The 57,671-nt window shown below is 43.6% G+C and carries 40 protein-coding genes and 1 tRNA gene (2 of these 41 cut by a window edge); 14 read left to right on the top strand and 27 right to left on the bottom strand.

The annotated features are described in order from the left end of the window. From HOP08_13960 to rpoN, 3 genes are all read right to left on the bottom strand, one after another. Positions 1 to 507: the 5' end (the start) of a PAS domain-containing protein gene (locus HOP08_13960; GenBank protein ID NOT76026.1), read on the bottom strand. Its footprint begins 1,476 nt before the window's first position; only the first 507 of its 1,983 coding nucleotides appear in the window; its start codon is at positions 505 to 507; its stop codon lies beyond the left edge, outside the window. Positions 508 to 515: 8 nt separating this feature from the next. Further along, positions 516 to 1,991, bottom strand: a complete 1,476-nt coding sequence (locus HOP08_13955) for a sigma-54-dependent Fis family transcriptional regulator (GenBank protein NOT76025.1) — start codon at positions 1,989 to 1,991, stop codon at positions 516 to 518. 64 nt (positions 1,992 to 2,055) lie between these two features. After that, positions 2,056 to 3,462 carry an RNA polymerase factor sigma-54 gene (gene rpoN / locus HOP08_13950; GenBank protein ID NOT76024.1) on the bottom strand — a complete coding sequence of 469 codons (1,407 nt, stop codon included), beginning with the start codon at positions 3,460 to 3,462 and terminating at the stop codon, positions 2,056 to 2,058. Positions 3,463 to 3,663: 201 nt separating this feature from the next. Between rpoN and HOP08_13945 the strand changes: the two genes are divergently transcribed. Beyond that, positions 3,664 to 5,043: a hypothetical protein gene (locus HOP08_13945; GenBank protein NOT76023.1), complete on the top strand. Its 1,380-nt coding sequence runs from the start codon at positions 3,664 to 3,666 to the stop codon at positions 5,041 to 5,043. Positions 5,044 to 5,096: 53 nt separating this feature from the next. Continuing rightward, positions 5,097 to 5,516 carry a response regulator gene (locus tag HOP08_13940; protein ID NOT76022.1) on the top strand — a complete coding sequence of 140 codons (420 nt, stop codon included), beginning with the start codon at positions 5,097 to 5,099 and terminating at the stop codon, positions 5,514 to 5,516. Here the strand turns inward: HOP08_13940 and HOP08_13935 are convergent, their stop codons facing one another. The 3 genes from HOP08_13935 to HOP08_13925 all read right to left on the bottom strand — a co-directional run bounded on the left by HOP08_13935 (position 5,517) and on the right by HOP08_13925 (position 6,573). Then, a complete protein-coding gene (locus tag HOP08_13935; protein NOT76021.1) occupies positions 5,517 to 5,885 on the bottom strand; it encodes a hypothetical protein in 369 nt (122 codons plus the stop codon). Further along, positions 5,878 to 6,219 carry a phage holin family protein gene (locus HOP08_13930; GenBank protein NOT76020.1) on the bottom strand — a complete coding sequence of 114 codons (342 nt, stop codon included), beginning with the start codon at positions 6,217 to 6,219 and terminating at the stop codon, positions 5,878 to 5,880. The genes HOP08_13935 and HOP08_13930 overlap by 8 nt, the downstream gene beginning before the upstream one ends. A gap of 75 nt (positions 6,220 to 6,294) precedes the next feature. Further along, positions 6,295 to 6,573, bottom strand: coding sequence for a YtxH domain-containing protein (locus HOP08_13925; GenBank protein ID NOT76019.1), 279 nt, complete (start codon positions 6,571 to 6,573; stop codon positions 6,295 to 6,297). Between the two features lie 599 nt (positions 6,574 to 7,172). On the opposite strand from HOP08_13925, the gene HOP08_13920 reads away from it, so the two are divergent. The 4 genes from HOP08_13920 (at position 7,173) to HOP08_13905 (ending at position 10,420) form a co-directional block, all read left to right on the top strand. Continuing rightward, on the top strand, positions 7,173 to 7,604 hold the full coding sequence (locus tag HOP08_13920) for a BON domain-containing protein (protein NOT76018.1): 432 nt from the start codon (positions 7,173 to 7,175) through the stop codon (positions 7,602 to 7,604). Positions 7,605 to 7,666: 62 nt separating this feature from the next. Then, entirely contained in the window at positions 7,667 to 8,890 is a 1,224-nt protein-coding gene (locus HOP08_13915) for a DUF763 domain-containing protein (protein NOT76017.1), read from the top strand. Between the two features lie 47 nt (positions 8,891 to 8,937). Continuing rightward, entirely contained in the window at positions 8,938 to 9,687 is a 750-nt protein-coding gene (locus tag HOP08_13910; GenBank protein NOT76016.1) for a DUF72 domain-containing protein, read from the top strand. Between the two features lies 1 nt (position 9,688). Further along, positions 9,689 to 10,420, top strand: coding sequence for an endonuclease (locus HOP08_13905; protein NOT76015.1), 732 nt, complete (start codon positions 9,689 to 9,691; stop codon positions 10,418 to 10,420). A gap of 55 nt (positions 10,421 to 10,475) precedes the next feature. Here the strand turns inward: HOP08_13905 and HOP08_13900 are convergent, their stop codons facing one another. The 3 genes from HOP08_13900 to HOP08_13890 form a co-directional block, all read right to left on the bottom strand. Next, the gene (locus tag HOP08_13900; protein NOT76014.1) at positions 10,476 to 10,859 is read right to left on the bottom strand and encodes a BON domain-containing protein; all 384 of its coding nucleotides are present in this window, start codon (positions 10,857 to 10,859) and stop codon (positions 10,476 to 10,478) included. A gap of 788 nt (positions 10,860 to 11,647) precedes the next feature. Beyond that, entirely contained in the window at positions 11,648 to 11,884 is a 237-nt protein-coding gene (locus HOP08_13895) for a hypothetical protein (GenBank protein NOT76013.1), read from the bottom strand. Between the two features lie 133 nt (positions 11,885 to 12,017). Continuing rightward, entirely contained in the window at positions 12,018 to 12,278 is a 261-nt protein-coding gene (locus tag HOP08_13890; protein ID NOT76012.1) for a hypothetical protein, read from the bottom strand. 169 nt (positions 12,279 to 12,447) lie between these two features. On the opposite strand from HOP08_13890, the gene HOP08_13885 reads away from it, so the two are divergent. Then, complete coding sequence (locus HOP08_13885; GenBank protein NOT76011.1) at positions 12,448 to 14,775, top strand: penicillin-binding protein; 2,328 nt, start codon at positions 12,448 to 12,450, stop codon at positions 14,773 to 14,775. Between the two features lie 132 nt (positions 14,776 to 14,907). Further along, the gene (locus tag HOP08_13880) at positions 14,908 to 16,578 is read left to right on the top strand and encodes a hypothetical protein (GenBank protein ID NOT76010.1); all 1,671 of its coding nucleotides are present in this window, start codon (positions 14,908 to 14,910) and stop codon (positions 16,576 to 16,578) included. Positions 16,579 to 16,641: 63 nt separating this feature from the next. Here HOP08_13880 and HOP08_13875 read toward each other — a convergent pair whose 3' ends face one another. From HOP08_13875 to HOP08_13845, 7 genes are all read right to left on the bottom strand, one after another. Next, entirely contained in the window at positions 16,642 to 18,981 is a 2,340-nt protein-coding gene (locus HOP08_13875) for a hypothetical protein (protein NOT76009.1), read from the bottom strand. Further along, the gene (locus HOP08_13870; protein NOT76008.1) at positions 18,981 to 20,093 is read right to left on the bottom strand and encodes a DUF4249 domain-containing protein; all 1,113 of its coding nucleotides are present in this window, start codon (positions 20,091 to 20,093) and stop codon (positions 18,981 to 18,983) included. The genes HOP08_13875 and HOP08_13870 overlap by 1 nt, the downstream gene beginning before the upstream one ends. 46 nt (positions 20,094 to 20,139) lie before the next feature. After that, complete coding sequence (locus HOP08_13865) at positions 20,140 to 21,273, bottom strand: DUF4249 domain-containing protein (protein NOT76007.1); 1,134 nt, start codon at positions 21,271 to 21,273, stop codon at positions 20,140 to 20,142. Beyond that, positions 21,270 to 22,430, bottom strand: a complete 1,161-nt coding sequence (locus tag HOP08_13860; protein NOT76006.1) for a DUF4249 family protein — start codon at positions 22,428 to 22,430, stop codon at positions 21,270 to 21,272. The genes HOP08_13865 and HOP08_13860 overlap by 4 nt, the downstream gene beginning before the upstream one ends. Next, positions 22,430 to 25,129 carry a TonB-dependent receptor gene (locus HOP08_13855; GenBank protein ID NOT76005.1) on the bottom strand — a complete coding sequence of 900 codons (2,700 nt, stop codon included), beginning with the start codon at positions 25,127 to 25,129 and terminating at the stop codon, positions 22,430 to 22,432. The genes HOP08_13860 and HOP08_13855 overlap by 1 nt, the downstream gene beginning before the upstream one ends. Before the next feature lie 181 nt (positions 25,130 to 25,310). Further along, entirely contained in the window at positions 25,311 to 27,917 is a 2,607-nt protein-coding gene (locus HOP08_13850; GenBank protein ID NOT76004.1) for an FtsX-like permease family protein, read from the bottom strand. Positions 27,918 to 27,919: 2 nt separating this feature from the next. Further along, a complete protein-coding gene (locus HOP08_13845) occupies positions 27,920 to 28,249 on the bottom strand; it encodes a PadR family transcriptional regulator (protein NOT76003.1) in 330 nt (109 codons plus the stop codon). A gap of 117 nt (positions 28,250 to 28,366) precedes the next feature. On the opposite strand from HOP08_13845, the gene HOP08_13840 reads away from it, so the two are divergent. Together HOP08_13840 and HOP08_13835 are read left to right on the top strand one after the other, a co-directional pair. After that, positions 28,367 to 28,438, top strand: a tRNA-Arg gene (locus HOP08_13840). 434 nt (positions 28,439 to 28,872) lie between these two features. Further along, complete coding sequence (locus HOP08_13835) at positions 28,873 to 29,115, top strand: GIY-YIG nuclease family protein (GenBank protein NOT76002.1); 243 nt, start codon at positions 28,873 to 28,875, stop codon at positions 29,113 to 29,115. Between the two features lie 87 nt (positions 29,116 to 29,202). Here HOP08_13835 and HOP08_13830 read toward each other — a convergent pair whose 3' ends face one another. Both HOP08_13830 and HOP08_13825 read right to left on the bottom strand, forming a co-directional pair. Then, positions 29,203 to 31,212 (bottom strand): PQQ-binding-like beta-propeller repeat protein, encoded by a 2,010-nt coding sequence (locus HOP08_13830; protein NOT76001.1) that lies wholly within the window; start codon positions 31,210 to 31,212, stop codon positions 29,203 to 29,205. Between the two features lie 188 nt (positions 31,213 to 31,400). After that, positions 31,401 to 34,391, bottom strand: coding sequence for a tetratricopeptide repeat protein (locus HOP08_13825; GenBank protein NOT76000.1), 2,991 nt, complete (start codon positions 34,389 to 34,391; stop codon positions 31,401 to 31,403). A gap of 119 nt (positions 34,392 to 34,510) precedes the next feature. Here HOP08_13825 and HOP08_13820 point away from each other — a divergent pair, with 119 nt between their 5' ends. Both HOP08_13820 and HOP08_13815 read left to right on the top strand, forming a co-directional pair. Further along, positions 34,511 to 34,666, top strand: a complete 156-nt coding sequence (locus HOP08_13820; GenBank protein NOT75999.1) for a hypothetical protein — start codon at positions 34,511 to 34,513, stop codon at positions 34,664 to 34,666. A gap of 154 nt (positions 34,667 to 34,820) precedes the next feature. Further along, a complete protein-coding gene (locus HOP08_13815) occupies positions 34,821 to 35,279 on the top strand; it encodes a DUF1569 domain-containing protein (protein NOT75998.1) in 459 nt (152 codons plus the stop codon). Between the two features lie 7 nt (positions 35,280 to 35,286). Here HOP08_13815 and HOP08_13810 read toward each other — a convergent pair whose 3' ends face one another. The 4 genes from HOP08_13810 to HOP08_13795 form a co-directional block, all read right to left on the bottom strand. Next, positions 35,287 to 36,213, bottom strand: a complete 927-nt coding sequence (locus HOP08_13810; GenBank protein ID NOT75997.1) for a type IX secretion system membrane protein PorP/SprF — start codon at positions 36,211 to 36,213, stop codon at positions 35,287 to 35,289. A gap of 19 nt (positions 36,214 to 36,232) precedes the next feature. Further along, on the bottom strand, positions 36,233 to 45,883 hold the full coding sequence (locus HOP08_13805; protein NOT75996.1) for a BspA family leucine-rich repeat surface protein: 9,651 nt from the start codon (positions 45,881 to 45,883) through the stop codon (positions 36,233 to 36,235). Positions 45,884 to 46,879: 996 nt separating this feature from the next. Further along, a complete protein-coding gene (locus tag HOP08_13800) occupies positions 46,880 to 48,796 on the bottom strand; it encodes a hypothetical protein (protein ID NOT75995.1) in 1,917 nt (638 codons plus the stop codon). Positions 48,797 to 48,840: 44 nt separating this feature from the next. After that, positions 48,841 to 49,563, bottom strand: a complete 723-nt coding sequence (locus tag HOP08_13795; GenBank protein ID NOT75994.1) for a hypothetical protein — start codon at positions 49,561 to 49,563, stop codon at positions 48,841 to 48,843. A gap of 226 nt (positions 49,564 to 49,789) precedes the next feature. On the opposite strand from HOP08_13795, the gene HOP08_13790 reads away from it, so the two are divergent. After that, positions 49,790 to 50,542 (top strand): hypothetical protein, encoded by a 753-nt coding sequence (locus tag HOP08_13790; protein ID NOT75993.1) that lies wholly within the window; start codon positions 49,790 to 49,792, stop codon positions 50,540 to 50,542. 234 nt (positions 50,543 to 50,776) lie between these two features. On the opposite strand, the gene HOP08_13785 is transcribed toward HOP08_13790, so the two are convergent. Together HOP08_13785 and HOP08_13780 are read right to left on the bottom strand one after the other, a co-directional pair. After that, positions 50,777 to 51,406 carry a response regulator transcription factor gene (locus tag HOP08_13785; protein ID NOT75992.1) on the bottom strand — a complete coding sequence of 210 codons (630 nt, stop codon included), beginning with the start codon at positions 51,404 to 51,406 and terminating at the stop codon, positions 50,777 to 50,779. Then, on the bottom strand, positions 51,406 to 54,462 hold the full coding sequence (locus tag HOP08_13780; GenBank protein NOT75991.1) for a hypothetical protein: 3,057 nt from the start codon (positions 54,460 to 54,462) through the stop codon (positions 51,406 to 51,408). Before HOP08_13780 ends, HOP08_13785 begins: the two co-directional genes overlap by 1 nt. Positions 54,463 to 54,784: 322 nt before the next feature. Between HOP08_13780 and HOP08_13775 the strand changes: the two genes are divergently transcribed. Then, positions 54,785 to 55,528, top strand: coding sequence for a hypothetical protein (locus tag HOP08_13775; GenBank protein ID NOT75990.1), 744 nt, complete (start codon positions 54,785 to 54,787; stop codon positions 55,526 to 55,528). Positions 55,529 to 55,536: 8 nt separating this feature from the next. Here HOP08_13775 and HOP08_13770 read toward each other — a convergent pair whose 3' ends face one another. From HOP08_13770 to hflX, 3 genes are all read right to left on the bottom strand, one after another. Next, positions 55,537 to 56,151: a DUF1080 domain-containing protein gene (locus tag HOP08_13770; protein ID NOT75989.1), complete on the bottom strand. Its 615-nt coding sequence runs from the start codon at positions 56,149 to 56,151 to the stop codon at positions 55,537 to 55,539. Between the two features lie 33 nt (positions 56,152 to 56,184). Further along, a complete protein-coding gene (locus HOP08_13765) occupies positions 56,185 to 56,697 on the bottom strand; it encodes a hypothetical protein (GenBank protein ID NOT75988.1) in 513 nt (170 codons plus the stop codon). Between the two features lie 122 nt (positions 56,698 to 56,819). Beyond that, positions 56,820 to 57,671: the 3' portion of a GTPase HflX gene (gene hflX, locus HOP08_13760; protein ID NOT75987.1), read on the bottom strand. Its footprint extends 339 nt past the window's final position; 852 of the gene's 1,191 nt are visible here — the last part of the coding sequence; its start codon lies off the right edge, out of view — the gene reads right to left on this strand; it ends in the stop codon at positions 56,820 to 56,822.

Genomic DNA, 57,671 nt, shown 5'->3' with positions numbered 1-57,671 from the left:
CCAGGTTGAGAACTGAAGCAACGTCTCTGTATCGTCCATCAGCTCACGGAAAGCTCTTGCTTCATCCGCAACCTTTATCTGCTCACTGATATCCTGAGCAATGAATAGAACGGATTCAGGCTTACCCTTGTCATTACGACGAATGACCTTACCCGTTACCTGAAAGTGAATGTAGTCACCTTCCTTGCGATTGAGACGGCATTGATATCCATGCGAGTCGTGTTCCTTGAGCTCGTAATACTTTTCAAGCTCCTTTTGAACCAGCTCAAGATCATCTTTAAATACAAGGCGACCAAAATCCTGTTTCCATTCTTTCAGATCATCATAAGAATAACCAAGGGAGTCTGTGAGCTTTTTATTTATATAGCGCAGCTGCTTCTGATCCAGGTCGTAGACATAGACCAGGCCGGGAAAAAAATCGTAGATGCCCATTTGCAAAGCATCGTCCGCCATATTAATAACTCCTCGCGGATTATTAATATCCTGTGAATCACCGGCTAAAGACATTTACTTATTTATTTACCACTCAAAACCTTGTATTCATCAAGCTTATTATAGAGTGTCTTTCTATCAATGTTCAGTATTTTGGCCGCTTTTGTCTTATTGAATTTTACCTCTTTTAAAACCTTAAGGATCAACTCATATTCAGCGTCAAGGCTGGCACCTTTAATCGTTTCGGTTACGCTGGTGGGCAAACCTGTAGACGATGTAAGACCATGGCCATGAGAAACTGCAACGGGGTGCTCCGTCAATCTATCCGGCAAAGCAGTCGGCTCACTTTGGAATAATAGTTTAGAGAAATTGGAAATTTCAAATGGAAGGGATCTTGCCTCAATGAATTCTGTATCCGTCAGCAACACGACCCGCTTAATTACATTCTTTAACTCACGAAGATTTCCGTACCAGATATAATTTTTAAATATCTCATCGACCTCCGGAGTAAAACCCTTGACATTCTTACTCAGCTCATTATTAGTAAGGGTAAGGAAATGCTGTGCAAATATTTTAATATCATCCTTCCTCTCACGCAACGGTGGAACTGTAATGGTAAACTCATTAAAGCGGTGATATAGATCTTCGCGGAAACGCATTTTGTTCTGACGGGTATTATCCCATAGCAATTCATTGCTGGCAACAATTATTCGCACATCAAGATCAATGTCTTTCGTTCCGCCTACCCGGCGCATCTTTCTTTCCTGAACAACACGCAAGAGGGAAACCTGAACATCATAGGGAAGATTGGCAATCTCATCCAGGAAAATTGTACCGCCGTTGGCAATCTCAAAATTCCCGATCTTCTGACCCATCGCACCGGTGAAGGCGCCTTTCTCATGACCGAACAACTCACTTCCTGCCAGTTCTTTTGAGAGCGCTCCGCAGTCGATCGCCACAAAGGGCTTTGACTTACGCGCACTGCGTTTATGGATCTCCTGAGCTATTGCTTCTTTTCCGCTACCTGTTTCACCATAAATGATGACGCTGTAGTTAGTAGGGGCAACACGATTGATCTGCTCCAGCAGATTTTTAAACACCGGGCTATCTCCAAAAATATATTGACCTGAAATTGTAGTGCCTGATTTCTCTTTTACAGGAGCAGGTGCAGCAGTCTCAGGAATCGGGTCATCTTTCGCAACACCTGCCAGGGCTTTGCGTATTGTTAATAATATCTCATCCGGGATCAATGGCTTAATGACATAATCATACGCCCCCAGCTTCATTACTTCAACGGCAATCTTTATATCGGCATAGCCCGTAATAATAATTACAGGAATATCATGGTAATGGTCCTTGATCTCTTTCAACAAAGCATTACCATTTGTATCCCCCAATTTAAAATCGCAAAGGATCAGGTCAGGCTTTGTTTTGGATAACAGACTTAAGGCGGCTTTCCCGCTGTCTGCTTCAAAAACCTCAAAATCATTCTTTTTTAAATAGCGTAACAACAAGAACCGCATGTCACGGTCGTCATCAATCACCAAAATCTTTTGCATGCTTTGTTATTGAGTTAATCGAAAGGTCTAATTTAAAACTCCTTCCTTGAAATTACTACCTATTTTAACGCCACGCAGCTCTACGTTGCGCAATCGGAATTTGAAGATGCTCACGATACTTAGAGACCGTCCTGCGAGCAATGTCAAAACCTTTTCCTGAGAGAATTGACACCAACTGCTGGTCAGTATAAGGCGCGTGCTTGTCCTCTGTTTTCACAACTTCCTCGATGGCAGTTTGAATAACGCGGTTACTGATCATTTCACCCTGTTCATTCTCAACACCTTCTGAGAATAAGCTCTTCAGTAAAATTGTGCCAAAGGGTGTGTCTGCGTATTTATTGCAGGTGATGCGGGACACCGTGGAGATGTCCATTCCGATCTTCTCAGCAATATTCTTCAGGATCATCGGTTTCAGAAAACGGATATCACCTTCTCTGAAATAGTCTGCCTGGAATTTCAGGATCTCGGTCATGATCTTCATCATAGTTGTTTCGCGCTGCTTGATAGCATCCACAAACCACTGTGCTGAATTTAATTTTCCTTTAAGATATGTTACGGTTGCCTTGTCGGCCTTCTTTTCTTTCTCAAGCATCTTCGTCAACGACTGATTAATGAATAAAGTCGATGAACGCTGACGATATAATGATACTTCCAGCTTATCATCATTTTCTGTAATGATAAAATCAGGGATCACGTGTGGAGCCGCAACAGAAGATTGTAGTTCTGTAAAGGGTTTTCTCTTCAATGTTGCGATCAGGCGGATAACATCACGAAGTTCGTCTTCAGAAATCTGAATCTTGTTGGCGATCTTTTCCATGTTCCTGTTTGAAAGATCCTGGAAGTGATCACTAAGCAAGCTGATACCATACTTCACAGTATCTTCCTGTTCCATTGCCTGCAATTGGAAAATAAGAAACTCCTTGATAGTTCTGCAGCCAATACCACAAGGGTCGATTTGTTGCAGTAAAAGGCGCATTCTTTCAACTTCTTCAGCTTCCACTACAATATGATTCTGGAAAGAAATGTCATCTGCAAGGGAGGAGGCATCTGCATCAAGAAATCCCTGTTCATCCAATGAATCAATCAGAAATTCTGCAATGATGGTTTCCTTTTCATTGGATAAATGAACAGACATCTGTTCTTTCAATGCCTTTCTGAAATCATGTAATTCTGCAAATGGTCTTTGCGCAGTATCTTCCGCGAGATAATTGTTATGCTCTAATTTATAATCAGGAATATCATCATAAGCATATTCCTCTTCATCCTGATACTCCTGTATTTCGTCCTTAGAAGATTCGGCAGAAAGCTTATCTTCATCGTTAACCTCCTCTTCCAACAAAGGATTATCATTCAACTCTTCCTGAATACGTTGCTGTAATTCAAGAGTAGTGAGGTGAAATAATTTTAATAATTGTATTTGCTGTGGTAAGACATTGAAATGCTGCTTTTGTGTTCCAATTTGCTTTAGCATAACACTGAGGTTTATAGGTTTCTTTGACGTGGAATAGGCAATGCAGAAGCCAGAAAAATTTGGGCAACAACGATATTGATACTTTAAAAATTAAGTGCTTGATAATCAAACAAAAACAAAACAATCAGTGCTCCTGGTCTATTTCTCAGGGCAAAAATTAACTTTGAAGTGTAGAAAAAATTCCACAATTAAGGGTTCTAAATGAGAAAAAGTCAGCTTTATTCCATTGCTTTTGGGTTTTCGCTACTGGTGCTGCTATTCTTTTCTATGCTCCTTTATAATAGCCTCACCTCCTACTCAGAATACTCTTCCCTGGTCGAGCATACCCAGGTAGTTATGAATAATGTGCAAAAGATGCATTCCCAGGTGATCGACGCAGAGACCGGACAACGCGGATTTTTACTTACTAAAGATTCCATTTTTCTGGAACCCCTGCTAGAGGCGCGGTCACAGGTTCCAAAAACCATAGACAGCCTTAGGGGGCTGGCATTTGAAAACACGTTGGAAAGTAAAATGATTGACACGTTGCGCAAGGTGTCATGGGAGAAACTTCAGATCATGGAGGAAACTCTGAATATCAGTCCATTCATCTCTCCCGACGCATTGACCTTAAGATTAAAAGCTGGCAAGGTTAAAATGGACAAGTTCAGAAGTATTGTAAATACCATCCTGGCTGAAGAGCAGCTGCTGCTTGTTCAGCGGGCGAAAAAGAAACTGGAATTTGAAAGAATAACACCTTCTTATTTCAAGGCAATCATTTCCATCACGGCTGTGGTTTCTCTGATCTCATTTGTACTTCTGATGCAGGAATTAAAACATCGTACGGCTGCACAAAATCTATTGGAGAGTAAGTTTCATTCATTGAATCGTTCCAATGCCGAGCTTCAGCAAATTGCCTATGTTACTTCTCACGATCTTCAGGAACCTTTGCGGAAGATGAGGATCTTCAGCGATGCATTGATCATAAAATTTGAAAAAGAGATTCCGGAAGAAGCTTTAGCAATCCTGAAACGAGTTGATGCAAATGCCGCGAGAGTCAGAGAACTGGTGGCCGATCTTTCTTCATTTACAAGTCTGGCCACTCCTGATGGAAAAATAACAGACGTGAATCTCTCATTAGCAATATCCAAAGCACAGGCAGCACTTTCAGAAAAAATGAACGAGAAGAAGGGAAGCCTTACCATCCAGACTTCCTTACCGATCATTAAAGGGTACAAGCAACAACTTGAAATGCTCTTTGAGGAATTGATTAACAATTCAATAAAATTCTCGAAACCCGAAGAACCTTTAAACATTACTATCTATTCAGAAATAGTATCAAATAATGGCAATGAACTACTTACTCCAGACCGCCAGTACCTGATGATCAATTTTTCTGATAATGGAATTGGGTTTGAATCTGAATATGCCAATAAGATCTTTATCCTCTTTCAGAAACTTCATGGCCAATCTGACCGGTACGAGGGGAAAGGGCTGGGACTTTCCCTTTGTCAGAGAATTATGGCAAATCATGACGGTTTTATTACCGCTGCAGGTGGAATTAACGAAGGGGCAACATTTACTTTGTACTTTCCGCTTTAAGGTCAAAATCGAGTAAACAGTGGTATCTTGGGTGCCATAGTGTATATATAACCATGCAGGACAACAGAAGCATAGTAATAGCGGAGGACGACAGTGACGATAGATTATTGCTGGAAACTGCTTTTAAGGAAACCGGATTACAACTGGATGTTGTATTTGCTCACAATGGCGTTGATCTTTTGAAGATCCTGACTGACGAAAATAATGTCTATCCAAGGGTAATTCTCCTGGATCTCAATATGCCCAAAAAAGACGGTAGAGAGTCGCTCAAAGAGATTAAGCAACACCCTCACCTGAAAAAGATTCCTGTGGTGATTTTTACTACTACTAAAAATGAGTCAGAGATTGCCCGATGCTATGAGTTGGGCGCTAATACCTACGTGGTTAAGCCAGATAGTTATTCAGATCTTCTGAAGGTTGTAAGTAGGTTGAAAGCGTATTGGTTTGAAACTGCCTCTGTAGCTCTTCGATAATTAAGCTACCCGACGTAGCTTGTCAGAAATCTTCTGTAAAAAATTTCCACCCGCTCCTTTAGTAAGGAAGTTCGTTCCGTAGTTTTTCATTAAAAAAGGAACAATAAGGCGTGTTATCCAACCAGCCTTTGCCAGGACGAGATTTTTAATCAAAACATCTCCTACAAGATCAACTCCCAGAGAGACAAGGGAATTGCTTTTGTCTTTGGTTGTGATCTTTGCTAAAAAGGTCAAAAGATCTTTCGCAGGACGCAGTTCTTTTTTCAATTCAACAACGTCGGCTCTGATGATCTCCTTCTGAATCGCCAATGTCTTCTCAAGGGATTCACGTTCCGCTACGAGGTCTTCATATGTCTGGATCTTACTCATAAACCTTTCTGATTATCTGATTTCTGACATATGGGAAAATGATCTTCTTTCTGAAGAGGATAATGATAATAGCACAGAGCAGATAAAATCCACCCACGATAAAGAATCCCGCTTTCGGATCGTCAAGTGTTTCACCAAGCCACATACTTACTCCCAATCCTCCAAACATGAGAACGAACATCAGAAAAAAGGTGATGAGAATCGCCATCAGACTGACGGAAGCAACACCGGTAGCTTTCTGAGTAGCATTTAATACAGTGAGCTTGAAATATGTCTCTACGTAATCCGAGACATGGTCTGTTAATGATTCAGCTTTGGTTTTTAATTCGTCCATGGGGGTTTCGCCGGTTAAGAAATTAGCAAGGCAGGAAAATTCCCACCTTGCTGTAATCTTATTGTTCAAGAAATCTTAGATAGAAGCTTTTGCTTTCTTATAAGCGTTGTTTGCTTCTGCTCTTAGTTCGTTCTTAAAATCATTTGCTTCATCCATAGCAGTAGATCTTACTTCATCATAATGATCTTTGCCAGAGGCAATCAAATCACCAAGTCTTTTTGCAAGATCTGATGCTGTTCCTTTTAGATTACCACGAAGAGTCTCACCTTTTTCAGGAGCTATTAACATCCCGATGATCACTCCTGCAGTTGCGGCTCCCAGAATGCCCAGGAAAATGTTAGCGGAATTTTTCATATCGATTTTAGTTTTAGTTGTAATTCGATTAATAGTTATCAAAATACTATGCCATGCGGTGGAGTACATTATCATGTCGTCATGCTTATAATCGCAGAGAGAATGAGGAATATTTTACCCAACTCCGATCATTTCTTACGATATGATTCTTTTAAAAAAGTGCATTTAAAGTTCATTTAGGCACAAATTCATTATGGCACTATAATAGAAAGATGTCAAGCAACAACACAAAACCCAACGCTATGAAACCTATCACCAAGTTCACCATCGTATTTATGCTTACCCTCGCATTGTTTGGTACAGCAATCATCAAAATGTCTTCACCACGTTCTGAATCATCTCACGAAGAGGTAACTATCATAAAATAGTATCGTTATGAACGGAAGGGCTTTAACTTTAATGATTGGATTAGGACTAACCCTGATAGTTATAAGTCTGCACATCGTTAGCAGGCTGGAACTGTTCCAATAGGATAAAACATTTTTTAGTTTTCTTTTACGTATATATCATTACCTGTGCCCACAGTTAATGTTTCCTCGACAATTTCAAAACTGGTATAATTTTTTTAAGGTAGTTGGATATATATTATCCTGATACTTATGAAAAATTTATCCACTACAAACCAACACTCAAGGAGTAAGGTCAATAAAGATAATAGCGTCCACTACACATCTTGGGAAGATCATTACCCTACTTATCAAAAAGAGGGTCAACACGAAAGCAAAAGTTCTGGTAAGGAGGCTGCCCAACATTCATGGGGTGAGCACAGCACTGCTCCAAAAACTTCTCATAAAGGAAAAGGACCCAAAGGCTATAAACGCACCGATGCCCGAATAGAAGAAGATATCAACGAAGAACTTACTCAGGACTCGCACATTGACTCATCAGATATTACTGTTAAAGTAGTAAACGGTGAAGTGCTCCTGACAGGAACAGTAATGGATAAAGTCAGTAAAAGAAGGGCAGAAGACCTGGCGGAATCCATAGCCGGAGTTACCAACGTTGAAAACCTCATTCGGTATAAAAAATAACTCTATACATTTAAGCACACCGACAAAGAACTTTTTTATTACCCGTTTTGTAATTTACGGGAATGCCAAAACTATATTTTAACAACAGACGGTACGCGGACTTACCCCTGCACTATGGTAAAGTTCCTCTTTGGCTGGCGAACAGAATGAGTTTGCTGGGGGGAGCAATTATAGAATCAATTGTTCTGGAGTTTGGGAGATCCGCGGTGCTAAGCAGGTTGAGCGATCCATTTTGGTTTCAATCGTTTGGATGTGCTTTGGGAATGGACTGGCATTCATCCGGGATAACCACCTCTGTAATGGGCGCTTTAAAACGTTCCATCAATCCAAAATTCAAAGAGCTAGGAATATTTATAGCCGGTGGCAAGGGAAAACATTCAAAGGAAACTCCTTCAGAGCTTATCGCCCTATCAGAAAAGACAGGACTTAAAGGATTAGATCTGGTGAGTAACAGTAAGCTTACTGCTAAAGTTGACAACACAGCTATTCAGGACGGCTTTCAACTTTACCTGCACAATTTCATTGTTACTAAAGAAGGTGAATGGGCAGTCGTTCAGCAAGGCATGAATGGCCTCAATGGAATGGCCCGAAGATATCATTGGCATTCAGAAAAAGTAGTTTCATTCGTTGAGAATCCTCATACTTTCATATATGGAAAAAATCAGGGAGAAATTCTGAACCTTGTCGATCTTAATGCAAACGCAGCTAAAGCTTCCATGCTGGAGATGACGAAAGAAAATCCAGGACTTATGCTGCCTGAAATTCAAAAAATTGTAATGCCATCTCATCACGATGTCAGAGCAGAAGACGTCAATCTAAAACGATTAGGTGCCGTTCTCGTTCTGGCACATGACAGAGAAATAAAAGATTTTGAGTCATTGTTGCTATTGGAAGGCGTTGGACCAAGAACGATCCAATCGTTGGCTTTGGTCAGTGAAATCATTTACGGAACACCTTCGAGATTCCAGGATCCGGCCCGGTTCTCTTTCGCACATGGAGGGAAAGATGGGCATCCTTTTCCGGTTCCCACCAAAGTGTACGACCAGACGATTGACATCCTCAAAACTTCCATTGAAAAAGCCAGGCTCGGAGACAGTGATAAAAAAGAAGCTATAAAAAATCTCTCCCTGATAACAGGCATAATAGAAGATAGCTTTGACCCAGATCCGAAGTCATTTGATGAATTCTTGCAAAAGGAAAGGGACGATTCACATCTCTATGGAGGACGGACCGTATTTGGTAAAGCGAAACCTCCTAAACCCAACTCTCAATTAGATCTATTCTAGATCAAACACTCAAATAATGCTGGCATATTTTTAGTAGACCAAGCATAATGAGCTATAAAATAGGATGTTCAGGATACTATTATCCTTCCTGGAAAAATAAATTCTATCCAAAAGGAATTCAGCCAAAAGAATGGCTGACATACTATAGTTCGGTTTTTAATACCGTTGAATTAAACGGAGCCTTCTACAAAACACCTTCTCTTGCAAGTTTGAGGAAGTATTCAACTGGCACTCCGGACGATTTTTGCTTTTCTGTTAAAATGAGCAAGAGCATCACTCATTATAGCAAGCTTAAAGAAACAAGGCAACTCATTCTGGATTTTCAGGATTTAATCGAAGAAGGTCTTCAAAAAAAATTAATGCACTTCCTTTTTCAGCTTCCGCCCTCATTTCACTATTCAGAAGAAAATCTCGAAAGAATTATTAATAACATTCCCAATGAACAAAGAAATGTAGTCGAGTTCAGACACCCGTCCTGGTGGAATGAAAAGGTAACGGAGGCATTTGAAAATGCTAACCTGACTTTTTGCAATATTGACTTTCCTGGAATGAAAACTTCATTTGTTCATACATCTCCTTCATTCTACCTCAGACTTCACGGCAATCCCGAACTTTTCAAATCATCTTATAATATCAACGAATTGCAGAAGATATATCGAAGCTTTCCAACTCATTGTAAATCTCATGCAGTTTATTTTAATAATACCTATTATGAAGCAGGTTACACAAATGCCTCACAGTTAATGGAAATCAGCAATTCAAAAAGTACTCAACCCATTATTCAATCAATTCATTGATATGCCCGAAGGCCCTTCCATTCTTATTGCTAAAGAAAAATTATCAGAGTTGAAGGGAAAGAAGATAATTTCGGTCACGGGCGATGCGAAAATTGACATGGTTAGGATCATTGGCAACCGTATCACTGATCTGAAAAGTTGGGGAAAGCACTTCCTGATCTGCTTTCCAAAATTCTTCCTTCGCATTCACTTTATGATGTTTGGAACTTACCGTCTTAACGAAAGAAAAGCAGCACACCCACGACTTCGGCTTGCATATAAAGAAGGTGAGGTAAATTTTTACACCTGTATCATCACTCTTCATGAAGGTTTGCCTGCCGATTTTTATGATTGGGAAAAGGATATTATGTCTCACCAATGGAATTCCCGCAAAGCAAAGAATTCATTGAAAATACTGGATAAGGCAATGGTCTGTGATGTTCTGCTGGATCAAAGTATTTTTTCAGGGGTTGGGAACATTATTAAAAATGAGTCACTCTTCCGCGCCAGAATTCATCCTGAATCAAGAGTTGGCGCTCTACCGCCCGTCAAGGTCACAGCGATGATCAAAGAAGCGCACGATTACAGCTTTGATTTTTATCGCTGGAAAAAAATAAATGAACTCAGTAAGCATTTTCTGGTCTATGAAAAAAGCGATTGTCCCAGATGCAAGATCCCTTTAGTCAAAAAATACATTGGAAAAGGAAAAAGACTAACATGCTTTTGCTCCAATTGTCAGATTCTCTATCGTTAGACAATAAAAAAGGGACCTCTGGAGATCCCTTTTTTGTTCATTTTAGAATTAGCAATTAAGCATGAACTCCGTTTTTGCTTCGTGATTTCTCAGATGTCATTTCTGATTTAGATTCCCTTGAATCAGATAAATCCTTTGAAGAACCTGAAGATCTCTCGCTTGATACACGGATCTTATTCTCAACATTGGTTACTCCTGAAATAGATTCAATGATATCTTCAGCATGACGCTTCTCTTCACGTCTGGAAACAGTACCTTTCAGTGTTACCTCACCTTTCTCAACTGACACTTCAATATTTGACGCATCAATGTGCTGGTCATCTGAAAGTCTGTCGTTCACATCTTCTGTAATACGCTCATCAGAACGTTTATAACCCTTCGGTCCCTTTCCACGATGTGATTGTTCATTTCTATCAGAATCAAAAGAACTGTTTCTCATAGAAGAACCTCTTCCATTTTCATTCCCAAATGACCGGCTGCTAGAATCATCATAGAAGTCTTTGCCGTATGCATAGTCTCCGCGATTGTCATACTCATTAAATGATCCTCGACTTCTTCCTCCGTCATAAGAATCTCCGTACTGCCCGCTTCCGCCACCGAAAGAAGATTGAGAATATCCACTTTGATTACTTAAACCAGAGTTGCGACCCTCCCAGTTTGAATTTCTGGAACTGTTATAATCCTGGCTTCTGTACTCACTATTTTGGTTGCGGCGATTTTGCGAGTACGTATTATCGTGGTCGTCGTTTCTATAATTGCTTCTTTGGTCTCCTTCATTATGATTACCGTAATCTGAATCATTAAAGTGACGCGAATCCGAACGGAAGCCCTGGTTTCCGGAATAATCATCATCCGAAGTGAATCGGCCCCTGTTATCTCTGCTTTCATTCATCCAACTGGCATGATTGGAATTATTGGAGTGATTGGATTGGTTAGAATGGTTATTTCCATTCCTCCTGCTATTATGTTGATTTTTCATATATAGGTTTTTAGTAATTAATTTTTAATATCTGTTGTTGCGCAACAAGAAATAGTGCAAAAAAATTATACCAGAACCAGTTAAATATATCTAAGCAAACGGATGCACTTAAGTCTCTGAATCAGACTTATTTGAGAGATGCAATAAAATTCACATGATGAGAAAAATATATACACACGGATTTGTGTGTAGAAAATTTTGGACTGGTAGAATTTACGTGGAATAAATTCTCTCCGTAATTTCCCTGATTACTTCCGCTCTTTCTTTTCTTTTATATACTTCATCTTAACATAAGACCTGCTCTTAAGCCAGATCAGTCTTTTTCTTTCAAAGTATTCATCAAAAAAAGTAAAGGGCTTAAATGGAAGCTGGAAAGCATCCACCACACTTTCTGCAAAGGAAGGATTTGTGACGCTCCCAATGAAAAGAATGATGATCAGGGAAACATAAAATAATGGTAATGAATCTATCCACTCAATATCCAACTCCAGAATCCAGAGATCTTAAAAGATATGCTATCGGCTTTATTTAAATTCATTGTCATCCAATACACAGGAGTTTCAATTACAAGCTGATTTCTATCAACCTCCATCCGCCTGCTTTCATCCTCAGCCCTTGCTACAAAATCTGGATGATAATATAAAGTGTTAAAAAGAACAGAGCGCTGAGAACCAACGTGGTCTCCCATGAAAAATCAAAACTTACTGCTGATAGATGAAACTCACCCGGCTTATGATCATGAGTTGTTCTTCTTCCTTCAAATCCAGTTAATACGCGCAGCAAAATAAATGCAACGTAAGCGAGAATAGGAATCAGTATTATTTTACTTAGTCTGACGTAAGGCTTGAGAAGTCTATTTGAAAGATCAGGATTGGCCATACATCAACGGGAATTCAATCTACTCATTTTCTAAAAAAATCAACTCGGCCAAGCTCTATCGATGTGGAGATTTTTCTACACCTATACTAAATCGTTTAATTATTGCGTTTTTAAAACGTCTATTCGGTTGGCAGACTATTTAAATAGAGTGGCAGTAAACCAACCCTTCGTGAGCAGACTATCTGACTATTACTTCATTATCATTCAGTTTTTAAAAAGCCCCTGGTCCTGGAAAAAAGGATTCATACTCCTCGGAACAGTCCTTACCGCTATGATTGTCGGTATATTCTTTCTATTTATCCTCATATGGACAGGCGCATTGGGATCATTACCCAATAAGGAAGAACTGTCTTTGCTGGAAAATCCAACCGCTTCAGAAGTCTATAGTGCCGACAGCGTTTTACTTGGACAGTATTTTATACAGGAACGATCAAACATCCGGTATGAAGATCTTTCACCGTCTGCCATCAATGCTCTTCTTGCTACAGAAGATGTCCGCTTTTATGAACACGGGGCAATTGACAAGAGAAGTTTGGGAAGAGTCTTTGTCAAAAGCCTGCTCTTCCAACAGGAATCATCCGGAGGCGGAAGCACACTAACACAACAACTTGCCAAGAATCTTTATCCCAGGAGATCATATTGGGTGGGATCACTGGTCATCAACAAAATCAGGGAAATGATTGTCGCATCAAGACTTGAAAAAGTTTACGATAAAAATGAGATTCTTACACTCTACCTCAATACCATTTCTTTTGGCGAAAATACATATGGTCTGGAGTCTGCATCCAGAAGATTTTTCTCGCGATCAGCAAAAGAATTATCCATAGATCAATCCGCAACACTCATTGGAATGCTGAAGGCCACCAATTATTACAATCCAAGATTATCACCAGAAAGATCACTTCACAGAAGAAACGTCGTACTTGAACAAATGCGTAAGTATGATTTCATCACCCAGGAAGCTCTCGATACACTGATCACACGTCCTATCATACTGGACTATAGAAGTATTAATCACCATACGGGCCTTGCCCCTTACTTCAGAGATTACATACGTGAGGAGCTTGTAACATGGTGTAATGAATACAACAGTACTCATGATAAACCTCTCCAGTTGTACACCAGTGGGTTGAAAATATACACAACCATTGATTCCCGTCTTCAGCAATATGCTGAAGACGCCATGCAAAATCAGATGACTGCTATTCAGAAAAAATTCCAGCAGCAATGGGGAAAATCGGATCCACTGCCGATTGAATCTTCTATTGTGCAGAATGCGCTGAAAAAATCAGCTCATTATCAATCCCTCAAAGCACAGGGACATTCTCATGATGAGATCATCTCCTTGCTGAAAGTTCCAACCAACATGAACATTCTTACCGTCGATGGAGAAAAAGAAATGATGATGAGTCCAATTGATTCAATCCGTCATTATCTGAAATTCCTGAGCGCAGGATTATTGGCTATGGATCCACGCGATGGTTCAGTACGGGTATGGATAGGAGGAACCAATCACGAGTATTTTCAATTCGATCACATTCATGAATCTACCAAAAGACAGGTGGGATCCACATTTAAACCCATCGTTTATGCAGCGGCTCTTGAACAGGGAATGGATCCCTGCGATTACATCTCTGCTGGTAAAACCACTTACACCAACATGGAAGATTGGGCACCGAAAAATTCCGGAGACAACTACGAAAGAAAATACTCCATGGGTGGAGCATTGGCATATTCCGTTAATACTGTTTCCGTCAGAGTGCTTGAAAAGGCAGGCATTGGCAATACCATCAGTCTCGCAAGAAGAATGGGAATCAAAAGCACTTTGCCCGCAGTACCCAGCATTGCTTTGGGTACAGCTGACATTTCAATGATAGAACTGGTGAGCGCCTATACAGGATTTGCCAACCAGGGGAATGTCGTGAAGCCATACTACATTACCAGTATCACCACACATCAGAATGAAGTGCTGGAGTCTTACAAAGCATCACCTTCCACGCGGGCGCTTTCTTCCGAGAATGCTCAACTCATTCTGCACATGCTAAGGAATGCCGTGAATGAAGGAACAAGCTCTTCACTCCGCAGCCAGTTTGGGTTGACGAATGACATTGGAGGTAAAACAGGAACTACTCAATCCAACACGGATGGATGGTTCATGGCGATCACTCCAAAGCTCGTGATTGGATCATGGGTTGGGGCCGACCAACCATTACTCCATTTTAAATCAACCTCGATGGGTCAGGGAGCAAGAACTGCTTTGCCCATCGTTGGAGAATTTTTACAACATGTAAACCGGGATAAAGATCTGTCAAGCATCGCCTATGCGCGTTTTCCTGATCTGTCATCCGACTTACAGAGAAAACTCTCCTGTGAGTCTTTCAAGTCCGATAAGAATATTTTCAACAGGATCTTCGGCACATCCCGCAAGGAGAAGAAAAGAGATTTTGGGAAACCCGCCAAGAAGGGATTCTTTAAAAAACTCTTGGGAAAAAGCTGAAGAATAGAACTTCATTTTAAGTCTTCCCTCCGTACCAGCACTCATATCAAAATACCCACCGCATGGTATTTTCAAAGGTTAGTAAATGATGGACTATTGCATCATTACTTAAGCAACCTAACCTAATTGAATATGAGACTTAGATTACTCTTGATGCTGCTGATGATCGGTCAGCTTAGCTACGGACAAAATATGTTTACGAAAGGGATTGCCAAGCTGGCAAAGAAGATGGGAGGCCTCAGCACAATGTCTACTTCGACATTGGGTGACGTGGTTCCAACTGTAGGCATGGGAAGCAATCTCCATCCTGTCAAGCTTGGAACAATGTCACAGGCCTTTTTCTCAGACTGGAAAACGGGAGGAGATCTGGTGTACGTTATGCTTTCCAAGAAGAACCAACCCGGATTTTATAAAGTAGACGGAACAGTCACTATAGACGGTCAGCCTGTTGAATATCTAACTTCAGGAATGTACGGCATCGTTTCAGATGCAAGTGATGCTCCAAGAAAAGTAGAGATCATAACTTCAGGTGGTGATCGCACAAGCTTTACGCTGGAACCCAGCAAGAAAAGGGTAAAGTTACTATCGATCAATGGTCAGAGTGGCGACAAGATAGCATTGGATCTGACGAAGGACGTAACCCTTGAACTTCAGTATCCGGCTGCCATGGAAAATTCTATGATGAAAGTTACGTTAGCTATTACTCAGCTCAGCATGAAGAGTACGTTCGACGTTTGCTATGCAAAAATAGGATCAAAGGTCGTTATTCCGGCCAGCGCATTCCGCAACATCAACATCAAGCCAGGAGGCACAGCACTGTTCAATTACAAAAACAGTTATTTATCAGTTGGAACTGAAAGCACTGAAAATGCAAAAGATGTATCCGGAAGCTTTTCAGATCTGCAATACACAAGCTCTTATGACGATGGTATGTTTGTGACCGTTACTGGCGAACCAACACTGAACCCAGGCCTAACCGTAAAGGGAACAGATGTAGACATGGACTACAGCTTCTACAAACCGAATGCATTTTTAAGCAGGCCTTTTGAACACGTTAAGAAGATTGGACTTCTTTCTTTTGCTATTCGCGGCACAACGTACCATCAATCCAGCGAAACGGATGTATCAACAAGCTCAAGCACAATGGGCGGAATTAAGACCACCACTACTACCACCAGAACCAAGACCACTACATTGGTTTTCCCACAACAACCTAACGAAGTTTGGGATGCTCTTCTGGAAAGTGTATATGTTGATTTCAAGGCACTCATTGAATCTGAATTAAATGCCACAATTGTTACGCCTGAAAAAATCACTGGAACAGAAGGTTACAAGAGAGTAGAAGCATTTTCCAAAGACGATGCAAATACAAAAGTTGAATTCTCCCGTTCGTTCCGTGATAACAAAATTATCTCAGCGTTTATGCCGCTCACAGAAGGGTATGGTGTGAATGGTGCCAATGAAAGGATCATGAACGAATCAGGCACAGATGCACTTTTGATCATGACAATGGATCTTCAAATTTCTGAAGCCGAAAAAAGCGAACATGTATTGATGATTCCCAAAATGGCTTTTGAAATTGTCGGAAAAACGAATGGCCTGGTTACTAACACCAAGTATCTAACCGGAACGATCCAATCTTCTGCAGGCGTGAGCTTCAAAAAGGATATTACTCCAGCAGAGCTTAACAGCATCATTCGCAAATCGGATATGATGATGGTATTTAAGAAAGCTTTAAGAGAACTTAAGGAGAAAGAGATCGCCAATGGTGATTACACTTCTGTCTGGAATATCAGAAAGTAGAGAGAATATTAGTGGCTTTGATTTGATCCGTTGGCAGAAATGTCAACGGATCTTTTTTTGCAATTAATTCACTCCTATTTCAACATCCTGTTGTGCAGAGAAAGCCTTTACGCCATCGGTAAGTCCATTCACTCTAATCAGCATTTTACCAACATCATCTGTTGAGAAGAATTCAACGATTGCCTTTCCATTAGAATCTGTCTTTACAGAAGGATTCCAGTAAACCGTTGAGCGAAAATCAGGCTTGCGGGCATCATTTGAGATAGAGTAATCGTGTGAAGTAAAATTAATCACCTGATTGCTTCCTTCGATTAGTTTTGATGGATCATCCAACGGCTCTCTTACATTTCCTTTTTTTGTTTGAACCATCACAATTCCATTCTTACCCATCAGCTTAAAGCGTACTAATTTTTTAGGGTCCTTGACAATCTTGATATTGATGACATCAGCAGGATTCAGTGCAAGGAAAAAATCGGTGTTCCTGTTGGCTATTCCATCGATAATGTAAACAGGATCAGCAGAAGATGGTTTCATCGGTTCGATCAGACTGGCACGAATGATACTCTTCCCTCCCCTTTTACGATGGGACAATGATGGAATGATCTCTTTTACCAATTCCTCCATAGTTGAGAAAGTATTGTAATCCTGAATATTAATTGTCACATCAGCACCACCAACTTCCTTTTCAAAATTAGCGCTGTTCATAGCATCATCACCGCCATTGAGTGCCTGGGGAGAAGAATAAAAACCATAGGATCGTCCAATCACACGGCTCTTGCTTACAAAAGCAGCATAGAAATCAGGAGTTGTCGTTTCGCGTGAAGCCGCAGCAGCAGGAAATCTGATTGATTCATTGTCCCACTCAATCCGGATCTTTGGAATGGCATTACCCCTCAATTCACCCATATAAAAGAACTCATCGTTTCCAAAAAGTATTGGAATTGTCAAAGAGAACTTTCCCTTGTCCATTGCAAAAGTCTGGTGACGCAGTTTATCTCTCTGAAGATAAAACATCAGTTGCGTGAGATCCGGCACCGGAATGCTGCCAGTAGTATCTGCATAGTATGCTCTTCCGGTTTTCTCAATCAAATTGGAAAAAGGATAGGAAGGTCTCTTTATTTCTCTTGCTAATATTTCCTTCCATGCAACTTCCTGTGTCACTGTGATAAGATAATTATCAAGGCTCATTAACCAATTTGGATTACTACGATCCACAACATATGTTCCTTTTGCTCCGGCAAGAATGTTCAACTCATCTGTCAGATGATCACGATGCTCCCCGGTGAACAGACTGGCATTCAATACTCCAATTGAGAACTCTCCGGCAACAGGTGACCCGCTTTCATCGGTCAAGGCAATTTCCATTCTTATTTTCCCTCGCGGCTTAAAATCATTTCCGATCAAAGTGATCTTTGCCTGTGCTTCTCCCTTACCAGAACTATAAAAATCGCGGCTTGCCAATAAATTTCCATTGTTGCCGACAAATGAAACATGGGCGACACCTTCCGGCAAATCACTTTGCAGAATCTGTATGGCTGTAACGTCTTTTGTGATTTGAATACTTTCCGCATACCGGACCTTACCACGCGAGGTTACCACAACGGCGATAGGTTCTTTGCGAATTGTGGATGTGGCCGGTGAAGTAACCGCTATCTGAACCGGATTTACTTTGTCACTCATCGTTAGCGCTATTCCCAATCCGTCATCCTCAACCTTCGGGAGAGCAAATCGAGCAGTGTCTCCCACAAAACGCAAAAAATAAGAACCACTTTTTTGAGGAGTAAATGTAATGGAGCTCAGGCCTTTCATATCGGTGACTGCGCTTCCCAACTCCGCTCCTGACTTATCAAACACACTAACAGATGAACTCCCACGATTGCTCCAGATACCAATCCTGTTAGATATGCCGCTTATCAGATGACCGCCTTCCGGAGCACCTTTTATCCAAAGGGCTGAGGATCGTTCAACAGTATTTTTCTTTACCACCACTACCTCTTTCTTGAAAATCAATTCGGTATCGAAATTCTTCATCCAGTCGCTGTAGGCAGTGACCAGATAGATTCCGGCTGAAATATCCTGCGGCACAGCAAACTGATTTTGACCTACTCCATTGTCGGTGTTAAGCAGGAAATGAAGCTTTGAAGCACCTTTCGAATCAACAAGATTGAAGTTTATCAGCTGCATCCCGGGTACATAGCTCATATCTTCCTTAAAGAAATAAGCTTTGAAATAGATGGTATCTCCCGGTGAAAATTTCTCCTGACTGAAGACTAGTTGAATCTTTGTTTTGGGCCAGATCTTCTGATAGGCATCATATCTCTGCGTCAGCACAGGTATATTCGACTGAGCTGACAACTTGAGGAGCAGTCCCAGAAAAGCAATTACAAGGAAATATTTTTTCATTACCAATTGGGGGGTTGTTGTGTTGTTGCATAAGGATACCACTGGCACGGATATCTGATCTGTGCAATCTGAGTAATAGGGTACGGCACACTACTTCTTTGAATGAAGATCGATTTAGTCTTAATGGAAGTCGCCCAGAAAATTCCTACGACAGGCGTTGACGAGTTGGTCGCTTTAATATTTCCTTTGATGATCCCGGATGGCGGCTGAAACAGACTTGAGGATCCTTCCTTTTGAGAACGAATGAGCTTAAAGAACTCAAATGCAGTTTTGGAAAGACTCATTTGCTCCACATCCACAAGGTACTTCTCATAAAATGATGCAGGGGTAATAGCAACTTCACCCACCTTCACATTATTGAATCGGTCACCAGAGATTAATTGACCATCCGACAGCTGTGGCTTATCTTCATAATCATGAGCCCAGCAAATACAGCAAGAACATGGAGCTACCTGCTCTGCATAGGTCCTTCCGATATATGCCCATCCGCTGCATGGGTAGGGATCTGGCAACACATAGCCCAGCGCCCAGATCCAGTGGAGCTCCGGGTATGTGAGTACTTTATATGTTCCGGTAAATCTCCATCGTACGAAATTATCATTCCCAGGTATAGTCTTTGAATCTATGTAAATATTAAAAACATCTTTTGCTATCGTCCCAAAATTCTCCTCCACAGATCTCGATTCATACTCAAAGCGAATATCGTCAATGGCACCTACAGGATTTATGATCTCAGGCTCAGATTCAAATAACTTTCCATCACTCGTCTCTATTGTGATATGGTACGCGTGACCAACTCTTCCCTGAATGACCCCTCCTGTATAATAATCACCCGGCGCATTTTCAGTAAGGTTTTCAATATGACCTTCATCATCATAAAGCTTGACCTTGGCATTCCTGATCGGAACTCTGACCAGGGAATCATCCTCCAGACTTATTCCCTCTGATATCTTCACAATGTAAGGTCCTGGACCGTCAGATATCATTCCCTCAATGGTTGTCTGAAGTTGTGCTGGCGGCACCTTGAACTCAATAGGCTCCACACATGCACCCAGAATGATGAATGTGAAAATCCATTGAGTCTTTAGTCTTTTTAACAAACTACCTTTCATAAAAGATTAAAACTTCAAGTTAATCACTAATAAATAAATTCTTTTCTCACTGCCACAAAGGAGGCTTCGTAGTCGATGAGTTTTTAAAATAAGCAAGACACGATTCAGGAATGAATTTAGGAGGAGGAAGATTATAAGGAATTGCACTCCTTTCAATATATATGGATCTCGTTTTTATAGAAGTTGCCCAGAATATTCCGATATAAGGTATTTGGGAATTGGAAGATGATATATTACCTGCAATATTTCCCATCGGCGCCTGGAAAATATTGGAAGGCTCACTCTTTTGCTTTCGTACCAAAGAAAAAAACTCAAATGCGTTTTTGGAGAGACTCATCTGCTCAGCCTCCACCAGGTATTTCTCAAAAAAAGATTCTGTACTGATCTGCACATCTCCTATCCGTACATTTTTATAGCTGTCCCCACTGATAAACTGTCCATCCGACAGATGGGGTGTAGATTCATACTCTGTGATCCAGCAAGTGCAGCACGTGCACTCATCTACTTTCACAATTTGACTGCTGCCCGGTCGAACGACATAGCCACTGCAGGGTCTTGGATCCGAGATGCGAACCCCCTGAAGATAATAGGTATGAAGTTCTGGTCTTGTTATTACTTTATAAGTTCCCGTGAACTTCCATCGAACATAATTCTTATCGCCAGGTATTGCTTTCGCGTCAACGAAAATTTTAAAAATGTTGGCTGGCTCAACAATGTAGGGGCGCTCAATGGATCTTGCTTCAAATTCATATTTGATTGCTTCAATTTCACCCACCGGCGAGAGAAGATCAGGCTCTGAAATAAAAACTCCGCCGTCCGCCATCTCCACACCAATATGATAGGAATGCCCAATCTGTCCGCGGATAACTCCCGTCGACATATACTCTCCGGGAGTATTCTCCACCATATCCTCAGAATTTCCCAGATCGTCATACAACTTGATCTTCGCCCTCTCAATAGGCACACGAAGAAGCGAGTCATCTTCAAGAGAAACCCCCTTCGAGATCAGTACGGTGTATGGCCCCGGATCATCGGTGATCTTTCCTTCAATGATCATAATCGGCTGTACTTCAGGGAGCGTAATATCCAAATGATCTACACAGGCGCTTAAGAGCACAAACACCAGTAACCACCGGAACTTTATCCTCCAAAACAAGCCAACTTCTTTTTGACTTTTCATTGCCACAGGATCGGTTTAGAAGTGCTTGAATAGTCAAAAAATTTATCACATGGCCGATCAATAAACTTTATTCGCGTGAGTGCATAGGGCACTGCACTTCTTGGGATGTAAATTGATCTGCTCTTAATAGAGGATGCGTAGAAGATCCCAACAATTGGTTGAGTAAATTTGATAGCCCTGATGTTTCCCTTCACCTCACCAGCAGGTGCCTGAAACAAACCAGCAGCTCCCTCTTTCTGTGCTTTAATGATCTTGAAGAAATCGTATGCATTCTTTGAAAGACTCATCTGCTCAATTTCTACCAGATATTTCTCAAAGAATGTTTCAGTGTTGATATTCACCTCAGCAACTTTTACATTCTTATATTCACCCGCCACAAACTGCCCATCGGATATTTGCGGAACAGTTTCAAAATCATTCACATAACAGATACAACATGTACATGGACCCACCTGCGCAAGCTTCCCTTCACCCGGCGGCTGTTCAGGTTCATCATCCATTAGCGGAACAACAATATAACCGCTGCATATAAATGGAGCCTTTAAAGGAAATTCCAGTGCAATGTAATAATAGAGTTCAGGCCGCGTCGATACTTTATATGTCCCCTTAAAGCGCCATCGCGCATAACTTTGTTCAGATTCCGCAACCTCGGCATCAATGCTTATTTTAAATACATCTGCCGGAACGGTTCCATAAGTTTTTTGAATCGATCTGGCTTCATACTCATAGCGAATATCTTTTACTGCGCCTACCGGGAACATTACTTCCAGCTCAGACTCATAAATTCCTCCATCAGGAGTTTCTATACGAATACTGTAGACCCCTCCAACTTTACCCTGAATGACTCCTCCGGTAATATATTCTCCCGGCCTGACTTCCGTTAAAACTTCATTCACTCCTGTCCCTGTCGTGAAATCCCATAACACAACTTTTACATTCGGATAAGGAATCCGATAAGTGGAATCCGCATCCAACGGCAAGCCTCTTGAAATAAAAACTGTGTAAGGTCCAGGCTTGTCTGAGATCATTCCATCTACGATCGTTAACAGTTGTGCCGGAGGAACATCAAAATTAACGGGCTCAACGCACGCGCTTATTAAGACCGATGCTATGAATCCCTGAATGATCTTAGCACCGTATGATCTTCTTGCTTCCATCAGAATTTGAAATTGTAACTGATGGATGGTAATGCAGTACCAATAATAGAAAGCTGATACGGCTGAGGGATTCCATTTCCGGAGCTTTTAAAGAATACCGTGTAGGGATTTCTTCGCCCATAGGCATTGTATAAAGAAAACACCCACGTCCCCTCAAATTTCTTCTTTCTCTTATGGTTTCCTTCTATTACCAATGCAAGATCTAAACGATGATAATCGGGTATGCGGTATTGATTGCGTTCAGAAAAATATGCTACCGTTGTGTTCTCCAGCGGGAAGGCTGAAAGCGGTACCGTCACAGGCCGGCCGGTGTGGTAGGTGAAATTTCCTGTAAAGAATACACGACGTGATAAATTATACTTCCATGAAAGATTGATAATGTGAGGCTGATCAAAATTGGTGGGATACTGTTTTCCGCTATTGATCGTTTCACTGGAGGTGGACCCCGCTATAGTTCTGAACGACCTTGAATAAGTATAATTAATACTATAGGTCAGTCGGCCTGTGCTTTTTGTAAAAGAGGTTTCAACTCCATACGACATTCCTTTGCCCTGAAGCAAATCAGTTTCAAGGTGATTGTTCAAAATCAATTGCGCGCCATCTTTAAAGTCAAGAATGTTATCAATCTCTTTATAGAAACCTTCTACTGAGGCGGTGTACTTCTTTTCCTTAAAGTCCTTGAAGTATCCCAGAGATATCTGATCTGCACGTTGCGGCTTGAAATAATATCCACTCGGCTGCCAGATGTCTACCGGTGTTACCGCAGTTGTGTTCGTTACCAACTGCAGAAACTGATACATGCGATTGTATCCAAGCTTTATAGATGAGGTGGGTGTTGCTGTCCAGCGAAAGGATAATCGTGGCTCCAGACCGAAATATGTTTTAACAGGCTGACCACCGTCATAATGAAGTGTGTCAATGATACTCGACGTTTCTCTTGGCACATCACTCTTGTAAACATTCACAGATGCTGGTCCAAACGAAAGGAAGATCGGAACTCTCAAGCCGGCCTCAATGGATATCCGGTCATTATAGGCCCATTCATCTCCCGCATAAAGTGCATTCTCAATGGAGAACTGCTTATCAAGTGAAAGATCTTTTGCATTGGATACATTGGATGTTGGCTTCAGATTACCCGGCTGGAATCGGTAATAGGAAACATTCAATCCAAAATTGATCTTATGATTATTCTGCTGAAGATTAAATCCCGCTTTGCCAACCCATGTTGTGATCTTGTAGGAAAGTTCTGATGCTGTGAGATAATCCGCATTCTCCACCGTATATCCATACTGACTCACACCAAAAACAAAATCAGATCCAAGCTTTGGCGAAATCTGATGATCCAGTCGCGCGGATAACTGCAGATTATTCCATGAATAGGTAGAGTCACCGGTCAGGCGAAAAGCATCTCTGCTGGAATATCCAGTTACTGCAAGTTTTGTCTGACCGCTGAATAAATGAGTAAGCTTGATCGTTCCATCATAGAAGAACACAGAGCTTTTGCTGAGATCGGCATAATCAGTCTTCACTGAATTTACCAGCCAGTTTGAATACGTTGATCTCATCGATGCCATCATCGATGTTTTTTTCTTTTGCAATGGCCCGTTGATCGTGAAATTACTGGTGATCATTCCGATCCCGCCGCTGCCTCCCCATTTTTCATAGTCACCATCCTTGGAGCGAATGTCAAGAACAGAAGATGCACGACCTCCATACTCCGCAGGAATTCCTCCACGGTAAAAAGAAACATCGCGAACGGCTTCTGCATTGAATGCTGAGAAAAATCCAAAGACGTGAGAACTATTAAATACCGGCATACCGTCATAAAGAATAAGATTCTGATCAACGCTTCCTCCACGAACATTAAATCCTGTTGCCGCCTCTCCTGCTGTCGTAACACCCGGCAGTGCCTGAATCGATTTGATCATATCAGGTTCACCCAGAAATGAAGGCGACCTCTTGATATCCTTAATGCTTAATTGAGTAAGACCGATCTTACTCGTGGTGATCTCACGTGCCGCAAGATCGCGTATTACAATTTCCTCCAGCATCACCGGCATCACTGCCAGTTCAACATCGACAACACCATCAGTGAATGCCGCAAGGTCAATGACCTTCTCTTCATAGTCAACGAAGGTGAAGTTCAATACATGCACTCCAGGAGAAAGTGATAGTGTGTAATTTCCATTTTCATCCGTGGTCGTTCCACCTTGTGTGTCGCTTACCTGGATGTTAGTGCGCGGCATAGGATCTCCTGTCTTTGAATCAATAACCTTACCGGTAATGATCACTTTACCCTTCTTCGACTTTCCTGCTTCACCAAAAATCCTTTGCTCGACTTTCTTCTTCTGCCTGACCGCCGAGTTTATCGCACTCTTCCGAAGCAAGGCCTGGGTTGGATCTTTAACAAGGATCACGGCATGCGGGTACATGCTCACATAGCTAAGATCCGTTCCTAAAAAAAGACTCTCCAGTGCAGCACCTAATGTCTCACCAGCAAAGCTTTCCTGAAACGTGATGGGTTGTATCCATTCCGAAAGGAAATAAAATCTTGCGTTGCTTTTCTTTTCAATTTCTGAAAGGACAGTTGCCAGCGATTTGCCTTGTTCTGTACCATCAAGCTTCAGCTCAAGAATATCCTGTGCCTTGAGTGAAAGAGAACCGCAAATAAGAAGGGATAAAAAAAGTTTTCTAAGCAAAGTATCGGATCGTTTTTCATCACAAGCGAGTATCGTGAGGGGGCGTCACTCTATCGATTGTGTGGTTTAATTCCGCCGAATTTAGAAGATTACGACACATCATTCAACACCTGATGAAAGATATTTGACAGGAGGCGAACGAGTGTTTAGTCGGAAATTATCAGGGCATTAGAAGTTCGTCTCACTCGGTTTTTAATCCTTCTACAGGATTGGATTTGGACACTTTTCCAACCTGAATAGAAACGGTTCCCAGCAACACCATGATAAGCACTACAACAGGAATGGTCACGCCCCAGAAATTCATCGGTATGTGATATGCGTATACCATATCAAAAAAGAAACCAACAAGGTAATAACTGACCGGCCCTCCGATCGCAAAGGCTATCATGAACAGTGGGATGTACTGACGAAGAATATTCAATCCGATATTTTTCTTCTGAGCCCCCAGAACTTTCCGGATGCTGAATTCACGTATCCTTCCGGAAACATTCAGCGACATTAAACCATATAATCCCAACCCCGCGAGCAACACTGAAATAAGAGCGACAGCATTCCAGAATTTTGCATGCCCATCTTTCTCTTCAAAGAAATCACCCCAGACATCTTCCTGATGGCCACCCTGAAAAGGAATCTGAGGATAGAGCTTTGACCATTGCGCCTGCATGGCAGCATACGTTTCCTTTTCACGACCCGCTCTTACCTTCATGGATAAATAACCAAAGTCCTTCTGATCCGCTACCGTAAAAATGGTTGGAAGGATCTTGCTATCGAAGCTGTAGGTGTGAAAATCTTTCACCACACCGATGATCTCATAACGCATACTGTCCATCTCAAAAGTTTGCCCGACAGGTGATGTCAGCATCATCTCTTTAACCAGCTCTTCATTGACAACGACAGAAAGTTTATCGCTGCCCTGATGCTTGTTGAATGCACGTCCTTCCCTGATGCTCAATTGCATCGTCTCAAAGTAATTAGGATCAACGGCAAGCTCATTTACTTCGTACTGGTTGTTAGGAGGAGTGTGAAGCACTTTGGTAGAAACTCTTTTTCCCAGATGGTGACGTGATCCCGCCAGCGACACCACATTCGGGTTTTGAGACATGAAGGCACTCATCTGTTCATAGGCAGCAGCATCCTCCGCTACATCGGCATACAATACTTCACGCGGCTCATATCCCCAGCTCTCGTTGGCGACATAACTTGTATTCTGGGTAAACATCACAGCACACGCAATAAGAATGCACGCCAGTATCTGCTGAAATCCCAAAAACACTTTCGTCAAAGGATTCTTCTTTCCAAACTCAACAGAGCCTTTTAGTATGCCAACTACCTGAAACCTGGAGATATAAAACGCCGGATAGATCCCTGACGCAATTCCGGTGAAGAGCATGACACAAGGAAGGTATATCCACAGATTTCTGTCCCATAGGGTAAAGCCCATGTTGAAGTCATTCTGAATTTCAAAACCAGGAATGAAAAGTGTTACACCCAATATGATCCCAAGGATGAGAGCAAAGAATGTAACGAAGATGTTTTCAGATAAGAACTGGGTGATCACCATTCTCCTGGTGGCACCGATAGATTTTCTTACACCGATCTCTTTCAATCTTTTGGCGGCAGATACAATGGCAATGTTGATATAATTAAAACATGCAAGAGCAAGCATGAACACTCCGATGATAGAGAGGAATACAATAGACTTACTATTGCTCTCATAACTGTTTCTTGAAATATCACTTTTTATATTTCCGCCTCTCTCATACAACGTTGCCAAAGGTTCGAATTGATAAGACGAAGCTTTCCATCCATTACGGGGACCATTCTGCAATGCTTTATATTTTGCCATACCTTGCTCTACATGCGTGAGGTCGGAAGGTTTTTTAACCTGTATAAGCGTTGCATTCAGAAATGCACTCCAGTCACTCTTGTCGTAGACAGGATAGGAAAGAAATACATTTTCAAAATTGATGAGGAAATTGAAGTGAACAGCATGCGCCATCGGAAACTCCGCTGCCACTCCCTTTACAGTAAAGATCTTGCTTCTGTCTTTTCCGAAAATGATTTCGATGTCTTTGCCAACCGGATTCTCTTCTCCAAAATATTTCTCTGACATCTCTTCGCTGAGAATAATTCCATTGCGGTCTTGTAATCCCGCCGGTGATCCCCACTTCAAGGGAAACGTAAACATCTGAAGAAACTCAGGATCCGAAAACCGGATCTTCTCATTGAATACATTGTCATTGAATTTCAACACTGCCGGAGCGTCTTCAATCCTACATACCTTACTGATCTGCGCAAAATCTTCACGAAGCATTTCACCAAGCGGTCGCGGTGTTAATCCGTTTTGCTGCGCAGAGCCTTCACGCTCCTCAAAGAATGTGATGAGGTAGACTTCATTTTTATTTTCGTGAAACTGATCGATACCATTGACCCAGCGTGCATAGGAATACACCAGCACACACATGCCGATGGCAATGGCCAGTCCAAACACATTGATAAAGGAGCTCAGCGGATTCTTCATCAGGCTCCTGATGGAAGTTTTGGAATAGTTTCTGAACATAACAATATGATGATTAGTGAAGGGTCTTGGTTTTTTCCAGGCGTAAGGCTGAAAGCATCGGATGACATCCATCAGGTAAAGGAATTTTGCTTTTGTTAACCCTGACTTCTCTATCCTCTCATAGAAGAGTTCTTCAAGATCACCATGCAGCTCCTCGTACCGTTCGGGCTGGCAATACCACCTGAAGAAAGTATGCGGTAAACGAGGGATGTTGTTCTTCTTGTTCATGCTTACCATTTCAGAGAAAGATCTGTTATCTGTTTTCTCAGACTCATTCTTAGATCCATGGATTCATCCAGGGCTTTCTTGCCGTAGGCGGTGATAATAAATATGCGTTTCCTTTTTCCGCCGCGTTTGGATTCGGGATCACTCAGCATGGACTTGAGCATTCCTTTTTCTTCCAGACGGTATAATGATTTATGAACAGCGCTGACGTTGACAGAACGGTCGGCTTGCTTTGAAATCTCTTTAGAGATGGCCACGGCATAGGCCTCTTTATAGAGAACCCCTACTGTTAATAATATGAGCTCTTCGAATTCGCCCAGGTATATTCTTCCCATGATTAAATTGACATTTGCCTGTAATATACGGGCCGGCCGGGATTAAGTTTACTTTTGCCAATAATATCGGGTGGGTAGGGATAGAATAGAAGTTTTCCATACTTTTGAAGGCATTTTGGTTCCGTAGTTCAACGGATAGAATAGAAGTTTCCTAAACTTTTGATCCCAGTTCGATTCTGGGCGGGACTACGATAGAGTGACAAGCCTGACAAATTCCCTACAATGGTGGAGATTTTTGCCAGGCTTGTCACTTTAATAATAAGGTCCTTTTGCTTTTGTAGTAGTGCGATAGCATGTTGCTAAATTCTAGGTGCGCATAGTGGACACTTTGTCGGCGGTACTTAAAAAAGAAATTGGTTCTGTAGTTCAACGCCCGCCTGGCTGACGCCAGTCGGACAGGCCCGTCCGACTGACGCCAGTCGGGCGGAGATAGAATAGAAGTTTCCTAAACTTTTGATCCCAGTTCCCTGCCCGACTGACATCGTTCAGGCGGGGGATTCTGGGCGTACCCTGAAGTATTCAGTTCAGGATCTTTCGTAATCAATTGCATGTCGTTTAAACTCATCATGTAAACATTGTTTCAGGGATGCTTCGTCGCAAGCCTTGCCCTTTATCTTTAACTAATGTTTTACGCTTACGTTCTTAAAAGTGACAACCATGACTTTTTATACAAAGGTCATTGCGGAGACATTGCCATTAGAATAAAACAACATAATAGTGGAATGACTACTTCTTTGAGACCTTATATTCCAATGCACCTGGTTTACTATGAAGAATTCTCTACGTTGCAAGAAGCCATTGAAAGGGAGAAGTATTTCAAGACTGCTGCTGGAAGGCGGTACTTAAAAAAGAAATTGATTCCGTAATCCACAACAACAAAAAGAGAGAGCCCCTTGCGGCGCTCCCTCAAACCAGTACCAAACATCAATTTGGCTGGTCTCTTTTGATACGGACTAGTACTGATATCCGCCCACGATTCCCTCTGCAGTCTTCTGCATCTGGGCTTTCTCTTTTTTGTTGGCAAACATCCAGTCGGCGTTGGCACTGCTGAATCGCGGTGCATAGAACAGGAAGCCAACTGCATCGTCGATGACAAATTCAGGTTCATCAACATCAGCCGCAAGGGGAATATCAAAGATCACGGTTCCGTCCTCCTTCGAGACATAACTAAGGTAGTTTGCTTTGGCATCCTTGTCTCTCCTCACGAAAAATGATCCCGTATTTGACTGATCCTTTTTCATTTTCCTTAGGCCCAGATAGTATTTAGCAGCGCGCTCATTTTTTGCGAGGTTGTGTGCTGCGAGTTCAGGAGCCATCAACTCATAACTTGTCTGTGCCGCCTCCGCCCGTGTGCCAGTCACTTCGCCGATGCCGAGTGTGGCAGCGCTCAAAGCGAGGCTTGTAACCATGAACGCGGTGTTGGTGACTTTGTCAACAACAGCAAGTGCGTTGTCAAATTTCGCGTTGCCTTTTCCACTGAAGTCGAACGCCTGGTTTTTCACAAGTACACCAGTCGGCGAATACACCTGCATGTGATGCGCAGAAGCAAGGAAGATATTTCCGTTTGCCAGCACATCGTATTTAACAAGTGCCTCACCCGCGTCAAACTTAAAATTCTTTACGATCTCGACAGTGCCGCCCTTGCTCATGTCTGTGACATAAACTTTACGGTTCTTCGCGTCGATGTTGTAAGCCATTGAACCACGGTACACATTGATGATGTCAGCGTCGCTGTCGAACTTCTGCATACCAGGAAGCAGGTCCTTACCAGTGGCAGTCTCAAAAATGTCAACGCCTTTCGATGTTGCAAAAACGATCTTCTGAGATCCGGCGATGAAATCGATCACTCTGCCTTTCAGTTCAATTTCATTAGCATAGCGGAACTTGCCCTGAGCAAGATCAATGATCTGAAAACGGGAATTGGTCTGGTTGAATGTTACAATAGCAAGGGTATGATCATCCAGCATTCTGTACTGATCGATATAGCCCTTCAGCTCGAGCTCGGCCGGCCACACTGCTTTCCCCGTAGTAGCATCCACAAGATTGATCTTCGATTTATTGAACATACCTCCACCCTGTCCTGAAGTTTTCTCGGCATAGCGCATGATCGGCAACAGGCCATTACCGGTATCGATGATCTCGTTGCCCTTAACTTCATAGAAGTCCGACCAGGCAGGTGAGCCATCGCTGATCTTAACAGCCATCATGTTCTTGCTTTTCTGAATGTAGAACACATCACTATTTTCATCCACAAGCATTTCTGTCTGGTTGTCGACGGTTTTGATCATGCCTCCCTTCTTTTTCTTAGGCTGGTCGACTTGCCAGATCACTTTACCCGTACCATCTACATTGGTAAGTTTTCCTGAGCCCGCATAAATAAGTCCGCCTGCTCTGTTGGAGATCGGAGGACATTCCATAGACACCGTGACATCGGCAGTGGGAATTCCCAATCCGAACTTGGAGAGTTTCGCAGCTGCCCCGCCAGTTTTTTCGCTGAAGGTGGCTGGCTGATTGTAACGCACACTGAAGTTGAAGAGGTCAACGACCAAAAATGCATCGGGGCCTTTTGAAAAAAATACCATGTCATACGATTCAGGTATCAGGTACCATGAATCCATCGTGCCTTTGATCTGACTGGAGATATCGATTGTCTTTCCGTCGTTAAGGTTCAGCAACAAAAGGCCCTCACGATTTTTTACAATCGAGAATGGTGTGCCCTGAACGGGAGTCACTTCACTGACGAATCTCATGTCTTTATTCCACAACACGTTGCCGGTGCTGGGATCCAGCGCTGCGACATTGCCAGACCGGAGCTCGATCAGTGGAATGTTGAGCTGCGTCGTACGCACGTTCTTTACGGTTTCGCCAAGCGTGGCGATCCATGTTGCTTCTTTCACATTCTGTGCCTGCAGCACCGTGAAAAGCAACAAGGCGAGAGCTGTCATTATACTTTTCCTTTTCATAAAATTGATGTTTGAGTTTTGTTACTGGTCGTGTTGTTTAACACGGCTCAAAAATCAGTTTCGGACAGGAAACGGATATTAAGACCTGTAACAAAGACATTAAGCCTTGTAACATGAGCCGAATGTTGCTCACCATCAATAAGTTGAAAGAATGAAAAAGCCGTGCGGACGTGCACGTGCTCCGATTATTATGCAGTAGTGGTGAGCAGGTCGCTTGGAGGGAAGCCGTATTGCTCAGAGAAACAAGTCGAAAACCAGGTAGGGGAATTGAAACCCACGCGATAGGCAACCTCTGACACATTATATATGCCTTCTCCCAATAGCCTTTTCGCATGCTCAAGTCTGACGGAACGGATATAAAGGCTTGCGGGAATATTTGTTAGCGCTTTGATTTTGCGGTGGAGCTGCATACGACTCATGGCGAGTTCACGACTCAATTCCTCCACGCCGAATTCCTCTTCGCCAAGATGAAGCTCAACGGTGGCAAGAAGCTTTGCCATAAAGATCTTTTCCTTTGTGGAAACATGCTGATCGGATTCCTCTTTCACAACACCACTTCTGAATTTTTCCTGCAGGCTTTTGCGGATGTTGATCTGGTTGGCAATCCTTGCCAACAGCTCTTTGGTGTGAAAAGGTTTGGCGAGATAATCATCTGCCCCGGACTCCAGCCCTTCGATCTTGCTCTCCATATCTGCCTTTGCCGTAAGCATGATCACAGGAATGTGACTGGTTCGTTCGTCCTTCTTAAGCGTACGGCACACGGTCATACCATCTGTTACCGGCATCATCAGGTCTGTGATAACGAGGTCGGGCACGATTTCAATTGCCTCACGGATTCCATGCTCACCATCATCAGCAGAGATTACATGATAGTCTGGCTGTAGTGAACTTATTATATAGTTTCTGACGTCTGCGTTGTCTTCAATAACAAGAATGGTGTCTTTGCCTTCGGAATAATTTGTGTTCATCGCAAGAACGCCTGGAGTTTGACGTGCTTCGTCCAGAACCATGCGGGTATATTCACCGGAAGTAGGTTTGTTGGATGACACGTCCGCTGCACCAGGTTCCGTTACCGGCAGCGTAAAATAGAATTGCGCTCCTCCTTCTATTGCATTGGAAACACCAACTTCACCGCCGCAGATATTCACCAGCTCCTTTGTCAGCTCCAGACCGATCCCGCTTCCGAGTGTTGTCCTGGACACTGTACCGGATTGATAAAAACGATTGAACACAAACGGCAAGTCCGCCTCGGGCACTCCTGTTCCGGAATCTTTAACTGTCACTCTTAACGAATGCTGACCCGCATCTGCATGAACTAATATGCTCCCACCAGCGTCGGTAAACTTGAACGCATTGGAAAGAAGATTGGAAAATATTTTCTCGAGCTTGTCGCGATCGAATTTCATCTCAAAGATGGCAGTGTTCGAACTGAACTGAAGGTCGATCTTTTTTTGATCCGCCAGCGATTGGAATGACATGGTGTTTGCTCGCAGGAACCCGATAACATCATCCTGAACAAAATCAAGTTCGATGGCGCCGGCTTCGAGTTTACTAAGCTCGAGGAGCTGGTTCACGAGCTTCACCAGTCGTGAGGCACTGCTCTTAATTGTAAGCAGTCGGTTTTTATCAGGACCCTTTGTTTCGCTGAGCATATTTTCTACGGGTCCAAGGATCAGCGTGAGAGGAGTCCGGAATTCATGTGCGACGTTGGCAAAGAATCGCGACTTCAGATGATCCAATTCCTTAAGCCGTTCCGCTTCCTTGTGTTCATTGCTCAACATAACTGACAGCAACTGTCGTTTCACTGCCTGCTTTGCAAGATTGATCCTGAATAAGATGATGCCGACGATGGCCAGTACAAGGAATCCCGCGATGAGTGAATACTGCAGAATAGTTTTACGTTCCAGGTTGAGGCTCTGAAGCTCACGCTCAAAGGTTAGCGCTGCGATTTCCTGTTCTTTGCGTTCAGAATCAAACTTCGCCTGAAGGTCCCGTATCTGACGCACCTTCTCCTGACTGAAAACACTATCGCGGTACATCGAATATTTTTCATAGTAGACCAGCGACTGCTCGAAATTTCCTTGAGCACGATAAATGTCAGAGATAAGCTTTGCCGTCTTTCTCTGACTATCCATCAGACCCAGTTCCATCACAAGCGTCATGGCCTGGTTTGCGTATTCAAGAGCGCGTGGATACTGTTTGATCTTGAGATACGTTTCTGCAAGACCCGTATAGTTGGCCTGGTAGAGACTCTTATAATCCGGATCCGCTATTTTAAAAGCTTGATTATAGTAGGAAATGGCTCCCGGATAGTCTCCCATAGCGTAGGCCAGCGCTCCCAGGTTGTGTAACGCTGACGCTATATTCCGTGGCTCATCTCCTTTTATATAGGTCGCGTATGCTTCATTCATCAGCTTGAGAGATTCATCGTAGTGACCGTGATTCTTCAGAAGGATTGCATAGTTAACTTTTGCAACTGCCTTTCTGGTTTCGTCCTGACCTGCATCAATTGCCTTCTGATAGTACTCGCTGGCTTTTTCAAAGTCTCCCATCTTTCCATGGATGGTTGCAATCACGCTATAGTCACTTACGATACCCTCTTCATATTTTAACTCTTCATCAACCGCCAGGCAGCGTAAATAATATCGCAGTGCCTGTGCATAGTCGCCGAGACGTTCATACGCCAGTCCGATGTTTGTGAGAGCGTCGGCCATCTGCTGTTTCCTTCCAAGTGCAGAGTCGAGCGCTGATGACTTTTTGCTGAATTCAATAGACATTGAAAACTTCTCGTTCGTGTAATATAACGAACCCATTTCCTGGTAAACTTTCGCGAGAGCGAGTTTTCTGTTAAGCGCGAGGTTGATCGCAAGGGCTGAATCGTAATAGCGTTCCGCCATCTTACCATTGCTGCTTCGGTAGTGACGGGCAAGCGTGCGATAGGCGTCGGCAAGTCCCGGTTTGAATTTCAATTCTTTCGCTTGCCATATCAGGCTGTCAACAACGGAGACAGTGCGAGGATCATTTCTGAGCATCATCTTCCAGGCGGTATCCAATCTTGTCTTCACCCACAAGGTGTCTTGCGGAGCGGCACTGCATGGTGTTGCCCACGCACATGCGCACATTAACAGGATGGTGAATACAACTGAAGTTGCCGCGAAATGGGGAGACCGGGCACTCATATTTGTTAAATGATGGTTATCGAAATATAGTAGATATCTGGGTTGTTTGAAATTAGGCGTTCAGGATACTGTTGTTGGGATGCTTGAAATTTATCTAATCCTCAAATCTTGGTCTGGGCATGGATTTCTTAGTGGAAAAATCGAGTAAGCAAAATTATGTTGTAACCATCACAGAAGTATTTGAAAAAACTTCAAAAGGAGTTGTCTTTGGGATGAACTTTAAGCCTGAACCTGATGTGACATTGACGACCCTTGACGACACTCCTGAAATGTAGTAAATAAGTCATTTATTCTTGATGCGTTTGCCACATCAACAAGAATTTTATCCCTCGCATCCTACTATCCTCTATTATCTCCCAAAAAAATTTCCCTCCCCCTGTCCACTATCCTCCCCCAATCGTCTTATCAAATATAAACCAAACAAAACCCATGGACTTCCCAGACATCTTTACTTCCGAAATCGCCAGCAAAATGACCGATCGCATTAACAGGCTAAGCCTCAACACAAAACCTCAATGGGGTAAGATGAACTGCCCACAAATGCTCGCCCATTGTAATGTCGCCTATGAAATGATCTATGACCAAAAGCATAAGAAGCCAAACTTTCTCATGGCACTATTCATCAAAGCTTTCGTGAAAGACATCGTTGTGAGCAATAAACCGTACAAGCACAACTCACCAACCGCCCCAGCGTTCGTAATAAAAGGCGAAAGGGATTTTGATTCAGAAAAGAAAAGACTGGTAGACTATATTGATAAAACAGAAAAGCTGGGCTCATCCAGTTTCGAAAACAAGGAATCTCTCTCTTTCGGAAGATTAAACCTGAACGAATGGAACAATATGCTGTACAAACATCTGGATCATCACTTAACACAATTCGGCGTATAGATGTACTCTAAAAATACCTCCTCAATGCCCTGTGATTCTTCAATATCTCCAGGTCTGCGCTGAGCATCACTTCGTTGGTACCGAACGTTGATCCCAATAGACTGCTGGAAGGAAGCTCATAGTAATATCCGATGCGGAATTTGTTGCTGAGCTCGAGCATGACGTTTGCTCCATACGTGGTGAAGTTACGCGTGCCGATGCCCGCCCAGATTATTTCTGCAAGTAAAATGCTTGCAGAAATATCCACATACGACCGGTCAGAGTCCTGTATCATTGCCAGTACCGTTGACTTTAACTTGATACCTTCAAACTTATCAATCACTACTCCCCCGCTCAGATACAATTGCTTCTTATAAATTTTATTGGTGGTCACGTCATCCTGAATACTCACATCCAGCAATCGTGGTATGGAAATACCGAGGTAATATTTGTCTGCACGATAGAACATTCCCGCACCGATCGTAGGCTTGGAAAAATTCGGACGCTGGCGTTGTGTAAGGACCTGGTCGTCCGTTTCAAGTGTTAGGTTACTATAATCATAACGGTAGTTCACAATCCCCGCCTGCATTCCAAAGGACAGGTGACTATGAAGAAAGGTCAGCTTGTAAGCAAAGTTTGCCTGGATGTCAGAGTTGTTGCTGATACCAATACGATCATTGATCACAATCAACCCTGCTCCCAACTGATCCTTGAAGAATGCGGTGCTCGCGTTGAAGGTGGTGGTCTGAGGCGATCCCTTGATTCCCGCCCATTGTGCACGCGATATCAGTGTTCCGTTGAAAACATTGTAGGTTCCGGTGTAGGCCGGATTGAACATACTCTGATTAAACTGATACTGGTTGAACAGCGGATCCGTTTGTGCGCACAACTGAAGTGAAACACTTCCTGTCAGAAGGAAAAGGAGTAATGTAATTTTCATATTGATATTCTTCATGCGATCGTATTCGTAAAAATTATTTTTGAACGTGGATGAAACCCGTTTGCTTGCCGCTGCCTGCCAGGTCAATCACATAGAAGTATGTTCCGTCTGCCAGGGGCTGACCACTTCCGGTATTCGATTGTCCTTCAAAGCGCTTTGCAGGATCGGTATTATTATAGTTGTCTGTTTTGAAAACTGTCTCTCCCAGACGGTTCATGATCGTGACTGAATTCGACGGGTACAGATCAATGTTCACGATCTTCAGGTAGTCATGAGCTCCGTCACCATTGGGAGTGACAGCATTGTAAACGAGAATAGAAGGATCTTTCACTTCACCCATGACGCTGAAGGCGAAGGATCCCGTTTGATATTGAATCGTTACCCGTCCAACATACGTTCCTGGCTGACTGGATTTTAAGACGATGGTGAGTCGCTCGAAACTGTGAGGCGCAATGACCGTTGGCTCCTGTCCTATTATGAAGTTTGGATCATCAATAGAAACAGAAACAACCATTGCAGCAGCCGTACCGGTATTCTCAATGCTGAAGGTTCTGGCGATTTCCCTTCCGCCAAAGATCTCACCAATGAAGATGGGCGCATTAGGTTGTGATGTTACCGGCGAACCGGAATTATTATCTCCGTCTTTCACAACCACCACCGGCATATTCGGATCAAATGTGAATCCGATCCTGGAGTTTGTTCCTCCCGCTGTTGTTACCGTTACATTTCCTGATGATCCTGTTCCCACTACGGCCGTAATGGTATTCGCATTCACAGAAGAAAATGATGCAGCAGGTGTGCCGCCAAAACTAACCGCCGTCACTCCCGATAAGTTGAAGCCGGTAATGGTTATCGTTTCTCCTGTTCGTGCGGTGGTTGGAGTAAAAGATAATACGTTTGGTGATGGATTAAATGTAAAGCCGGTCCGTGTTGCCGTTCCACCGGGAGTGGTCACCGATATACTGCCGGATGATCCGGTCCCTACAACTGCTGTGATCTGCGTTGACGAAACAAAGTTGAACGAAGCAGCTGGTGTTCCGCCAAAAGAAACAGCAGAGACTCCGGTCAGGTTTGTTCCGTTGATGGTGACAGTCGACCCGCTCACGGCAGTTGCCGGTGTGAATGAAGTGATCGTTGGTGTCGGTATGAAAATAAATCCTGCCAGTGTAGCAGTTCCCCCCACTGTTGTTACCGATACACTGCCCGACGTTCCGTTCGCAACAACTGCTGTAACAGTGGTTGATGACACGGGAGTGAATGCCGATGCAGTCGTTCCACCGAAACTAACATCGCTTGCTCCTGTGAGATTGGTTCCCGTGATGGTAATCGTTGCTCCGTTGGCAGCAGTAGTAGGCGTGAATGAAGTGATGATGGGTCCCGGAATAAATGTAAAGCCAGCAAGCGTTGCGGTACCCGTTGGTGTTGTCACGGAAACACTACCGGAAGAACTTGTCGATGCAACGATGGCAGTAATGGTTGTTGCCGAGAGAAATGTAAACGAACTCGCTGGTGTTCCGCTGAAGCTGACAGCGGTGACACCGGTGAAGTTGGTTCCGGTGATCGTTATGGTTGCTCCGGATACAGCAGTTGTGGGAGCGAATGATGTTATGGTCGGAGAAGCGTTAAATGTGAAGCCGGCAAGAGTTGCTGTTCCACCAGGAGTTGTAAGTGAAACTGAACCTGATGATCCCGCAGCAACCACTGCTGTTACTTGGGTTGCTGACACTGGCGTGAAGGATGTTGCCGGTGTTCCACCAAAACTTACAGCAGTAACGCCGGTCAAAAATGTTCCATTAATAGTTACTGTCGCACCACTTGCTGCGGTTGTCGGAGTAAATGATCCAATCGTTGGTGGATTGATATAAGTAAATCCTGGTGAAGTAATTGTTCCGCCCGGAGTTGTAACGGAAACAAGACCTGATGAACCAGCCGCTACGATTGCTGTTATCTGTGTTGCAGAAACAGGAGTGAATGATGTTGCTGGCGTTCCACCAAATGAAACTGCAGTAACTCCCGTCAGGAATGTTCCGTTAATTGTTACTGTCGCACCGGTCGCCGCTGTGGTTGGAGTGAATGATCCGATGGTTGGTGGATTGATGTAAATAAATCCAGGAGACGTGACTGTTCCACCGGGAGTTGTAACAGAAACTAATCCCGATGAACCAGCTGCTACAATGGCAGTGATCTGTGTTGCAGAAACCGGAGTGAAAGATGTTACTGGTGTTCCGCCAAAGCTGACGGCACCAACACCCGTCAGGAATGTTCCATTAATTGTTACTGTTGCACCGGTTGCTGCGGTGGTCGGAGTAAAACTTCCAATTGTTGGTGGATTGATATGAGTAAAGCCCGGAGATGTTATAGTTCCGCCAGGAGTTGTAACTGATACAAGACCTGATGAACCAGCTGCTACGATTGCTGTTACCTGTGTCGCTGACACTGGCGTGAATGATGTTGCTGGCGTTCCTCCAAAGCTAACCGCAGTAACACCTGTAAGGAATGTTCCATTGATCGTAACCGTCGCACCCGTTGCCGCGGTGGTTGGAGTAAAACTTCCAATCGTTGGTGGATTGATATAAGTAAATCCTGGTGATGTTATGGTTCCGCCCGGTGTCGTAACAGAGACTAATCCAGATGAACCAGCTGCAACAATCGCTGTTATCTGTGTTGCCGATATTGGAGTGAATGACGTTGCTGGCGTTCCACCAAAGCTAACCGCCGTTACTCCTGTTAAGAATGTTCCATTAATAGTAACGGTTGCTCCCGTTGATGCTGTCGTCGGAGTAAATGATCCGATGGTTGGTGGATTGATATAAGTAAATCCTGGTGAAGTAATTGTTCCGCCCGGAGTTGTAACGGAAACAAGACCTGATGAACCAGCTGCTACGATTGCTGTTATCTGCGTTGCAGAAACAGGAGTGAATGATGTCGCCGGTGTTCCACCAAAACTAACCGCCGTTACTCCCGTAAGATTTGTTCCATTGATCGTAACAGTCGCTCCCGTTGCCGCTGTTGTTGGCGTAAAACTTCCAATCGTCGGTCCACCAATAAATACATAACCAGCAAACGTTGCTGTTCCACCCGGTGTCGTTACATCCACACTTCCCGAACCTCCCGCACCTACCACCGCCGTGATCTGTGTCGCCGAAATAAAATTAAATGACGTTGCCGGTACTCCTCCAAAGCTAACAGCAGTAACTCCCGTAAGATTGGTTCCATTGATAGTAATCGTTGCGCCAGTTCCCGATGTCGAAGGCGTGATCGATCCAATGGTCGGTGCCGGAATGAAAACAAATCCCGGTGACGTAACCGTTCCTCCCGTTGCTGTTACCGAAACCAGACCCGAAGTTCCAGTACCCACCACTGCCGTGATCTGTGTCGATGATATAAAATTAAATGAAGTCGCCGGTGTACCACCGAAACTCACTGCACTGAGTCCCGTAAGATTTGTTCCATTGATGGTCACCGTCGTTCCCGCTCCCGCACTGGTTGGCGTGAATGAAGAAATGGTCGGCGCCAGTGGAAGTGTTGCTACTGAAATGGTATTCGATTGCGCACCTTGTCCCGTGACCGAAGCTTTATCAGCACTGACACGATAGTAATGCTGCGTACCCGGTGACAATCCGCTTACTGCTTGTGATGTACCTGCCACAACCAATGAGTTGTAACCCGATACAAAAGATGCAAAAGCTGGATCGATAGAAACATCCAGTAAATAATTAGTAACAATGCCGAGAGACGGCGCAGTCCAGTTGGCCGTAAAACCAGAAGTGGTGATGCCAGTAGCCGCCAGAGCCGTAGGTACCAACAACGCATAACTTTCTACCCAATTGGAAGTGCTTCCCGCAAGGGCAAAGGAGACAAGGGTACCATGATTAACATTAATGGTTTGATCCACCAATATGTTAACTCCTGTGTTGGTGCCGCCCGCTACTCCCTCATCAAAATTATAATACGAAAGAACGTTACCCGGCACTGAAGCTGAAGTGCTAACCATGTCAGATCTTATATTGGTAGCAGTTAACACGCTATTGTAAAACCGCAACTCATCCATCGTACCAATGAACCCTGCCGCACTTGACGCCCCTAATGTTATCGTCGAAGAGGCGTTCAGTGTGTTTGAATTGGCAACTGCAGAATTGTCCGCTACTCCATTAATGAATAACTGAATTAAACCGGTGGATTGATTACGGGTAGCCGCCACATGAACCCATTTTCCGGTAGCGATAAATGCATTCGAAACAAGGTTAACATCCGGATTGCCCACACCAAAAACAATATGCCCGCCCGACATCGTAATTCCAAAGTCATTGGTATCAGACGGTGCATCTCCATAGACAAGTCCTATCGTATAATACCATTGTGAAACAAATGTGCTTCCGGTGGATTGAGTTGTATTGATCCAAAACTCAATGGTAAAATCGTTGCCCACTGTATTCTGTAGCACCACATAATCACTTCCATCAAAATTAAGTGCATTGCCCGGTGGCGTAAGCGGCGCATACGTAAATCCTGCGTAGCTGGCAGTTCCGCTTGGCGTTGTAACGGAAACATTTCCTGAAGTTCCCGCAGCAACAATCGCCGTAATGGTAGTAGCAGAAACAGATGTGAACGATGCAACGGTCGTTCCGCCAAAACTAACCGCCGTTACTCCGCTAAGATTGGTTCCCGTGATCGTTATCACAGATCCTGTTCCTCCACTGCCGGGTGTTATCGAAGAAATTGTCGGAGTAGAACTAAATGTAAAACCACTTTGCGTTGCGCTTCCATTAGGGGTATCTACATCAACGCTTCCGGATGCACCCGCTCCCACAACGGCAGTGATCTGCGTTGCTGAGTTCACAACGAATGATGTTGCCGCCGTTCCGCCAAATCGCACAGATGTTGCATTAAATAAATTAGTCCCCGTAATGACGACGCTTGTGCCGGGTCCTGCGGTTGTCGGAAGGAACGATGCAATAGTAGGTGCACAATAGGTTCCTCCATCATTAATGGTCCAGCTGTGACCAGCGATCAGCGCCGCTCTTGCAGCAGCACCAAAGCAGTATTGATTATCAGGCGCTCCGAGCGTTACCGTATTTTGTAACAATGGCAATGCCGCCCATCCGATGAGCAGGTTATCATAGTTGGTATTTGAAAGGCCTGAGTTTTCAAACATCTGAATCATGTTTGTCACCTTGCCCACATCCCATGAGGCCAGGTTCTGATTGAATGATGTGGCATTGCGAAACATTACCGCCATCCCTGTAACGTTGCTGGTATTCCAGACTGAGATGTTACCGTTAAATGCTGGTGCATTTTGAAACATGCCAGCCATGTCCGTTACGTTTGCTGTATTCCATGAACCGATATTCTGATTGAATACATCGGCACCCTGGAACATGACAGTCATAGCGGTTACGTTTCCAACATTCCAGCCACTGATGTTCTGATTGAAGACAGGAGTGCTGACAAACATTCCCGCCATGTTAGTTACGTTGCTCACATTCCAGGAGGTGATATTGCCGTTGAATATAGTCGCCCCTGCAAACATAGCTGACATGTTGGTTACACTACCAACATTCCACAAGTTGAGATTCTGGTTGAATGAATTAGTACCGCTGAACATACCCTGCATGGTGCTGACAGCACCGACATTCCAGTTACTGATATTTCCATTAAAAGAACGCGCGTTGGAAAAAGTCTGAAACATGGTTGTGACACCGCTTACATTCCATGCGCTCAAGTCCTGGTTAAATGCAATGGCACCTTGAAATGTGTTTTGTAACGCGGCTACGTTTGAAGTATTCCAGTTTCTTATGTCGCCGTTAAAGGCCACAGCATTAGAAAATGTGCTGACCAGTAGCCCAACATTGCTGACATCCCAGGTATTAAGATTTTGATTGAAGACCGATGCCCCGCTGAACATGAATTGCATGTCAATCACATTACTTACGTCCCAGTTATTCAGGGGCTGATTAAATACAAAATTTTCGGAGAAGAGGTGGTCCATCCTTGTGATCGTGCTGACATTCCAGTTGTTAATGTTTCCGTTGAAGGCATGACAATCGGCAAACATGTAGTCCATATCAGCAACGCCCGACAGGTTAGGTATATCGGTCGCGGCATATGTCATATTTATAGCACCGTAAAAAGCCTGCTCCATACTCTGCCATGCAATGTCTCCCCAGCTATCAATGGAAAGAAGCTTGGGCCCTTCGGTTGTGTTGCCACCCATGTTGAAATGCGGGAATTGTCCGGAGATCTCTACACGATAGTGATCATTGTTGCTGAGGCCAGTGATGGTGTAGTTGCCCGTCAGGCCTGAAGCTGATCCGTCACCCACTCCGGTGTTAGTAATATTTGTCCACGTTATACTGTAATTGAAAGAGCCCGTGCCTGTCAGTATGGAGATCTGTGTGTCCGTTGTGCTCCAGGTTGTAACAAATGGCAGCGCCGGGCAGGAAGTTCCTAAATCATTAATGGACCATCCATAGAGTCCTGTTAATATATCATGTGCAGCAGTTCCCGCACAATACTGATTGCTGTTCGCACCTAGTGTGACATTGCTTTGAACAGTCTGTGAAGCCCAGCCGATCAGAATGTTATCGTAGTTGGTGTCAGACAATCCACTGTTATCAAACATGCTCGACATATCCTGTACAACTGTCACATTCCAGCCACCGAGATCCTGATCAAAGGCTGTTGCTCCGGAGAACATTGCCTGCATGGTTTGAACATTGCCTACATCCCAGTTCGAGATCGTTCCATTAAATTGGGCGGCACCGAGAAACATGTTACTCATGTCTGCCACATTGCTGGTAGTCCACAGATTCAGATTCTGATTGAACACCGTAGCACCATTGAACATGTTTGCCATCGTTGTCACACCACCCACAGCCCAGTTATTGATATCCTGGTTGAATAGCTCTGCCTGACTGAACATCAGTGTCGTGCTGGTCACTTCGCTTAAATTCCATGATCCAATCGGCTGATTGAAATTGCGGGCGAGATTAAACATCGCATCCATGTGAACAACGTTTCCCGTTATCCAGTTGTCGAGCGGACTGTTAAAGGTTATGGCAGCATCGAACATATGCTGCATGTCCCTGACGTTGCTTACATTCCACGAATTGATATTCTGATTGAAAGCATAGCAGTTGCTGAACATGGAGTTCATGTTGGTTACACTATCGACAATCCAGTTGCCTATATTCCGGTTAAACACTGCTGCATTTGCAAACATTGACTCCATGGTCGTAACGTTGGCCACATTCCAGTTGGAGATAGACCCATTGAACGAGTCCGCACCGTAGAACATAAAGCTCATGTCGCCGACATTGGCAACAATCCAGTCATCGAGGTACCAGTTGAATGCATTGGCCTCATAAAACATGTAGTGCATATCTGTTACGTTGTCTACACCCCAGCTGTTGATATTCTGATTGAAAACAAAGGCGTTATAAAACAGGTAGGCCATGTTGTTTACGTTGGTGGTATTCCATGCAGTGATATCGCCATTGAACACGTTACAATTTGCAAACGCAAAGGACATATCGGTCACCGCTGACAGGTCCGGAACATCGGTGGCAGTGTAGCCCATATTATAACATCCATGGAATGCCTGCTCCATACTTCCCCAGACGATGTTACCCCATTGATCGATCGACAGTAGCTTTCCTCCCTCCGCACTGTTACCTCCCATGCGGAAATGAGGAAAGTCCCTTTCGATGGTGATCTTATACAGATCATTGTTGGCTAATCCGCTGATGGTGAAAGAAGTCATTGGACCATCGATGACCGTAGTGCTTCCATCACCTATACCTGCATTGGTAAGGTTGGTCCAGATAATATCATAGTTGAATAAGCCATTACCATGCGGAATAGTGATGGTTCCGTCGGTGGTGCTCCATGTTGTAACGAATCCGGTGGTGGATACACACAACTTGCCGCCGTCAAGGAATGTCCAGTTATAATTGGCAATGATCGAGTTGCGTGCGCTTTCACCAAGGCAATATTGTTTTGATGCGGCACCCAGTGTCACATCACCCTGCAGCGATGGCAGTGATGACCAGCCATTGAGAAGATTATCATAGTTATTGTTCGACAGGCCGCTGCCATCAAACATGTTGTTCATGTTTGTGACATTGCGTACATCCCACGGGCCTAAATTCTGATTGAATGCCGTTGCTCCACCGAACATTGCCTGCATGTTGAATACACCACCCACATTCCATATGCTGATATCCTGATTGAAGTTTGATGCATTGAGAAACATCTGATGCATGTCTGACACAAGGGCCACACTCCACAAAGAGATGTCCTGGTTAAATGCCGGTGAGAAGGCGAACATGTTGGACATATCGGCAACGCTGCCGACGTTCCATCCTCCGATATTCTGATTAAATGCCTGGCACCCGCTGAACATTCCGGACATGTCATTAACATTCTGAACGTCCCATGCGGAGAGATTCTGATTGAAGATGGTTGCCCCGCCGAACATCGCAGACATATTCGTGACATTGGTTACAACCCATCCGCCAATGTTCCGGTTGAACGCCTGACAGAGGTTGAACATTGAATTCATGTTTGCAACACTCTGAACATCCCATGCGCTGATATCCTGATTGAACACCGTGCATTGGTTGAACATCGAACTCATATCGGTTACGCTGCTTACATCCCAGGAAGCAACATTGCCATTGAATGCAGCGCATTGGAAGAACATGAAGGACATGCCCTGAACACTGCTGGTGTTCCACAAATTCAGATTCTGGTTAAAAGAACTACAGCCTTCAAACATGGAGGTCATATCCGTCACGAGGCCCGTCTGCCAGCTTCCAAGGTTGCGGTTGAACAAGCCATCGTTAAAGAACATTTGACGCATCGTTGTGACATTGCTGGTGTTCCATCCTGAGATGTTGCCGTTGAATGCCGGACAGTCGAAGAATGTCGCAGTCATGTTGCCAACGTTGCTGACATCCCATGTATTGAGATTCTGATTGAATGATGTCGCTCCGGCGAATGTCCGTATCAGACTTCCAACATTGCTAACGTCCCAGCTGCCGATGTTTTGGTTGAATGAGCTTGCGCCAAAGAACATTTCATCCATGGATGAAAGATTGATGGTAGACCATGAGCTGATGTCGCCATTAAAAGCGGTTGCATCATAGAACATACCATTCATGTTTGTCACATTACTGACATTCCATCCGCCGATGGCTCCGTTGAAGACCGTACAACCGCTGAACATGAAACCCATGTCATTTACATTTGACAGGTCGGGGTTGTCTGTTGCAGTGTAGGTTAAATTTGTACAGCCTTGAAATGACTGATACATGCTTTGCCATGCGATGTTTCCCCAGTTATTGATGGACAATAGCTTTGTGGCTTCGCCCGGATATCCTGCCATGTTGAAATGAGGAAATGCTCCGGTGATCTCGACCTGATACTGATCGCCGTTTGCAAGACCGGTAATGGAATAACTGCCTGTCAGTCCCAGGGTTACTCCGTCACCAACTCCTGCGTTGGTAAGGTTGGTCCATGCTACGTCATAATTAAAAAATCCGGATCCGGTTGGTATGGTGATCTGTCCGTCGTTGGTGGACCAGGTGGTGGTAAACTGCGCAGAGGCATTAAAGGCGAAGGAAGAAAGTGCTATGACAAAACAAATGGCGAAGAGCCACTTGAAACGGGGAATAAGAGCCATTGAGGTAGGGATCGGTAGAGGTTAAAAAAAGCCGCTTACAAGTTAGCGCATGCGCGTTTTCCGGACATCATTACTTGAGAGTATATTAAGTAAATACCCATTTGTGGGTACTCTTTTCTCAGGTCGGTGTTTTTCACTGACCTTAAGATGCTACACTCATCATCGTAGCTGATAAATCCGTGACCATCATTGTTGTCTTCCGATAGATATTGGGATAAACAGATTGATCAGCTACGATGATAGGTAATTCACATTTCAAAGACTTGAAGGGCCGAGATTTAATAGCCCTGGCTGAAGGCCAGGTTTCTGGAGTAAACATGTATTTAAGCCCTGAAGGGGCGAGATTGTTAGCCGCACATGTTATACGAAATCGGAAATGGCGCTTATAATGATGAATTGTTTGATGGCGAATTATCGAACCATAATCTCGCCCCTTCAGGGCTTAAGCTTATCTCCTCATTTCTTATTCGGCACGCTTCGCATGCCGCTAATAAATCTCGGCCCTTCAGGCCTTAAATGTTGCTCACTATCCAAAGTGAACGCTGTGGTTACGCTCGCGGCTTAGGATATCCGTGGCCCTGCAGCACTTCGGCTACAGGGCAGGCCACATAACTATCATGCTATGTGGTTCCAGTAATAACTTGTAGTCTAAAAGGTTGGTGACAACATCACCGTAAGGCAGAGTGAAACAGCCCATGGTTTTAACCGTGGGTTGCAATTTGATGTCAACGCATATAACCATTTCAATGGTTTTTCTCATGCAATTGTCTGCAAACCATTAAAATGGTTGGTGGGAATATCCGATCATCATTCCCACGGTTAAAACCGTGGGCTATGTAAGCTGTACCCATCAGCGTAGCTGATCATCCGTGGCCCTGCAGCACTTCGGCTACAGGGCACACCATATAGCCTAGTGCAATATGGTGGCCATTGTTCCCGTCTAAGTTTTCTTGGTTTATTAGGTTGTTGATAACACCAACCTAAGGCAAATCCTTTCTACAATTTACTCCGAATGTACTTTCTCCATTCGAAGATCAAGCGAAGTGAAACGTAATGAACAGTTTGCATGGAAGGTATTGCCAGATTGGATGGATCAAGGGACTTTACGTTTGAAGGCACATCAAAACCAGTTGAAAGCTGAACAAGAACGCTTGTACTCTGGGTGCGTGTAAAGGTTCGTATTGGACGGTATTCCAATAATGGAAAATCAAATTTGGTGGAGGTATAGCTTACAATATAAACGGAGGTAAAATCTTCCGTTGGTATCAGCAGAGCATCCGGATCAATCCAACCTTGTCCATAAAATGAGATCCCTACTTCTCTTCCTGCTATGAATTGGAATCGACCGACAGGAGTACGTACGCCAAGCTGCCAGGGAATGAGTCCTCCATTTACTGCCGTCACTCCCATCCTTTCCAACGAACGGGGTGAAACAATCAATAATACTGGCGCCGCCAATAACAGATCACCTGGAATTAACCAAAACGGCATTCGCAATCGGATATTTATTGCACCTCGTCCCGGAATTGCAGATGTCAAAGAGCCGGGCGGAATTTTTACATCCAGCGGACTATATAGACTGGTGGAAGAAGCATCCTGACGCATTCCTAATTGAACAAAGAAAAGTCCGTCACCTGCTTCATTCAATACTCCATCTAATCCCAACCCGGCTGTAATGTTAAAATCCAATCCTCCGACAAAGCCTTTGTCATTCTGAATGGCTCCGAAACCACTCGAAATTCTTGAAATGTTGCCAGCAGCAGCAACGCCGATAAATGGTCCTATCTCCGCACGGAACCTTGGAAGTTCTCCGAGTCCCGTCGCCAGTCCGGGAACCGGCGTGGTCCTGAAAATTTCTTCGATAGATCCGAACATCTGTGAAGATGATTTTACCCCATTTTTCACAGGTCGGTGCGATGCCAGTGACGCATTGCAAATGTTGGTAGAATCCGGACCGTTGTTGTGACAAAGAATGTCATTGGAATATTCAACGGTAGCGTTTGATAGAATTACATCGAGAAACTGCTCGAGACTTGACGTCACGGCCCGGGACACTAAAGCAATATCTTCGTCACGCATGTATCCATCACCCATGAATACCTTTCGATGTCCGTCCCATGTCATAGATTCCAATCCATGCTCGCAATAATAATCGTGTGTTCCCTTCCTTATCGCTGTCTCTCCCCAGGTGCCGGCAAAATGACCGGATGAGAAAATATCTTCGAGAAAGTGTATTGCAAACGCTTCGTCGGCGAGTGCCCCAAGGATGAGCTGAGCGTTTTGTTCTTTGCTCAGATGTTCGGAACGATACCGTTGAGCCTTATAAAGTGCACTGGAGTGAAACCACCAATAAATAGAGAGCGCATTTATTTCGGTACTATCACGAAGACTGGCAGCAAGATATTCAGCACTGGTGATCCGTTCATTATAACGTGCTATCAGAAAATGTGCATTGTTGGACCCCGCTCGCGATGCATATTCCCGATCAGCCCGCTGAAGCCGGATATCTGATTTATGTATAATGTTATTGTGATTAGCCGAAGAGCGCGACTGTTTTATATCATCTTCCGTTTCCGCAGCAATCTTTGCTACTGATAATATCCAGTCATTATGAAGCACTGTCGTGAGAAGATCTGCGGGCGAACAGCTATGATCACCGGCAATAGCTGCCCATGATGCATAATCGAGTTTCGTTATTACTGAATTTTGATCTGGCTCTATTACATTTCGGGACAATCGCTCTTTATACAGGTCGGTTGCTTCATGCCAAAGGTTGTCAAGGCCGGCCTTTCGCTGTTCGTTCAATCGCTGAATTGCATGAATAAATGCTCGTCGGTGTTCAGAATAAATCCACCCATGTGCTTCCTGGATGATAAGCGTTAGAAAAAGTGATAAAAAAATTTTCCACCTCATTTTTATTCAGGATACGGAAGGGATATAGATCTTAGGTGCATCCTCTATTTGGGAGCAACGGTTTTATTAACAAGGACGAATTTTATTCCTGTATTTAAATATTCCAGTTTTTGAAAAGAGTCCACCAGACTGGTGGTCGACCCAACAGATGAACTGATCTTTGTTGTTTGTTTCGCAAAAGTATAGTCGGAAAATAAAGTTATCGCGAATTGATTCTTGACAATCTCGAATTTGATCTCAGCTCCTCCATTGTAAGCAAACGCCAGTTTATTATCAAAGTTGATTAGCTGATCGACAATGACGCTGTTATTTTCGTCGTACACTTTCACTGTAAAGGCCTTTGTATTATTGAACATGATTCCGATACCGGCCTTTAATTCAAAAACAATGTTCTTCGAGAGCCGGAAGTCATACGCGGGTCCTACCGTCGTGAGAATAGGTGAAAATTTACTGTCGGAAACTTCTGTTCTGTAGCCAAGCGCCTCGGTAAAAGCTTTTCCCAATGCCTCTGTATCCATGTCATTCCATTGGTACGTTGAATGAAAATAGAAATGCCAGTTGGCAGGAAGAAGTCCGCTGGTATATTTCGAATCAAACACAATTCCTCCACCAGGTTTTGCAAATCCTCCGCTGCTGCGATTCGTGGATTTGAAATCTCCAACGGGTGATGCAAGAAAACCACCAAATGAAGATTCGTCCTGAGCAAATAAATCAGTTACGAATACCAACATCAACAAGGAGATGAAAAGAGCTCTGATTGTTTTCACGTTTTGTGTATTTAATTATTCTATATTATTCAACCCGGCCGAAACGGATGTCCGGAATATCACGATTTCGATGTCACTTAAAACTTGCCATGCTTCAAATATAGTACGCCAGAATATCTTTTTCTTAAATTTGAGATGGAAATAGTGATGAGCCAATCCATACCAATACCAACGATTGAATTTGGATTTGCTTGAATATTCAGGGATTCAATGAATCAATAAATAAATGAACCTTACGTTATTTGCCATATGCTATGTCACGGCTCTGAGTACTGCTGTCTACATTGGCTACAGGATTGCACGAAATAAATATTTCCTTCAAAAAAGAAACTGGAAGGCGAGTGGCGTTGAGACATCCATCATTTCCCTGTTCGGTCTTATACTGTCGTTCACACTGCTGTTGTCTGGTAATGCAAGCAAAGACCGGCTCAACCTGATCCATGAGCACGTCGATGCACTCTCCACTCTCTATCGTGACGCAAGCTTTGTTTCAGTTCCGGTGCGTGATACCGTTCAGTCCTTCGTCCTCCAGATATTAGAAGAGAAAGTCTTTGAAGACAGATCAAATGCTTTTGAAGAAGATACCCTTATAGTATCATCCAACAGGTTGTATAAAAATCTTTGGCTCTCACTATTGTCCATGCATGACAAAGATCCGCAGCTAAAGAGTGATATTAAAGCCATAATGGTCGGCGTTAACAATGCCACTGCATTGCATTACAGGATTGAATACGGGGCCATTGAACGAATGCCGTGGATCTTAATAGCAATGATCACCATCTGCTCATTGCTGGTCGGCGTGCTGGTGGGATTTTCCAATGGATTTAATGAAAACGATCATTACCTGGCACCCATTGTATTCGTCATTATGACCTCTATAATGGTGATGGTTATTCTCGATATCAACAATCCCAAAAAAGGATTTTTCAGACCATCATTGAACAATTATACAAATGCGTATAATGAATTTGTCATGTAGGCATTAAGGATACATGGTTAGGTTCATATTAGATGGTTGGTGATAACATCAACGTAAGGCAGAGTGAGCCTACGATTTTAACCGTGGGTTGCAATTTGATGTCAATGCATATAACCATTTCAATGGTTTTTCTCATGCAATTGTCTGCAAACCATTAAAATGGTTGGTGGGAATATCCGATCATCATTCCCACGGTTAAAACCGTGGGCTATGTAAGCTGTGCACCGCGTAGCCCTAATGCTTCAGGGCCATCGCATACTTCACCAACCCCGCCGTATTATTGATCTTCAACTTCTTCATCAGGTTTTTCCTATGCGTCTTGATCGTATCCACACTCAGAAAAAGTTTTGTCGCAATGGCGGGATTGCTGTCACCGTCAGCAATCAGATCCAGTATTTCCATCTCCCGTTTTGTCAACGGTGAATCGGAGCCATGCACATGTGTCTTTTTGTTCTCCAGCATCGCAAGCGTAACGCTGTCGGAAAAGAATTTCTGTCCCGAAGCAATCTTGCGGATCGCATCCAGGATCTCATCCTTGCCGCTGCTCTTTAAGATATATCCCATCACACCCAGCTGATACATCTTCTCGATATAGACCTTCTCGCTGTGCATGGTCAGGATCAGAATTTTCACATCAGGGAAATCACGACTCAACTCAATGGTTGTTTGAAACCCATCTTTGTTGGGCATCTGTATGTCCATCATGACGATGTCTGCAGGATGTGTTTTTATTTTTGAGAGTACCTCATCGCCGTCATGTGCCAGATCTACGATGTCAATGTCTGAAACATCGCTCAGCATCCGGTGCAATCCTTCCAGCAATACTTTGTGATCGTCAGCAATGAGGAGGCGAATACGTTCCATTATCCTTTCAAAGGTAATTCTATTATCACCGTGGTTCCTCTGCCAGGCATTGAATCAAAAGAAATTTTTCCATCCAGCATCAATACACGCGAGTGGAGGTTTTTCAAACCGTTGCTGCTTTTCTTCGCGAGACCTTCCTCCATCATAAAACCCTTTCCATTGTCCTCCACCACAATCTGCAGCATAGACTCATGCTGCATGAGCTGAACCGACAGTTCCGTGGCACCGGAATGTTTCATGACATTATTAACAACCTCTTGAAAGATCCTGTACAACGCCAGTTCTGTCTCCGCATCAAACCGGGCATCCGATGTATCATTGATAAACTCCACATCGATATTCCTGATGAGCTTGATATTCTTGATCTCTTCTTCAATAGCGCTGACAAGTCCGAACTGCACTAACGATGGCGGGTGCAGGTTATAGGAAATGTTCCTTAACTCCATGGTGATCTCTTGCAGAGAGTTCTTTGAGTTATCAAACAGTAATTTATCCTGACTGGAAATACTTTGTCTTTCACTCAGCGTACCCACGTTGAGCTTGACGTTTGTCAATAGCTGCCCGACACTGTCGTGGAGATCAGCGGCAATACGTTTGCGCTCACGCTCTTCCGTAGCGACGATCGACTTCATCTCCTGCTTTTGCTGTGACTTCAGCTTCTCATTCTCTTTTCTTTTCAAACCTCTGTCAATAAGAAGCACAACAACCGACAGCCCAAAGGCAACGATCAGAACACTGAGGGTCCGGAACCACCACGTCATATAATATGGTGGAACAATTGCTACTGCGATGGATGCCCCGGTATCATTCCAGACACCATCATTGTTACAGGCGATCACACGAAATGTATAATCACCGGGAGATATCTTTGTATAGCTCGTTTTACGTTCTGTGCCCGCATCTTTCCAGCCTTCATCATAACCCTCAAGCTTGTATTTGAATTTGACATCCTTCGGGGATGAGAAACTCAACGCAGTAAAAGTGAACTGTGTTCTGCCTGCACTATAAGGAATGGAGTTGTTTGCCAGTGCCAGATAGGTTGAATCTTCTGTCTGAATCGACTCTATGATGACCGGCGGAGGAAGAAGATTATCCGGAATAGCATTGAAATCTATCCGGACACATCCATCCATGGTTGGAAACAAATAGACGTTATCTCCTATCTCACACTTTGATTGCTGGATCCCTCCGTTGAACTCGGCACTCCGCAAGCCATCTGAGCGGTCAAAGAGTGTCGGTGTTAGGCGGGGTTCTTTCTTTTCGAGAAATGCATTTAAGTTTTGTTTTCTAAGTTTCGTCAAACCGTTATTGCCCGTTAACCAAAGATTGCCATTGCCATCATCTGTAATGTTTGAGATGACGTTTTCCAGCAGGCCGTTGTTCATGGTGAGTTCATAAAAACGTGAACCATCAAACATCAGCAAACCATATCCGTAAGAACCAAAATAGATCCTCCCCTCCTTGTCTTCACAGACTCCCCGTAAGTATTGGGTCTTGAAGTTTTGGGGTGAGCTGAACTTTTTGAACTCTTTTGTTTCCTGGTTGTAGGCAAACAGATTCTTATCGGAGAGCAGCCATAAATTACTTTTTGAGTCTTCAAAGAATGAAGTGATGAGTATTCCATTGGTCAGATCATTCAATGGATGTCTTACAAATTCATTCTCATGAAGGAAGAAGATTCCGGTGCCAGTGCCAAGCAGCAATTCATTGGATCGGGTTTTGTACAACGGCCTTAAACTAATGCTCTTGTAACCCGGGATATCCATGCTCGTTACTTTACCCCGTTTGAATTGAGTGACATTGGTATCGCCATTACACGTCATGTAGAATTCATCTTTATCAAATTCAACAATGGAATACGGATAACTGGAAGACGGAAGCGCATGCTTAATAGGAACATCAACGGACTTACCGTTTTCAATTACAACCATCCCCGTTTGATGTGTTCCGATAATAAATCTTCCCTTGCTGTCCTTCATCACGGGATAAATGTTGTGATTGAGGATCGCAGGATCTGCATCGACATATTTCGGACGGAATCTATTCTCGCGTATCAGTCCGCAGGTTGAGGTAGTGTACCAGATATTCTGTTCCCTGTCTTTGAAGACGTGCTTTATTCTTGTTCCGGGACATTGAAGATCGAGATCAACATTGGCAAATTCTTCTGTAGTCATTTCGAACGTAACAAGACGATCACTGTTGTTGAAGGTAAACAGCAATTGATTGGTCTTAATGCTGAATATTCCCAGAACGTATTTTCCTTTTCTATACTCTTCATCGATCGGGTATTCTTTAACCAGACGATGATCCTGTATTTTATACAATATTGTGGGACTGGCGATCCAAAGCGTGTTGTTGTCGCTTGTGTATGTAGACGTGAACAGAATATCGGGTTCAGGTTTATAACTATTATGAAGCGTTGCATAAAAGTGTTGTGAGAGATCGTCGAGTTTTCCATCTTTCCAGACACGGGTGTTTGGGCCATGTTCCAGGATCATCTCGCCTGAAGGAGTTTCATAGATGTTTTGAGCGATAACCTTTTGTAAAGGTTTATACTCATCAAGCGGGAGCAACGTCTTACCATCCAGCACCACGATGCCGGATTTTTCCGTGAGGACCCAGACTCTGTTTTGGCTGTCCGTTGTGATCAGGTTCACTGTTTGATTGGTGATACCCAATTGATCAGAAATGTTTTTGAACCTGTGATTTTCATAAACAACCAATCCTCCACCAATATTGCCAAGAAGAAGGCGACCATCCTTCGTTTCGCAAAGAACAGAGGTGCGATTGCTCCCTAGTTCGGGTTCACGGTTGACGTCAAAGTTTTCGAATTGGACTCCATCAAACCGGGCTAACCCGCCCTGTGTTGGCAACCAGATGTACCCGTCCCTTGTTTGAATAATTTTCCCTATTGAATTTTGCGGCAATCCTTCGTCAACCGTCCAGCGTTTGAACTCGACCGGACTGTTTTGTGCAAGCGTGGGAGAAATAGCGCAGATAGATATAAGTGCCAGGGACACTGTATAATAGAGTGCAGAGGTAAACTTTGAGGCCAAGGATCAGGTTAAGGCTTCAAGATAATATTAAAGAGCGAAGGGAAAGCATCCGAACATCATCCGGACCGACAAGCATACTACGAGGTCATGACTCCGGGCAGACATGCCGGAACATCCGAGAGACATAAGAGGGAGATAGGGAGGTGATCAGAGGATTATCCGGGAAAAGTCTCGTTAAGGTCTCCATAAGGTCTCGATAAGGTCTCCATAATGTCTCCATAAGGGTAGAGATTTTCGAACGGGAAAGGTGCCGAATACTTGACAGATTCAGGCTTTTCCAGTATTTTGAGATACTTCTTCAATTACGTAAAAAATCTGCGTGATGGCCACAAAAAAGGAAGATAAAATAAAGCACCTCCGCCAACCCGGTGATCCTGTAATTGTAAACAGTAAGGCATACGGCAAGCATGAGCGGGCTCCCCGATTCACCCACACTCCACAAACTACAAGTCCTTTCGCCAGGAAGTTCTCAGTCCTAAATGCGAGGGCAACCGGAATTGCGAAGGTCATCAACGACGCATTCAAACCTTACAAAGAGGAGATAAAAGATGGAACCATGTGGAGCCGTCTGGTGGGAATATTAAAAAGAGATTTAAACGCAGACCCCGAACTCGATCTGCGGTTCTTAAAAGATTTCCAGTTCAGGGCTAACCAGAACTTCTCACGTTATTATCATGCCTCACTCACACCGTCTTTAAAGAATTCCAAACTGACGGTTGAAACAAGCTCTGCGTCTGCCGACACGGCAAACAAATTCAAAGCTTCCCATTATGAACAAACGCTGGTGATCGTATGCCTCGATAAGGAAATGACTACTGTCACTCACACGCATACCAGCATTTTTCCGGTATCAAGAAAAGAGGTTCCGAAGAAGCGTGGTGTACAACAACAATATCGTTACGATACTCACAAAGACTCCGCGGAGTTTGACATTCCATTAAACACTACCAACATCCTCATCGCTGTGAAGTGCAAACCACTGAAAGACGGTATCTGCAAGAATCCCGCCGGCTGTGCCTTCGCAGTATTAGAGGTTATGGAAACCGCGTTCGTGGAGGATGAGTAATAAATTTACTAATCCGGCAACGCCTTAATCATTACATCTTTGTAATAAACAATACTCTTGGGATCATGTCCCTGCAACGCAATCGTACCGCGGCGGAACTTCGACTTATCTGTATCTCCTTCAGTATATGTATTAATTACCTTATCATTCACAGAGACGGTAATAGTCTTGCCAACCACCTTGATGTGCATGGTGAACCACTCATCGTCTTTCACAAAAACTTCTTTCACATCCTGCACCGCGTAAACACTGCCCGTCTTGCGCCAGTCGGTATGTGAGTTATTCACCTGAATCTCAAAGCCTTTCGATGGCCATCCTTCCGGCTGAAATTCTGAGAGAATAAAGATTCCTGAATTGGATCCCGGGGTAGTTTTAATGGTAGCCTTGAATTCAAAATTTCTGAAGTCGTGATTCATGAAAGCGCCATCATAAAACATGTGAGCACGTTCGCCGTGAACTGCAATCAATCCGTTTTCTATTTTGAACGTTTCAGGATGCTCCGACAGCTTCCATCCGTCAAATGATTTTCCGTCAAACAATGATACCCATTCATTCTTTTGACTCCATGCTGAAAAAACAACGATGGCAACGAACGAGATGAATGCAATACTGATCCTTTTCATAGATGTGTTTTTATAGACTACGAAAATACAAAATCAAACCGGAGAAAGCTTTCTCTTCATCTTCCTCACCTGCATAATGGCGCCTGTCACAAAGAGAATAAAAATGACTCCCACAATTTTCTGGATAGTAGGATCTTCCGGACCTGAAGCAAGTGGTGCGTCCAATGGCAGACGGGTAAAACCCTCTGTTACCGTCGGAATCCAATGAAAAAAGAAAGTGAGTGAATAAAGGACCGTTTCGATGTACGGTGAGTTCTTTCCAAGTTTGCCCTTCGCTGCGAGGTAAATAAATACAAACACGATCAGCGTAACGATGCCCAGTATATGAGGCTTGCCAAATCCACCATGTTGAAAAATTCCAAATCCGGTAATGCAAACAATTATGGTTGAGATCACATACACCTTCCCTAAAGCATTACTCCAGGTAATTTCTTTATCGCGGATCAATGCAATGGCACCCACGAAAAGTGCAATAAGACTTATGACAGTGTGAAAAGCTCCAAGGCCCGTGAGCCCGAAGATGACGGGAGGTTGAGGTTGTATCATGTTGATTAATCAGGTTAGGTGCCTAAAGATAGATGAGAATCTGATGATTCAGATTCTCATGATCTATGATTCACGATGCAACTCTCACCGCAAACGAATGTAATTATTGCAACTGCAATCAATTATTCATACACCGGCATGGCAACATAATTCGGATAATACGTCATGTGCTTTTTACGTATCTCCTCATACATTACTTTTCTCAACTCATCCAGGTTCTGCTTTGAGCTTGCAGAAACAAATACCACCGGACCAATGCCCTGTTCTTTATATCGCTTCCTCACCAATTCAAAATCAAGATTGGCATCATCATCTTTCAACAGATCAATTTTATTCAGCACCAGCACCACAGGAATATTCCCGGCACCGATCTCTCCCAGCGTCTTGGTAACTACTTCAATCTGATTATCGTGAAAAGGATGTGCCATATCCACAACATGCAACAGCAGGTCCGCTTCCCGCACTTCATCAAGCGTAGACTTAAACGACTCAATCAAATGGTGAGGCAGCTTGCGGATAAATCCAACCGTATCGGAAAGTAAAAAAGGAATATCGCCGATCACTACCTTCCTTACCGTTGCATCCACCGTCGCAAATAATTTATTCTCCGCCTTCACATCCGACTTCGATAATACATTCATCAAAGTAGACTTGCCGACGTTGGTATATCCTACCAATGCGACACGGACAATATTCGTTCTGGATTTGCGCTGCGTAACTTTCTGCTTTTCAATCTTCAGCAACTCTTCTTTCAACAGAGAAATACGGTAGCGGATATTTCTTCTATCCGTTTCAATTTCACGTTCACCGGATCCACCTCTGGTGCCGGTACCTCCACGCTGACGTTCAAGGTGAGTCCACATTCTGGTCAATCGCGGCAACAGATATTGATTCATTGCCAGCTCTACCTGCACACGGGCCTGCGCTGTCTGTGCTCTCATGACAAAGATGTCGAGGATGAGCAAGCTGCGATC

This window comes from Cyclobacteriaceae bacterium (genome assembly GCA_013141055.1).
Lineage (GTDB): Bacteria > Bacteroidota > Bacteroidia > Cytophagales > Cyclobacteriaceae > ELB16-189.
Note: the sequence above shows the minus strand (reverse complement) of the source record. Positions and strands in the feature narration are given on the sequence as shown.

What these genes read in the sequence shown, in the direction of transcription:
- HOP08_13955 (NOT76025.1), bottom strand. Translation starts at nt 1,991, where the DNA reads ATGCAAAAGATTTTGGTGATTGATGACGACCGTGACATGCGGTTCTTG.
- rpoN (NOT76024.1), bottom strand. Translation starts at nt 3,462, where the DNA reads ATGCTAAAGCAAATTGGAACACAAAAGCAGCATTTCAATGTCTTACCA.
- HOP08_13945 (NOT76023.1), top strand. Translation starts at nt 3,664, where the DNA reads ATGAGAAAAAGTCAGCTTTATTCCATTGCTTTTGGGTTTTCGCTACTG.
- HOP08_13940 (NOT76022.1), top strand. Translation starts at nt 5,097, where the DNA reads ATGCAGGACAACAGAAGCATAGTAATAGCGGAGGACGACAGTGACGAT.
- HOP08_13935 (NOT76021.1), bottom strand. Translation starts at nt 5,885, where the DNA reads ATGAGTAAGATCCAGACATATGAAGACCTCGTAGCGGAACGTGAATCC.
- HOP08_13930 (NOT76020.1), bottom strand. Translation starts at nt 6,219, where the DNA reads ATGGACGAATTAAAAACCAAAGCTGAATCATTAACAGACCATGTCTCG.
- HOP08_13925 (NOT76019.1), bottom strand. Translation starts at nt 6,573, where the DNA reads ATGAAAAATTCCGCTAACATTTTCCTGGGCATTCTGGGAGCCGCAACT.
- HOP08_13920 (NOT76018.1), top strand. Translation starts at nt 7,173, where the DNA reads ATGAAAAATTTATCCACTACAAACCAACACTCAAGGAGTAAGGTCAAT.
- HOP08_13915 (NOT76017.1), top strand. Translation starts at nt 7,667, where the DNA reads ATGCCAAAACTATATTTTAACAACAGACGGTACGCGGACTTACCCCTG.
- HOP08_13910 (NOT76016.1), top strand. Translation starts at nt 8,938, where the DNA reads ATGAGCTATAAAATAGGATGTTCAGGATACTATTATCCTTCCTGGAAA.
- HOP08_13905 (NOT76015.1), top strand. Translation starts at nt 9,689, where the DNA reads ATGCCCGAAGGCCCTTCCATTCTTATTGCTAAAGAAAAATTATCAGAG.
- HOP08_13900 (NOT76014.1), bottom strand. Translation starts at nt 10,859, where the DNA reads ATGAGAAACAGTTCTTTTGATTCTGATAGAAATGAACAATCACATCGT.
- HOP08_13890 (NOT76012.1), bottom strand. Translation starts at nt 12,278, where the DNA reads ATGGCCAATCCTGATCTTTCAAATAGACTTCTCAAGCCTTACGTCAGA.
- HOP08_13880 (NOT76010.1), top strand. Translation starts at nt 14,908, where the DNA reads ATGAGACTTAGATTACTCTTGATGCTGCTGATGATCGGTCAGCTTAGC.
- HOP08_13875 (NOT76009.1), bottom strand. Translation starts at nt 18,981, where the DNA reads ATGAAAAAATATTTCCTTGTAATTGCTTTTCTGGGACTGCTCCTCAAG.
- HOP08_13870 (NOT76008.1), bottom strand. Translation starts at nt 20,093, where the DNA reads ATGAAAGGTAGTTTGTTAAAAAGACTAAAGACTCAATGGATTTTCACA.
- HOP08_13865 (NOT76007.1), bottom strand. Translation starts at nt 21,273, where the DNA reads ATGAAAAGTCAAAAAGAAGTTGGCTTGTTTTGGAGGATAAAGTTCCGG.
- HOP08_13860 (NOT76006.1), bottom strand. Translation starts at nt 22,430, where the DNA reads ATGGAAGCAAGAAGATCATACGGTGCTAAGATCATTCAGGGATTCATA.
- HOP08_13850 (NOT76004.1), bottom strand. Translation starts at nt 27,917, where the DNA reads ATGAACAAGAAGAACAACATCCCTCGTTTACCGCATACTTTCTTCAGG.
- HOP08_13845 (NOT76003.1), bottom strand. Translation starts at nt 28,249, where the DNA reads ATGGGAAGAATATACCTGGGCGAATTCGAAGAGCTCATATTATTAACA.
- HOP08_13835 (NOT76002.1), top strand. Translation starts at nt 28,873, where the DNA reads ATGTTTTACGCTTACGTTCTTAAAAGTGACAACCATGACTTTTTATAC.
- HOP08_13830 (NOT76001.1), bottom strand. Translation starts at nt 31,212, where the DNA reads ATGAAAAGGAAAAGTATAATGACAGCTCTCGCCTTGTTGCTTTTCACG.
- HOP08_13825 (NOT76000.1), bottom strand. Translation starts at nt 34,391, where the DNA reads ATGAGTGCCCGGTCTCCCCATTTCGCGGCAACTTCAGTTGTATTCACC.
- HOP08_13820 (NOT75999.1), top strand. Translation starts at nt 34,511, where the DNA reads ATGGATTTCTTAGTGGAAAAATCGAGTAAGCAAAATTATGTTGTAACC.
- HOP08_13815 (NOT75998.1), top strand. Translation starts at nt 34,821, where the DNA reads ATGGACTTCCCAGACATCTTTACTTCCGAAATCGCCAGCAAAATGACC.
- HOP08_13810 (NOT75997.1), bottom strand. Translation starts at nt 36,213, where the DNA reads ATGAAGAATATCAATATGAAAATTACATTACTCCTTTTCCTTCTGACA.
- HOP08_13805 (NOT75996.1), bottom strand. Translation starts at nt 45,883, where the DNA reads ATGGCTCTTATTCCCCGTTTCAAGTGGCTCTTCGCCATTTGTTTTGTC.
- HOP08_13800 (NOT75995.1), bottom strand. Translation starts at nt 48,796, where the DNA reads ATGAGGTGGAAAATTTTTTTATCACTTTTTCTAACGCTTATCATCCAG.
- HOP08_13790 (NOT75993.1), top strand. Translation starts at nt 49,790, where the DNA reads ATGAACCTTACGTTATTTGCCATATGCTATGTCACGGCTCTGAGTACT.
- HOP08_13785 (NOT75992.1), bottom strand. Translation starts at nt 51,406, where the DNA reads ATGGAACGTATTCGCCTCCTCATTGCTGACGATCACAAAGTATTGCTG.
- HOP08_13775 (NOT75990.1), top strand. Translation starts at nt 54,785, where the DNA reads ATGGCCACAAAAAAGGAAGATAAAATAAAGCACCTCCGCCAACCCGGT.
- HOP08_13770 (NOT75989.1), bottom strand. Translation starts at nt 56,151, where the DNA reads ATGAAAAGGATCAGTATTGCATTCATCTCGTTCGTTGCCATCGTTGTT.
- HOP08_13765 (NOT75988.1), bottom strand. Translation starts at nt 56,697, where the DNA reads ATGATACAACCTCAACCTCCCGTCATCTTCGGGCTCACGGGCCTTGGA.